Here is a 56,336-nt window from a genome sequence, read left to right as displayed (position 1 = left end):
GCGAAAGCGTAGAGCATGTGCTCTGCAACGAATGCCCGACCTGCCACGGCCGCGGCACGGTAAAGACGGTCGAAACGGTCTGTTATGAAATTATGCGTGAAATCGTGCGCGTGCATCATGCTTACGATTCCGACCGTTTCCTGGTCTATGCTTCTCCTGCGGTAGGTGAAGCGTTGAAAAGCGAAGAGTCTCACGCGCTGGCTGAAGTAGAAATCTTTGTAGGTAAACAGGTTAAAGTCCAGATTGAGCCGCTCTACAATCAGGAGCAGTTCGACGTCGTTATGATGTAAATGTGCGGATGCGCATTTTGCCCGTAAGGCTGACAAGGAGAGAAAGGTGAGGCGACTGCCCGGCATTCTGCTGCTCACAGGCGTAACGCTGGTTGTTATCGTCGCGCTGCTGGTGAGTGGCCTGCGGCTCGTTTTGCCGCATCTGGATGCCTGGCGGCCTGCGCTGTTGGATAAGATTGAAGCCGCTACCGGCGTGCCGGTTGAAGTCAGTAATTTAAAGGCTAGCTGGGAGAACTTCGGCCCTACGCTTGACGTGCGCGATGTTAACGCCGGACTCAAAGACGGCGGCACGTTGAGCATTAAACGCGTCACGCTGGCGCTGGATGTCTGGCAAAGCCTGCTTCACGTGCGCTGGCAGTTTCGCGACCTGACCTTTTACCAGCTGCAGATGCGCACCAATACGCCACTCAGCCAGAACGGCGGTGATAGTACGCTCGAAGCGGATAAAATCAGCGATCTCTTCCTGCGCCAGTTCGATCACTTCGATCTCCGCGACAGCTCTCTTAGCTTTCTTACTCTCTCCGGCCAGCGCGCCGAACTTTCGATTCCTCAGCTAACCTGGCTTAATGGTAAAAATCGCCATCGCGCGGAAGGTCAGGTGAGCTTATCCAGCTTCAACGGCCAGCACGGCGTGGCCAACGTTCGCATGGACCTGCGGGATGAAAACGGCATTCTGAATAACGGCAAGGTCTGGCTGCAGGCTGACGATGTGGACGTGAAGCCCTGGCTGGGCCGTTGGATGGAAGACAATGTTGACCTGAAAAGCGCCCGTTTTAGCCTTGAAGCCTGGATGGACGTGAAAGAGGGCGATATCAGCGGCGGCAGCGTCTGGCTGAAAAAAGGCGGGGCGAGCTGGCCGGGAACCGACAGCGCTACGCATACGCTTTCGGTCGATAATCTTACCGCACAGGTTAGCCGTGGGAAGTCCAGCTGGCAGCTTTCTATCCCTTCCACCAATATTACTCTTGATGACCAGACCTGGCCAAAAGGCTCGCTCTCCATCGCCTGGGTAGCGCCGCAGGACGTTGGCGGAAAACAGAGCCAACGCAGCGATGAACTTCGCGTACGTGCCAGCAATATGGAACTGGCTCGCTTTAACGGCCTGTTGCCGATCGCCGCCAAAATCTCGCCTCAGTTTGGCGATATCTGGACGTCGCTTCAACCTCAGGGCCACATCGACGTGCTGGCGCTGGATATTCCGCTGCAGCAAACAGAGCTGACCCGCATGCAGGCGCGCTGGGATAACGTCAGCTGGAAGCAGTGGAAGCTGCTGCCTGGCGCAGAGCACTTCTCAGGCTCGGTGACCGGCAGCGTCTCAAACGGGCAACTTAACGCCGTAATGACCGACGCCAAAATGCCGTACGAAACCGTCTTCCGCGCGCCGCTTGAGATTGAGAAAGGCGCTGCAACGCTTGCCTGGCAGAAAAACGCCGAGGGCTTTCAGTTAGACGGCAAGAACATTGACGTAAAGGCCCGCTCCGTTTGGGCGCGCGGTGATTTTCGCTACTTCCAGCCAGCCAGCGGAGATCCGTGGCTGGGCATACTGGCGGGTATCAGCACCGACAACGGTGCCGATGCCTGGCGCTACTTCCCGGAAAACCTGATGGGCAAAGCGCTGACGGATTATCTGAGTTCGGCCATTCAGGGCGGCCAGGCCGACAACGCTACGCTGGTGTATGGCGGTAACCCGCATCTGTTCCCCTACGAGCATAACGAAGGCCAGTTTGAGGTTTATGTTCCACTGCGGAACGCCAAATTCGCCTTCCAGCCAGACTGGCCCGCGCTGGAAAACCTCGATATTACGCTCGATTTCATCAATAACGGGCTGTGGATGAACAGCAGCGCGGTCAAGCTGGGTGGGGTAACGGCCACTCACCTGACGGCCAACATTCCTGATTATGCCAAAGAAAAGCTGTTGATTGATGCCGATATTAACGGACCTGGCAGCGCGGTAGGCCCTTATTTCAAAGAGACTCCGCTGGAGGATTCACTTGCCGCCGCGCTGGATGAACTCCAGATTGGCGGTGATGTGAATGCTCGCTTACATCTCGACATCCCGTTGACGGGCGAAATGACGACGGCCAAAGGGGATGTTCGGCTGAACAACAACACGCTGCTTATCAAACCGCTGGACAGTACGCTGCATAACCTGAGCGGTAAATTCAGCTTTACCAATGGCGATCTGCAAAGTGAGGCGCTAAGCGCCAGATGGTTTAACCAGCCCGTGAACCTGAACTTCAATACGAAAACCGGTGACAAAGACTACCAGATTGGCGTTAACCTGAGCGGCGACTGGCAGCCCAATAAAACCGGCGTTCTGCCGAAGCCGGTCAACGAAGCGGTCAGCGGTAATGTAACGTGGAAAGGCGATGTCGGTATCACGCTGCCTTATCACGGCAGCGCCAGCTACAAAGTTAATCTGGCGGGTGACCTGAAGAATGTGAGCAGTCACTTACCTGCTCCTGTCGATAAAAAAGCCGGGACAGCTCTGCCGCTGAATATTGCCGTTAAGGGTGACCTGAAGAGCTTTAATCTCACCGGTAATGCGGGCGCGGTAAACCATTTTTCCAGCCGCTGGCTGCTGAATAAAAAGCTGACCCTCGACCGTGCGATTTGGGCGACCGACAGTAAAACCGTGCCTCCGCTTCCGGAGCAGCCTGGCGTTGAGCTGGATCTGCCCGCGATGGACGGCGCCCAGTGGCTGGCGCTCTTCAGCGAAGGGGCTGCAGACAGCGTAGGCGGTTCGGCGTCGTTCCCGTCGGCGGTTACTCTGCGCACGCCAGCATTAACCCTCGGTGGCCAGCAGTGGCATAACCTGAGCCTGGTTTCTCGCCCGGCGATCAACGGTACTCAGGTTGAGGCTCAGGGGCGTGAAATTAATGCGTCACTGAGCATGAAAAATAATGCACCGTGGCTGGCTACCATCAAATATCTCTACTTCAATCCGAACTGGAGCGTCGTTCCCGGTGTTGCGAAAGATACCGCCAGGCTTGAGGTACCGGAAAGCAGCGAGCCTATTAACTTCCGCAGCTGGCCAAACGTGCAGCTGCGCTGTGCGGAGTGCTGGCTGTGGGGACAGAAATATGGCCGTATTGACGGTGATGTGACGATTAATGGCGATACGCTGCAATTGGCTAACGGGCTGGTGGATACCGGCTTTGCCCGACTCACCGCAGACGGTGAGTGGGTGAACAAGCCGGGCACCGAGCGCACCTCGCTTAAGGGCAAGCTGAAGGGTGACAAGCTGGACGCTGCAGCCAACTTCTTTGGCGTGAAAACCCCACTGCAGGGCTCTTCTTTCGACGTTGATTACGACCTGCACTGGCGAGCGGAGCCGTGGAAGCCTGATGAGGCTTCACTAAACGGTATCCTGCACACCAAATTCGGCAAAGGGCAGATTACCGACGTTAGCACCGGTCATGCGGGGCAACTCCTGCGGCTGGTGAGTTTTGACGCCCTACTGCGTAAGCTGCGTTTCGATTTTAGCGACACCTTCGGCAGCGGCTTCTATTACGACTCGATTCGCAGTACCGCGTGGATAAAAGACGGTGTGTTGCATACCGACGACACGCTGGTCGATGGGCTGGAGGCGGATATTGCGATGAAAGGTTCGGTGGACTTAGTCCGCCGTGAGCTGAACATGGAAGCAGTGGTTGCGCCTGAAATCTCCGCCACCGTCGGGGTTGCCGCCGCCTTTGCCGTTAACCCTATAGTCGGTGCCGCCGTGTTTGCGGCCAGTAAAGTGCTTGGCCCGCTGTGGAGTAAAATTTCCGTCCTGCGCTACAGCATCACCGGCCCGGTCGACAAACCGCAAATTAATGAAGTGCTGCGCCAGCCACGTACCAGTGAAGCTCACTGATTTGACGTTAGCGGTGAATTGCCGCAAGCTCCATTAATAAACCATTCCTCGCCCAATGGGCGATAAGCAATAAGAGTAGCGAAACGATGAGTCTGAACCTGGTAAGTGAGCAGTTGCTGTCTGCGAATGGCTTAACCCATCAAGATCTGTTTTCCATCCTCGGCCAGCTGTCCGAGCGCCGCCTCGACTACGGCGATCTCTATTTCCAGTCCAGCTATCATGAATCCTGGGTGATGGAAGACCGCATCATTAAAGACGGTTCATGGAATATCGATCAGGGCGTTGGCGTTCGTGCGGTGAGCGGTGAGAAAACCGGGTTTGCCTATGCGGATCAAATTACCTTGCTGGCGCTGGAGCAAAGCGCTCATGCCGCTCGCAGTATTGTACGTGAACAGGGCGATGGGCGTGCCCGCACGCTGGGCAACGTTCCGCACAGCACGCTTTATACCAGCGCCGATCCGCTGCTCAGCATGACGCGTGAAGAGAAGCTCGACATCCTGAGACGCGTGGACAGCGTCGCGCGCGCAGCGGATGCTCGCGTTCAGGAAGTGAGCGCCAGCCTGACGGGCGTTTACGAGCTGATTCTGGTGGCGGCTACGGACGGAACGCTGGCGGCGGATGTTCGCCCTCTGGTTCGCCTGTCTGTTAGCGTTCAGGTTGAAGAAGACGGCAAGCGCGAGCGCGGCGCCAGCGGAGGCGGCGGTCGTTTTGGCTATGAGTATTTCCTGGAAAGCGTGAACGGTGAAGTTCGCGCTGATGCCTGGGCGAAAGAAGCTGTGCGTATGGCAATGGTTAACCTGTCGGCCGTTGCGGCTCCTGCCGGCATGCTGCCGGTGGTGCTGGGCGCAGGCTGGCCTGGCGTCCTGCTGCACGAAGCGGTCGGTCACGGCCTGGAAGGCGACTTTAACCGCCGTGGCACTTCGGTCTTTAGCGGCCAGATGGGCCAACTGGTGGCTTCAGAACTGTGTACCGTGGTGGATGACGGCACGATGCCTAATCGCCGTGGTTCCGTTTCCATTGATGACGAAGGCGTGCCGGGGCAGTACAACGTGCTGATCGAAAACGGTATCCTTAAAGGCTACATGCAGGACAAGCTGAACGCGCGTCTGATGGGCGTTGCGCCGACCGGTAACGGTCGCCGTGAATCCTACGCGCACCTGCCGATGCCGCGCATGACCAACACCTACATGCTGGCGGGCAAATCCACGCCGCAGGAGATTATCGAGTCTGTGGACTACGGTATCTTCGCACCAAACTTCGGCGGCGGCCAGGTCGATATCACCTCCGGCAAGTTTGTGTTCTCCACTTCGGAAGCTTACCTGATTGAAAAAGGGAAGGTCACGAAGGCGGTGAAAGGGGCGACGCTGATTGGTTCCGGTATTGAAACCATGCAGCAGATCTCCATGGTTGGTAACGACCTGGCGCTGGATAACGGCGTTGGCGTCTGCGGTAAAGAAGGGCAGAGCCTGCCGGTTGGCGTCGGCCAGCCAACCCTGAAGGTCGATAACCTGACCGTGGGCGGTACCGCTTAAGTTCATCTGGTAGCCGGGCTCTAACCCCGGCTGTTTTCATTTCTCGCCCGCACGCCCTGAAAAAGCTGCGTCACCCGCACGAAATAATCCGTCAGATAGTTAATGCACACCTCCACCTTCAGCGGCAGTTTGTCTTTCTCGGTATACAGTGCGTAAACCGGGCGTGGGTCGGACTGATAGCGAGGGAACAGGATCTCCAGCTCCCCGCTGTTGATCTCGTCGATCACCCACATCAGCGGCGCAAACCCTACTCCGGCACCGGCCTTAAGCCAGCGGCTTAACGTCATCGGATCGTTGGTGACAAAGCGACCATGCGGGATCACCTTGGTCGAAATCCCTTCCGGTGCGATGAGCTCAAACTCATTGTGCGGGCGTACGCTGTATTCAAGCCAGGAATGGTTAGCCAGATCGGCAGGTTTCTCCGGCGTACCGTGAATCTGAAGATAGTTTTTCGCGGCGCAGACCACCATCGGCATCGAGCCCAGCTTGCGTGAAAACAGGCTGGAATCCTGCAGAGCACCTACGCGAATCACCAGGTCCAGGCCGTCGGCAATCAGGTCGGGAAAGGGAATACCGGTAACCAGATTTACGGTCAGGCCCGGGTACTCTTTCAGCATCTCGGTCGTCATATCGGCGAGGACATTCTGTGCCATAGTTGAAGAGCTACCGATGCGCAGCGTCCCTATCGGCGTGTTGTTAAAGGCATAGAGCTGCTCGTGGACTTCCTGCGCTTCGTGAAGCATTTTGCGGCAGCCCTGATAATAAATTTTGCCCGCTTCGGTTAGCCCGATGCTGCGGGTGCTGCGGTTCAGCAGTTTTACCTGGAGCTCATCTTCCAGCTTCGACACGATCTGGCTGATGGAAGAGACGCTCATTTGTAGCTGCCTTGCGGCGGCGGTGTAGGAGCCCAGTTCGACCACTTTGGCAAACACCGACATACGTTTAAGTCGTTCCATTGTTCACTCTGAGTGAAAAGTGATTTAGATCACATATTATAGATAACAGGGTAACAGTTACGTTAATATATTATTATTAACATAATTCATACCGCACGCTCGCCCGCCTTTTCTGGCCTCTCCGTCGCGGTTTGTCGTCGAGTTATGTATCGCCTGCATTATCTTATCAAGGTTAAAATGAGTCTATTTCCGGTAATCGTGATATTCGGTCTTTCCTTTCCGCCGATATTCTTCGAGTTAATTCTGTCGCTCGCTGCGTTCTGGCTGGCGCGTCGGCTGCTGACCCCAACCGGCATCTATGATTTTGTCTGGCACCCTGCATTATTCAATACAGCGCTCTATTGCTGCCTTTTTTATCTGATTTCGCGTTTGTTCGTTTGAGGTTGATGTGAAAATACTAACAAGAAACATTACCCGTACCGCTATCACGCTTTTGCTGGTGCTACTGGCCTTCATCGCTATCTTCCGTGCATGGGTGTTTTATACGGAATCTCCGTGGACGCGTGACGCGCGTTTTACCGCTGACGTCGTGGCGATAGCCCCGGATGTTTCCGGGCTTATCACCACCGTTGACGTTCATGACAACCAGCTGGTGAAAAAAGACCAGGTGCTATTTACCATCGACCAGCCGCGCTACCAAAAAGCGCTCGAACAGGCCGAAGCCGATGTGGCCTATTATCAGGCGCTGGCATCAGAGAAACGCCGTGAAGCCGGCAGGCGTAATACGCTTGGTATTCAGGCGATGTCGCGCGAAGAGATTGACCAGTCGAACAACCTGCTGCAAACCGTGTTGCACCAGCTGGATAAAGCGCAGGCGACGCGTGACCTGGCCAAACTCGATCTGCAGCGCACGGTTATTCGTGCCCCGGCTGACGGCTGGGTGACTAACCTTAACGTGCATATCGGCGAGTTTATTAATCGTGGCGCGACGTCCGTGGCGCTGGTGAAACAGAATTCATTCTACATCCTTGCCTACATGGAAGAGACCAAGCTTGAGGGGATTCGCCCGGGCTATCGCGTGCAGATTACTCCGCTTGGCAGCAACCGCGTGCTGCGCGGCAGCGTTGACAGCATTTCTGCCGGGGTGACTAACGCCAGCAGTACCAGCGATGCAAAAGGCATGGCGACGGTTGATTCTAACCTCGAGTGGGTTCGTCTTGCTCAGCGCGTGCCGGTTAGAATTCGCCTCGATGAACAGATGGGGAATTTGTATCCTGCCGGGACTACCGCGACCGTTGTAGTCACCGGTGAAAAAGACCGTAAAGCGGAAAATGACTCGGCGTTTATCAAGCTGATGCATCGCCTGCGCGAGTTCGGTTGAGCGGGCCGCTATGTATAACATCTCCAGGCTACACGTTCGTTTTGCGATAAAGCTTGCCTTCGCCATTGTGCTGGCGGTTTTTGTCGGTTTTCACTTCGAGCTGGAAACGCCGCGCTGGGCGGTACTCACTGCCGCCATTGTTGCCGCCGGGCCCGCTTTTGCCGCCGGTGGTGAGCCTTATTCCGGCGCGATTCGCTACCGCGGAATGCTGCGTATTATCGGCACTTTTATCGGCTGTGCTGCCGCACTGGTTATCATCATTACCCTGATTCGAGCGCCGATGGTCATGCTGCTGGTATGCTGTATCTGGGCCGGATTCTGTACCTGGATCTCTTCCCTTGTTCGCGTTGAAAACTCTTACGCCTGGGGGCTCGCTGGCTACACCGCGCTGATTATCGTGGTCACTATCCAGGTGGCTCCGCTGACCACGCCACAGTTTGCCGTTGAGCGCTGCAGCGAAATCGTCATCGGTATTGTCTGTGCCATCGTCGCTGACCTGCTGTTTTCGCCTCGCTCCATCAAGCAAGAGATAGATCGGGAGCTGGATAACCTGCTGGTGGATCAGTACCGCCTGATGCAGCTTTGCATCGCCCACGGTGACAAAGAAGAGGTGGATAAGGCCTGGAGCGGGCTGGTGCGTAAAGTGACCGCGCTCAACGGCATGCGCGCTAACTTGAATATGGAATCTGCCCGCTGGTCGAAGGCCAACCGCCGCCTGAAGGCGATTAACACACTTTCGCTGACGCTGATCACTCAGGCCTGTGAAACCTTCCTCATTCAGAACACCCGGCCGGAATACGTCACCCCTGAATTTCGTCAGCTATTTGCAATCGAAGTGCAAACCGCGGACGACGTATATAAGCGTATGAAGGTGCTGCGTCGGGCGATTTCCGTGATGGGGGAGAAGGCGACGCCGATTACCATTGGCTCCTGGGTTTCTGCCTCAACCCGCTATCTGCTGTTGAAACGCGGATTTATCTGTAACAGTCGCGTTAGCGCCGTCGAGGAAGAGGTGTTGAATGGCGAAGCGGTGGTTAAGGTGGAGTCCGCCGAAGGCCACCACGCGATGATTAACTTCTGGCGTACCACGATTTCCTGCGTGCTGGGCAGTCTGTTTTGGTTATGGACAGGCTGGACGTCCGGGAGCGGCGCCATGGTGATGATTGCAGTGGTCACCGCGCTGGCGATGCGTCTGCCTAACCCACGCATGGTTTCACTCGACTTCCTTTATGGCATGCTGGTAGCGCTGCCGCTGGGGGCGTTTTACTTTCTCGTTATTCTACCGTCGACCCAGCAAAGTATGTTGCTGCTGTGCGTAAGCCTTGCCCTGCTGGGCTTCTTTATGGGTATCGAGGTGCAAAAGCGGCGGCTGGGTTCCATGGGGGCGCTGGCCGGGACCATTAACATTATTGTGCTGGACAACCCGATGACCTTCCATTTCAGCAGCTTCCTGGACAGCGCGCTGGGGCAGATAGTCGGCTGCTTCCTGGCAATGATGGTTATCCTGCTGATCCGCGATAACTCCAAAGAGCGGACCGGCCGTACGCTGCTGAATCAGTTTGTGTCTGCTGCTGTTTCTGCGTTGACCACCAATAACGCTCGCCGCAAAGAGAACCACCTGCCGGCGCTCTATCAACAGCTCTTCTTACTGCTGAATATGTTCCCCGGCGACATCGATCGTTACCGTCTTGCCCTGACGCTAATTATCGCTCACCAGCGTCTGCGGGATGCGCCGATACCGGTCAATGACGATCTCTCAGCCTTCCACAGGCAGCTGCGTAAAACGGCAGATAAAGTGATCTCAGCGAACAGCGATGATACCCGTGAACGCTATTACCAGAGGCTTTTAGGCGAGCTGGAGATCTATCAGGAGAAACTCCGTTTGTGGGAAGCGCCGCTGCAGGTGACGGAGCCGGTGAAACGCCTCGCGGATATTTTGCACCGCTACCGGCACACGCTAATTAACGCCTGAGCCCAACCCTTGCACTGAGAGCCGACGCCTGCGTCGGCTTGAGACAGCTGACAAAGTTCATTGACCTTAAAAGACCTAAACTTCGGTCTAATAAAAACAAAGAATTATGTTCTCTGGTTTGCTCCAAACACCCGAAAACCACGTTTTTCGGGTGTTTGTCATCAATTTAGAGCCGACGCCTGCGTCGGCTTTTTTCTATCTATACTTAACAGCGGTCAATGGGATGAACACTTATGAACAGGAGAAATTATGACGAATCAGATCCTCCCGCAAAGTGAACTCTTCAAAACCGGTTGCCTGATCGGTGGTAAGTGGCACACGCTTGATGAAACCTTTGATGTGCTGAATCCTGCCACGGGAGAAGGGGTGGCTAAAGTCGCAAAGGCGGGTAAGAAAGAAACCGAGGCCGCGATTGATGCCGCGAGCAAAGCCTTTCCCGGCTGGCGTGCAACGACCGCGAAACAGCGCTCTGAAATCCTCTACCGTTGGTTTGAGCTGATACTGGCCAACAAAAGCTGGCTCGCCCGGCTGATGACCCTTGAGCAGGGGAAACCGCTCAAAGAGGCCGAAGGTGAAGTGGATTATGCCGCGAGCTTCATTCAGTGGTTTGCCGAGCAGGCAAAACGCGCGAACGGGGAGATCATTCCTCCGGCCAAGCCCGGCTCTCGCATTTTGGCCACGCGTGAACCGATTGGCGTCGTCGCCGCGATCACGCCGTGGAATTTCCCGATGGCCATGCTGACCCGCAAGCTGGGACCGGCTTTGGCCGCTGGGTGTACCGGAGTGATAAAACCCGCGAATAATACGCCGCTTTCTGCATTTGCGCTGCTGGAGCTGGCAAAGCAGGCCGGTGTGCCGGACGGCGTACTTAACGCCGTGGCCGGTAACACGCAGGAAATCAGCGATGCCATTATGGCAAGCCAGCAGGTCCGTAAGATCTCCTTCACTGGTTCGACCGCAGTAGGGAAGACGCTGATGCGTAACGCCGCGGAAACAATGAAGAAGGTGTCGATGGAGCTGGGCGGAAATGCGCCTTATATCGTGTTTGATGATGCCGATATCGATGCTGCGGTGAAAGGGGCAATTGCTAACAAGTTCCGCAATGCGGGCCAGGTGTGCGTTAGCGTTAACCGCTTCTTTATTCAACAGGGTGTATACGACAGCTTCGTGAATAAACTTGCCGAAGAGGTTAAGAAACTGAAGGTCGGAAACGGCCTTGAGGAAGGCGTTGTCGTCGGCCCTCTGATTGAAAAATCGGCCGTTGATAAGGTGCGTGAACATGTGGATGATGCGCTGGCAAAAGGCGGTAAAGCGCTGGTTGGCGGCAAGCCTCATCAGCTTGGCGGCAACTTTTGGCAGCCTACGGTTATCATTGATGCTAACGACGATATGAAGCTTGCGAAGGAAGAGACGTTTGGCCCGCTTGCTGCCTGCTTTAGCTTTAAAACTGAGGAGGAGGTTATCGAGCGTGCGAACAATACGCCATTCGGGCTCGCGGCCTATTTCTATACCCAGAATCTACAGAGAGTTTTCCGGGTCTCACAGGCCCTGGAAAGCGGCATGGTTGGGATCAATGAATGTGCTGTCTCAACGGAGCTGGGGCCGTTTGGTGGTGTAAAAGAATCGGGGTTAGGGCGTGAAGGTTCCGTATTGGGGCTGGAAGAATTCCTGGAAGTCAAAACGTTACATATCGGCGGGCTTTAGCGCTTCTGTTTGCTTCAAAGGGTAGGACGGCAGCGATGAAAAAATTTACTTTCGATTTTAGCCACATCGACGACAACCCTGCTTTTTATCGCCAGTTTGCGGAACAGTTCTCTTTGCGTAAAGAGCAGGTGCACGACCTGGATAGCCTGTGGGAAGTGGTCACGGCGTCGATGCTGCCGTTGCCCGTGGAGATCGCGTTCACGCACCTGCCCGATAGCAAACGGCGCAGATTTGGGGCACTCATCCTGCTGTTCGACGAGGCCGAAGAGGAGCTGGAAGGTCAGCTTCGATTTAACATTCACGGCTAGCGGCATAAAAAAGCCCCCGGCGAGCGGGGGCAAAGTCGTAGGACAAGTACGACGAGGGTTTATTTGTACAGCTCTGCAGTTGCGTGCCAGCTATCACCTGAACGCGCTTCCGTAATACGGTATGCAGAGGCACCTTGTTCAGTGGCTTTCTGAGCTAATTCTTGACGCATATCCATTGGCGCGCTGCCAACCTGGCTCACTGAAATGGAGCCCATGGATTGCAGACCCTGAGCTTGTTCGCTGTTGATCTGGTGAGCGGCGGCGTTAGCACCTAAAGAGATAACGGACAGCAGGCTCAGTGCGGCGATAGTTAATTTGGTTTTCATAGTCTTTACTCCTGAAGGTTTAACGTAGCGGCCGGAAGGGCTTAAAAGCGATTTTTCTACTTAGGGCCGCCGAAGGTTTAACGTTTCTGATGGTATCTATTCAACTGGCTTATGGCTAAAGGCTGTTATTTGTACAGCTCAGCCGTTGCGTGCCAGTGTCCACCGGTACGGGCTTCGATAACGCGGTAAGCAGAAGCGCCGTTTTGTTCAGCTTTCTGGTTCAGCATTTCGTGCATATCCATTGGAGAACTGCCGATGTCATCGACCGAAACGGTCCCCAGTGACTGGCGGTCTTGCGCCTGCTGAGCGTTGATAGAGTCAGCGGCGAAAACGCCGAATGACAGAGCGGAGAGCAGGCTTGCGGTAACTAAAGTTGCTTTCATGTTCATGATTTCTTTCCTCGTCGTATTCTTTTGTTTGGGTCATCGTTCTGTGACCCTCATCACGAAATTAAGTATACACTAGTTACTAGGAAAATTAATGCCCTGCTAATTGTTGCCTATGCAACTTTAAGTTAACGAAATGATTTTTTATTACCATGGGTTATAAAAAAGACGTTTTTATCACGGCGTTTTTGTTAAATATAAGTAAAATCATATATATGGGTGGATTTGACTATTTGTGCGGTAGTACGCAGAACAATGCCCTGAAGAAGGGTATTGAAGCAATTCCATACGCTGGATTGAGGTTTTTTGACGGAAGATTACCGAATCGGGGAGAGATCACCCGCCATAAAGCATGGCGGGTAGGGGGCTAACGCATTACAACTCTTGTTCGAACAGGACCAAAATAGCTTCGTACAGCTGTTTAACGGTAAAGTCATTCGCCGGGGTCGTGAAGATGGTGTCATCCCCGGCAATGGTGCCAAGAATACCTTCCGCTTTACCCAGGGAGTCCAGCAGACGAGCAATTAGCTGAGCTGCACCGGGACTTGTATGGATGACCACGACGGCATCATTGTAATCGATATCCAGGACCAGGTTTTTGAGCGGGCTGGAGGTGGTTGGCACACCCAGCTCGGCCGGAAGACAGTAGACCATTTCCATTTTGGCATTGCGGGTTCTCACTGCGCCAAACTTGGTCAGCATGCGGGAAACCTTGGACTGGTTAATGTTTTCGAAGCCGTCGTTTTGTAACGCCTGGACTATCTCGCCCTGCGAGCTGAATTTCTCTTCTTTAAGTAATGCTTTGAAAGCCTTTACTAATTCTTCTTGTTTCGAGGAGTTACGCATAAATAACCTATCCTGGGTAAAAGAGATAACATTATTATGCATTTAAATGAATTTTTATGCAAATTGTTCATCTTCCTTCAGGCGCGCGAATTTACGGCGGCCTGAACGCGGTGGGACAATAATCCGGCAGAAAACAGCCTGAAATAATGTTATGAAAGCGGGCGATTTTATCAAATTTCGTTATCGGCGAACATGCCTGTGTCACGACTCGCAAATAAGCTTCAAAGTAAATTAAATGTTATCAAAATGATGTTGTTTTGGTGTGCGCAGAGGGGTAATGTAACCGCCGTTGATGTAACCACATCAGGTCGTGACCGGGCGCTATGGCGTCGTTCCTCCCGGCGAGTAAATGCAGCAGCAACGCGGTCGATGATTGTTGTATATCGCAATCCGGCGGCGGGAAGATTGTAATTATCTCTTCTCTGGATTATGGTCGCCACCGCATGGAGTTACGGCACGATTTTGCTAACCATAATAAGGAGTTTAGGATGAAAGTTGCAGTCCTCGGCGCAGCCGGCGGTATTGGCCAGGCGCTTGCCCTTCTACTTAAGACCCAACTGCCTTCAGGCTCAGAACTCTCTCTGTATGACATTGCACCGGTAACCCCAGGGGTTGCGGTGGATCTGAGTCATATCCCGACCGACGTGAAAATTAAAGGTTTCTCCGGCGAAGATGCAACCCCGGCGCTGGTTGGCGCAGATGTGGTGCTGATCTCTGCGGGCGTGGCGCGTAAACCCGGTATGGATCGCTCCGACCTGTTCAACGTGAACGCGGGCATCGTGAAGAATCTGATTGAGCAGGTTGCGAAAACCGCACCTAAAGCCTGCATCGGGATTATCACTAACCCGGTTAACACCACCGTTGCCATCGCGGCGGAAGTGCTGAAAAAAGCCGGTGTTTACGATAAGAACAAACTGTTTGGCGTAACGACGCTGGACATTATCCGCTCCAACACCTTTGTTGCCGAGCTGAAAGGCAAACACCCTGGCGATATCGACGTTCCGGTAATCGGTGGCCACTCTGGCGTGACTATTCTGCCGCTGCTGTCCCAGATCCCGGGCGTGAGCTTTACCGAGCAGGAAGTGGCTGACCTGACCAAACGTATCCAGAATGCGGGTACCGAAGTGGTTGAAGCGAAAGCCGGTGGCGGGTCTGCAACCCTGTCTATGGGCCAGGCTGCCGCGCGTTTTGGCCTCTCTCTGGTTCGCGCGCTTAAGGGCGAAAGCAACGTTGTTGAATGCGCCTATGTTGAAGGCGATGGCGAACATGCTCGCTTCTTCTCTCAGCCGCTACTGCTGGGTAAAAACGGTATTGTTGAGCGTAAAGCTATCGGCACCCTTAGCGCGTTTGAGAAACACGCGATGGAAGGCATGCTGGATACGCTGAAGAAAGATATCCAGCTGGGCGAAGAATTCGTTAAGTAATCGGCGCGATATAAAAAAAACCGGAACACAGGTTCCGGTTTTTTTATGCCTGCCGTTTAGCTACCGGCAGGATATTCCTGAATGGTGACCTGCAGCGTGAGTTTTTTATCTTCACGCATGACCTCTACCGGAATCACGGAGCCCGGGCGAATTTCCGCCACCTGGTCCATCGTTTCCAGCGCGGAGACGGCAGGTTTGTGGTTTACCGAAATAATGACGTCATTCACCTGAATGCCTGCCTGCGCGGCGGGGCCGTCCGGTGAGACTTCATTAACGATAATCCCTTGTAGCTGATCGATACCGGTCGAAGGGCCATGCAGCGGCGTTATCTCTCTGCCGCCAATGCCGATATAGCCGCGGATAACCCGGCCGTCACGGATCAGTTTATCCATTATCTTCGTCGCCAGCTGGGTCGGTATGGCAAAGCCAATCCCCTCAGGCGTTTCGCCGTCGTTACTCTTGTCAAACGACAGCGTATTAATGCCCATCAGTTCACCCAGAGAGTTCACCAGCGCACCGCCGGAGTTGCCACGGTTAATCGAGGCATCGGTCTGTAAGAACGATTGACGGCCTGAAGGGCTCAGGCCGATGCGGCCGGTGGCACTGATAATCCCCTGAGTCACCGTTTGCCCCAGGTTGTACGGGTTACCAATGGCCATCACGACATCGCCGATATGCGGCTGGCGCTTGCCGTTAATAGGAATAATCGGCAGGTTGGTGGCGTTAATCTTCAGCACTGCGAGGTCGGTCAGGCTATCGGAACCAATGAGCAAGGCTTCAAACACTCGGCCATCCTGAAGCGCGACGATGATCTGTTCTGCATCGTTAATAACGTGCTTATTGGTAATAATGTAGCCACGCCCGTCCATGATCACGCCGGAACCGAGGGTTTTAATTTGCAGCTGATTCTGACCGTTATTGCCCACGCTGCGGTTGTAAACATTTACTACCGCGGGTGCAGCGCGGCGCACCGCCGGATTAAAGCTCATCGGCGTTTCGTCGGCGCTGTCATATTGTGTTGGCGCAAGCGGGCCGACGGCTTTGCGTAATGACGGCATCGCGAGCAGTATCAGCCCCGCGACAATCAGCCCAATCACCACCGAACGTAAGATCTTTAGAAACATGAGTTTGAGTTAATTAGTGAGAGATCGAACGCAGAATAGCATGAGTTGAACGGACATCGTACAGACGATGTCCGTTTCTCTGCCACCGTTAACGCAACAGCAGATAGATACTGTCTTCCCCGCGAACAACATGAAGTGCGATGACCGCAGGCTTGGTTTCGAGAACCTTACGCATTTCGGCAATAGTCCGTACTCGGTCGCGGTTAATGCCGATAATCACATCGTCTTTATGCAGGCCAACCTGAGCGGCAGGCGTACCTTTATCAACGTTATCCAGGCGAATACCTTTGCCGCCGTCTTTCAGTTGCCCATCGCTTAATGCTGCTCCCTGAAGCGCAGGCAGGATCATTTCAGCGCTGGCAGAGGAGGCGGTACTCTTGTCCAGCGTAACGCTAACCTCAAGCGGTTTTCCATCGCGCAGCAAGCCGAGTTTTACTACGGTACCGGGCTCGGTGGTGGCGATTTTTGCTCTCAGTTCGGCAAAGCTGTTCAGTGGATTACCGTTCAGACTGGTGATGACATCTCCGGCTTTGATTCCGGCCTTAGCCGAGCCTGACTGCGGGAGCACTTCACTGACAAACGCGCCGCGCTGGGTTGAAAGGTTAAAGGCTTTGGCGATGTCAGAGTTCATCTCCATGCCTTTAATACCCAGCAGGCCACGTTTGATTTCACCAAACTCCATCAGCTGTTTGGCGAGTGTTTGCGCCATATTGCTGGGGATGGCGAAACCAATCCCTACGCTGCCGCCGCTTGGGGCAAGAATAGCGGTGTTAATGCCAATCAGTTCACCGTTCAGGTTCAGCAGCGCGCCACCGGAGTTCCCGCGGTTGATTGAGGCATCGGTCTGAATAAAGTTTTCCAGGCCTTCGAGGTTAAGCCCGCTGCGGCCCAGCGCGGAAACAATACCTGAGGTAGCTGTTTGCCCCAGACCAAAGGGGTTTCCTACCGCAACGGCAAAGTCACCGACCTTGAGCTTGTCAGAGTCGGCAACTTTGATTTCGGTCAGCCCTGAAGCATTCTGCAGCTGAATCAGCGCAATGTCGCTCTGATCGTCGCCGCCGATAAGCCTGGCATCAAACTCACGCCCGTCGTTCAGCTGAACGCTGATTTTTTGGGCCTGGTTGATCACGTGGTTGTTGGTCAGGACATAGCCTTTAGCGGCATTAATGATGACCCCGGAACCTAAGCCTTCAAACTGCTGTGGCGTGTCGGAGGGCGCATCATCCCCGTAGAATTTCTTGAACTCTTCCGGCACCTTCTGGCCCGAGGCCGAAGCGGTACCTTCCACCCTTACGCTAACAACCGCCGGCAGCACTTTTTCCAGCATTGGAGCAAGGCTTGGCAAAGCCGGCTGGCCTGGAACCTGGGAAGGCAGTGACGCGCTCGCCAGAGGGGATACGCCGAGCGTCAGGCCGACGCTTAACGCTAATGCACTCAACAGCCGTGTTTGTTTCTTCATTGGATGCTGGCTCTCGTCACCTGGAAAAAGGAATACCCACTAACTCAATTGATGTTATTGAAATATCAATCGACTCACAATGGCGTAATAAGAAAGCAAAAGACAATTAAATGATAGCTGGGTCAGGAAAGGATGGGGCACATGAACTGTGCCCCGGAAAAAACTGAAACTGGGATTAATCGCGTTTTGCACCGGTGCGTAGCAGGCCAGAAGCGCCGTCTGAATAGTCACGCGGCATCTGAACCGGGGCCTGATCGTTACCGGCTTCCGACTCAGCAAGACGATTGCGGAACGGATTGGCCTCAGCCGTCATTTCCGGCAGTAGGCTGCTGGAGCTTTTTGCCATGTGCTGGTAGAGCTGACGATAATCGTGCGCCATATTATCCAGCAGCTCTGCGCTACGGGCAAAATGGCTGACTAACTCTTCGCGATACTCTTCGAGCTCCGCTTTGTTTTTTTCCAGCTCGTACTGCAGAGCTTGTTGTTGGCGCAGCTTACGGTTGCCAAAACGCATGGCTACGGCACCGATAATAAGGCCGACGACTAACCCAATAAGCGCATATTCCCAAGTCATGAACTTCTCCCGTTATCTTGTGATTCCGTAGGGTAATGTAGCCACTATAACCGCTAACCGAAGAGAAGTGGAATCCTGACGCAGCATCGCTTAGGGTAGAACGGCCTTTTTTTCGACAACCGGCTCGAAAATGGCAGTGAACGGCTATCCGATTATAAAGGGAACATAATAATACCATGCAAAATCTCTCTCCTGCATCGCGCTACCAGCAGGCTCTGGCAGAAGGCAGTTTTCAACCTGATGAAGTTCAGCGCGAAGCGATTATGCGCCTGGACGCTATCTGGCAGACATTGTCCGCTGCGCCAACGGCCGTGTCTTCCGGCGGTTTTTTGACTAAATTTGGCAAGCTGTTTGGTAAAAAAGAGGCTCAGGCAGAGCCGGAGCCCGCACGTGGCCTGTATATGTGGGGAGGCGTGGGGCGCGGTAAAACCTGGCTGATGGATATGTTTTTTCAGAGTTTGCCGGGAGAACGCAAGCTTAGGCTACACTTCCACCGCTTTATGCTTCGGGTTCATGAGGAGCTGGCGCAGCAGCAAGGGAACACCGATCCGCTGGAAATCATTGCTGATGGTTTTAAAGCTGAGACCGACGTGCTGTGCTTTGATGAGTTTTTTGTCTCCGACATCACCGATGCAATGCTGCTTGGAACGCTGATGAAAGCGCTTTTTGCGCGCGGCATTACGCTTGTTGCCACGTCAAATATTCCGCCAGATGACTTGTATCGCAATGGGCTCCAGCGCGCGCGATTCTTACCGGCCATCGAGGCAATTAAACGCTATTGCGACGTGATGAACGTCGATGCCGGGATTGATTATCGCCTGAGGACATTGACCCAGGCGCATCTCTGGCTTTCGCCGCTTAACGATGAGTCTGCTCAGCAGATGGAGAAGCTTTATACGGCGCTTGCGGGCGCTAAACGTGAAGGGGGACCCGTACTGGAGATTAATCACCGTCCTCTGGCGACGCTCGGTACGGCGAATCAAACGTTGGCGGTTGCTTTTACTACGCTGTGCGTGGATGCCCGCAGCCAGCATGATTACATCGCGCTTTCTCGTCAGTTTCATACCGTCATGCTATTCAATGTGCCGGTGATGACCCCGCTGATGGAAAGCGAGGCACGCCGCTTTATCGCTCTGGTGGACGAATTCTACGAGCGTCACGTGAAGCTGGTTGTGTCCGCAGAGGCTGAGTTATTCGATATTTATCAAGGTGAAAGGCTTAAGTTTGAATTCCAGCGCTGCCTTTCCAGGCTGCAGGAAATGCAAAGTGAAGAGTATTTGCGCCGCGCTCATCTGCCCTGACGATGAATATGTGATATCAACGACAAATTGTGGTCGATCTTTGAGGTCGACTTCTCTATAATCTTGCGACCCCACGTTACAACCAAAGTTTTTTTCCCAAAACTTTTGTCGTGCCGGCATAGGCTATTCGAAGGGGTAGGTTTGCTGGACAATGTCGCGTGAACCTCAACTGATTTTAAACGTTTGGGTGTTCACCAACGTGTAACTATATATTGGGTAAGCTTTTAATGAAAACTTTTACAGCTAAACCAGAAACTGTACAGCGCGACTGGTATGTTGTTGATGCTGAAGGTAAGACCTTAGGTCGTCTGGCTACTGAACTGGCTCGCCGTCTGCGCGGTAAGCACAAAGCGGAATACACTCCGCACGTTGATACTGGTGATTACATCATCGTTCTGAACGCTGACAAAGTTGCTGTAACCGGCAACAAGCGTACTGACAAAGTGTACTACCATCACACCGGCCACATCGGTGGTATCAAACAAGCGACCTTTGAAGAGATGATTGCCCGCCGTCCTGAGCGTGTGATTGAAATCGCGGTTAAAGGCATGCTGCCAAAGGGCCCGCTGGGTCGTGCAATGTTCCGTAAACTGAAAGTTTACGCGGGCACCGAGCACAACCACGCGGCACAGCAACCGCAAGTTCTGGACATTTAATCGGGATTATAGGCAATGGCTGAAAATCAATACTACGGCACTGGTCGCCGCAAAAGTTCCGCAGCTCGCGTGTTTATCAAACCGGGCAACGGCAAAATCGTTATCAACCAACGTTCTCTGGAACAGTACTTCGGTCGTGAAACTGCCCGCATGGTAGTTCGTCAGCCGCTGGAACTGGTCGACATGGTTGAGAAACTGGATCTGTACATCACCGTTAAAGGTGGTGGTATCTCTGGTCAGGCTGGTGCGATCCGTCACGGTATCACCCGCGCTCTGATGGAGTACGATGAGTCCCTGCGTTCCGAGCTGCGTAAAGCTGGCTTCGTTACCCGTGATGCTCGTCAGGTTGAACGTAAGAAAGTCGGTCTGCGTAAAGCACGTCGTCGTCCTCAGTTCTCCAAACGTTAATTGTTCTCTGCTCACGCAGAAAGGCAATTGGCAAAAAACCCGGTCTTGTGCCGGGTTTTTTTATGCCTGTAATTTATATTATTGACTATAACATTTTGAAATTATTTGTCTTTTTGGCAAATTCAATATGCGGTCACCACAAAACCGGTAAAATCTGGTAAACTATCATCCAATTTTCTGCCCAAATGTCGCATCAGGTTGTTTTCGCCTCGTTTTAAGGCGTTAGCGGTGTTCCGGCGAAGCGTTGGGTAATAAACGGTCAGGTTAGTCGCCGCTTGCGGCTATTAGCAGTAATTTTCTGGATAAACTTGGAGGTTTTCATGGCTGTCGCTGCCAACAAACGTTCGGTGATGACGCTGTTTTCCGGTCCTACTGACATCTACAGCCACCAGGTGCGTATCGTGCTGGCTGAGAAAGGTGTTAGCGTTGAAATTGAGCATGTGGAAACGGATAACCTGCCTCAGGATCTGATTGACCTCAACCCAAATCACAGCGTGCCGACCCTGGTTGACCGCGAGCTGACGCTGTGGGAATCCCGCATCATCATGGAATACCTTGATGAGCGTTTCCCACACCCACCGTTGATGCCGGTTTATCCGGTTGCACGTGGTGAAAGCCGTCTGTACATGCATCGCATTGAGAAAGACTGGTACACCCTGATGAATGTGGTGATGAATGGCTCCGCGCAGGAAGCGGACGCAGCGCGTAAGCAGCTGCGTGAAGAGCTGTTGAGCATTGCACCGGTGTTTACGCAGAAGCCTTTCTTCCTGAGCGACGAGTTCAGCCTGGTGGACTGCTATCTGGCTCCGCTGCTGTGGCGTCTGCCGCAGATGGGTATTGAGCTGACGGGGGCTGGTTCTAAAGAGATGAAAGGGTATATGACCCGCGTCTTTGAGCGTGATTCTTTCCTGGCCTCTTTGACCGAACCTGAGCGCGAAATGCGTCTGCAGACTCGAGGCTAATTGATGGATATGTCGCAGCTGTCGCCGCGCCGTCCTTACCTGTTGCGGGCCTTCTATGAGTGGCTGCTGGATAACCAGCTCACTCCACACCTGGTGGTGGATATTACGCTACCGGATGTGCAGGTGCCGATGGAGTATGCGCGAGACGGACAAATTGTGCTGAATATCGCACCGCGCGCCGTGGGCAACCTGGAATTGGCCAATGACGAAGTGCGCTTTAACGCGCGTTTCGGTGGAGTGCCGCGCCAGGTGAACGTCCCAATGGCCGCCGTTCTGGCTATCTATGCACGTGAGAACGGTGCAGGAACGATGTTTGAGCCGGAAGCGGGCTATGACGAAGACGCTGAAAGCCATAATGATGACCAGCCTGCTGCAGGCGAGTCTGAAACGGTAATGCAGGTTATTGATGGCGATCGTCCGGATCACGGCGATGATGACAATAACCCTGATGACGATCCGCCGCCGCCGCGCGGTGGCCGTCCCGCACTGCGTGTGGTGAAATAATAAAAAGCCAGTCGGAAGACTGGCTTTTTTTATGGTGCGAGGGTGGCTAAATCTGGCGACCGAAGCCGCCAGTTTTTAACGCTTACACTTCAAGGAAGTTGAGTATCCCGTCAGCCGCTTTACGGCCTTCGGCAATCGCTGTCACCACCAGATCGGAACCGCGAACGGCGTCGCCACCGGCGAAGATTTTCGGGTTGCTGGTCTGGAAGGCGTTTTCGCTTCCTTCAGGAGCAATAATACGGCCCTGGCTATCCAGCTCAACGCTGTGCTGCTCCAGCCACGTCATGCTGTGAGGACGGAAGCCAAACGCCATAACGACCGCATCGGCGGCCAGCACGTGTTCAGAACCGGCTACGATTTCCGGACGACGACGGCCGTTAGCATCCGGCGCACTCAGTTCGGTACGCGCAACCTTCACGCCGCACACGCGGCCGTTAGCGTTAATTTCAACGCCCAGCGGCTGCAGGTTGAATTGGAACTCCACGCCTTCTTCACGCGCGTTTTTCACTTCACGTTTTGAGCCCGGCATGTTCTCTTCGTCACGGCGGTAGGCACAAATTACGTGGCTTGCGCCCTGGCGGATGGAGGTGCGCACACAGTCCATTGCGGTATCACCGCCGCCCAGCACAACGACACGTTTGCCTTCCATGCTGATGTAGGGCTCTTCAGCCGTTTCAGCAAAGCCCATAATTTGCTTAGTGTTAGCGATGAGGAACGGCAGGGCGTCATAAACGCCAGGCGCATCTTCATTCTCTAAACCACCACGCATTGACTGATAGGTGCCGACGCCAAGGAACACGGAATCGTATTCGCTAAGCAGCTCGTCCATCTGTACGTCACGGCCGACTTCGGTATTGAGTTTGAATTCAATACCCATACCGCTGAAGATTTCGCGGCGCTTAGTCATCACCTCTTTTTCCAGCTTGAACGCCGGAATACCGAAGGTCAGCAGGCCGCCGATTTCTGGATGCCTGTCGTAAACCACCGCCTTTACGCCGTTACGCGCCAGAACGTCCGCACAGGCAAGCCCCGCAGGGCCTGCACCGATGATAGCCACACGCTTACCGGTTTGCTTCACGCCGGTCAGGTCCGGTTTCCAGCCCATCTCAATCGCTTTATCGTTGATATAGCGCTCAATGTTACCGATAGTCACCGCACCAAACTCGTCGTTCAGCGTACAGGAACCTTCGCAAAGACGATCCTGCGGGCAGACGCGGCCGCAGACTTCCGGCAGGCTGTTGGTCTGGTGAGACAGCTCGGCTGCCTCAATGATGCGGCCCTCATTGGCCAGTTTCAGCCAGTTTGGAATGTAGTTGTGAACCGGGCACTTCCACTCGCAGTACGGGTTGCCGCAGGAGAGGCAGCGGTCGGCCTGCGCCTTCGCCTGCCCCTCAGAGAACGGCTCGTAAATTTCCACAAATTCAATTTTGCGGATCTTCAGCGGTTTCTTCGGCGGATCAACGCGCTGCAAGTCGATAAATTGATATACGTTTTGACTCATCGTGACCTCTTACGTCAGTCTCATCTGGCTATTTCTCTTGCTATCCTGAACCTGGTCTATGCTCAGACTCCTCACGTACTTTTGTACGCTGCGGGTTCTGCGCGTAGTCCGTGTCCAGGCTAGCTACGACAATGACGCCAGATGAATCTGCCTTTACTGTGCCTGCACCCGCAGCTCGGCTGCGGAACGACTGCGGTGACCCAACAATGCTTTGACATCACTGGACTTCGGTTTAACCAGGGTGAATTTGGAGGCGAACGCCGGCCAGTTAGCCAGAATCTCTTCGCCGCGCTGGGAGCCGGTCAGCTGAACGTGTTCGGTTATCATGCCGCGCAGATGCTCTTCATGAATCGCCAGCTCTTCCACATCCAGTAATTCAACCAGTTCCGGGTTCACGCGTTTACGGAACTCACCGTCTTCATCCAGCACATAGGCGAAGCCGCCCGTCATGCCGGCGCCGAAGTTAACCCCGGTTTTGCCAAGAATACAGACGATACCGCCGGTCATGTATTCGCAGCCGTTATCGCCAATGCCTTCAACCACGGTGATAGCACCGGAGTTACGCACGGCGAAACGTTCACCTGCGCGGCCTGCAGCGTACAGCTTGCCGCCGGTTGCGCCATACAGACAGGTGTTGCCGATAATCGTGGCTTCATGGCTACGGAAGGCTGAACCTACCGGAGGGCGTAGAGAAATCAGGCCACCCGCCATGCCTTTGCCCACATAGTCGTTAGCATCGCCGGTCAGATGCAGCTCTACGCCGCCTGCGTTCCAGACGCCGAAGCTCTGGCCCGCGGTGCCGCTAAAGTGCGCCTTGATTGGGTCAGACGCCAGCCCCTGATCGCCATGCTGCTGGGCGATGTAGCCGGAGAGCGAAGCCCCAACGGAACGATCGGTATTGCGGATATCAAACCAGAAGGTTTTGCTCTGTTTGTCATCCACATACGCCTGCGCCTGGTTCAGCAGCTGTGCGTTAAGGTCACCCTTATCGAACGGCGGGTTATGCTCGGTGCAGTACACCGCTTTGCCCGGCATCGGTTCAGCCGTTTTCAGCAGGGCAGACAGATCAAGCTTCTGCTGCTTGGCGGTAAACCCGTCCAGCTCTTTCAGCAGGTCGGTACGGCCAATCAAATCAACCAGACGTTTCACGCCCAGTAGCGCCATCAGTTCGCGAGTTTCGCGAGCGATGAACTCAAAGTAGTTGGTCACTTTGAACGGCAGGCCGTGGTAATGGTTCTTACGCAGTTTGTCATCCTGAGTTGCCACGCCGGTTGCGCAGTTGTTCAGGTGGCAAATTCGCAGGTATTTACAACCCAGGGCAACCATTGGCCCGGTACCGAAGCCGAAGCTTTCCGCGCCAAGGATTGCGGCTTTAATGATGTCGAGCCCGGTTTTCAGGCCGCCATCCACCTGCAGGCGAATTTTATGGCGCAGGCCGTTAGCCACCAGAGCCTGCTGGGTTTCCACCAGGCCAAGCTCCCACGGGCAGCCCGCGTATTTCACGGACGACAGCGGGCTTGCACCGGTGCCGCCGTCGTAGCCGGCAATGGTAATCAGGTCGGCATAGGCTTTGGCTACGCCCGTCGCGATGGTACCCACGCCCGGTTCGGAAACCAGCTTCACGGAGATCATCGCCTTCGGGTTAACCTGTTTCAGGTCGAAAATCAGCTGCGCCAGATCCTCGATAGAGTAGATATCGTGGTGAGGCGGAGGTGAAATCAGCGTCACGCCCGGTACGGAGTAGCGCAGCTTGGCGATGTAAGGCGTGACCTTATCACCCGGCAGCTGGCCGCCCTCGCCCGGTTTCGCGCCCTGCGCGACTTTGATCTGGATTACGTCGGCGTTGACCAGATAGGCAGGGGTGACGCCGAAGCGGCCTGAAGCGACCTGCTTGATACGGGACACTTTATTGGTGCCGTAGCGCGCCGGATCTTCGCCGCCTTCGCCGGAGTTAGAGTTACCGCCGATGCTGTTCATCGCTTCGGCCAGGGATTCATGCGCTTCCGGACTCAGGGCACCGATGGACATTGCCGCGGTATCGAAGCGTTTGAACAGCTCGGTTGCTGGCTCAACGTCTTCAATTTTGACGGACTCGTCCTGCGGGTTTAGCGCAAGCATATCGCGCAGCGTGGCGACCGGGCGTTCATTAACCAGCTTCGCATACTGCTGATAGTCGCTGTATTCGCCGCTCTGCACCGCTTTTTGCAGCGTCTGCACCACGTCCGGGTTGTAGGCGTGGTATTCCCCACCGTGAACGAACTTCAGCTGGCCGCCCTGATCCAGCGGTTTACGCACCAGCCAGGCGCGTTTGGACAGATTCAGCAGGTCCTGCTGGAAGTCGCCAAAGCCTGCGCCGCCGATGCGGCTGACCGCACCCTGGAAGCAAAGCTCGGAAACTTCTTTGTGCAGACCGACGGCCTCGAACAGCTTGGAGCAACGGTAAGAGGCGATAGTCGAGATGCCCATTTTGGACATGATCTTGTACAGCCCTTTGTTGATGCCGTTGCGGTAGTTCTGCATCACGATACGGTAGTTTTTGTCGATTGCGCCGTTGTCGACCAGCTTCGCCAGCGTTTCATAGGCTAGGTACGGATAGATAGCGGTCGCGCCGAAGCCCAGCAGCACGGCAAAGTGGTGCGGGTCGCGGGCGCTGGCGGTTTCAACGATGATGTTGGCGTCACAGCGCAGGCTCTTCTCAACAAGGCGAGTCTGGATGGCGCCCACGGCCATCGGAGCAGGCACCGGCAGGCGGTTTTTCGCAATGTTACGGTCGGACAGCACCAGCAATACGGTGCCGTTGCGTACCATGCGTTCAGCTTCGTCGCAGAGCGCCATCACCGTTTCGTGCAGCGATTTCTCGGTCACGTCATAAGTGATGTCGAGCGTATCGGCACGATAATGTTCTTCTTCAAGCGTGGTGAGCTGCTGGAAATCAGACCACAGCAGAATCGGCGATTTGAAGCTCAGGCGATGCGCCTGGCCTTCTGCTTCACAGAAGACGTTCATCTCGCGGCCAATGCTGGTGGCCAGCGACATGACGTGCGCTTCACGCAGCGGATCGATCGGCGGGTTGGTGACCTGCGCGAACTGCTGGCGGAAGTAATCGTAAATAATGCGCGGTTGGCTTGAAAGTACGGCAAATGGGGTGTCATCGCCCATTGAACCGACGGCTTCCTGGCCGTTTTCGCCCAGCACGCGGATCACCGAATCCAGCTCTTCGCTGCTGTAGTTAAACTGCTTCTGGTAGCTGGCAAGCGTATCGTCGTCCAGCTCTCTTGCGCCCACTTTTTCGTCCGGCAGATCTTCAAACGGCACCAGACGGCGAACGTTGTTTTCCATCCATTCTTTATACGGATGGCGGCTTTTCAGCTCTTCATCGGTTTCTGCGGAGTGGAGAATACGGCCAACACGGGTGTCGATAACCATCAGCTCGCCCGGGCCAACGCGGCCTTTCTCAACCACTTCATCCGGCTGGTAGTCCCAGATCCCGACTTCAGAGGCGCAGGTGATGAGCTTGTCTTTGGTGATCACGTAGCGCGCCGGACGCAGGCCGTTACGGTCCAGGTTACAGGCAGCGAAGCGGCCGTCGGACATGACGATTCCCGCCGGGCCGTCCCACGGCTCCATGTGCATGGAGTTAAAGTCGAAGAAGGCGCGCAGCTCCGGATCCATGTTCGGGTTGTTCTGCCAGGCCGGTGGAACCAGCAGACGCATGGCGCGCACGATATCCATCCCGCCCGCCAGCAGCAGCTCAAGCATGTTATCCATGGAACTGGAGTCGGAGCCGGTTTCGTTAACGAACGGCGCGGCGTCGTGCAGATCGGGGATCAGCGGCGTCTGGAATTTATAAGTACGTGCGCGAGCCCACTGGCGGTTACCGGTAATGGTATTGATCTCACCGTTGTGCGCCAGGTAGCGGAACGGCTGAGCCAGCGGCCAGCGCGGTACGGTATTGGTGGAGAAGCGCTGGTGGAACAGGCAAATGGCTGATTCCAGGCGCAGATCCGCCAGGTCCAGGTAGAAGCGCGGCAGGTCAGCCGGCATACACAGACCTTTATAAATATTCACCAGATTAGAAAGACTACAGATATAGAAGTCTTTGTCTTCCTGGATACGTTTTTCGATACGGCGACGGGCGATAAATAGGCGGCGTTCCATATCACGAGGACGCCAGCCCGCCGGGGCGTTAACGAAAATTTGTTCAATACGTGGCAGAGAGGAGAGGGCGATTTCACCGAGCACGTCTTTGTTCAGCGGCACTTCACGCCAGCCAACAATAGACAGCGTTTCGTTTTGCAACTCTTCTTCAACAATGCGGCGGCTGGCGCGAGCAAGCGCGTCATCCTGGCTTAAGAAAATCATGCCAACGGCATAGTTCTTGGCCAAACGCCAATTGCGTTCTTCTGCAACAATGCGGAAGAAACGATCTGGCTTTTGCAGCAGCAAGCCACAGCCGTCGCCGGTTTTACCGTCGGCCAGGATGGCACCGCGGTGCTGCATACGGGCTAGCGCGTGAATAGCGGTACGCACTACCTTGTGGCTAGGTTCGCCTTCTATGTGGGCGATCAGGCCGAAACCACAGTTATCCTTCTCAAGGGATTTATCGTACAACATATCAGTGAACCTCCCCAGGCTCTACGTTACTCCCAACCGTTTGCGCGTGGACGCAGCAAGGGCATGGCGACGGGGTTTGCGCATCATACGCTTGCCTCGCGTGTCGCCCTCTTAATGTCCAACGCATCCGGTGTCACAAGTGTTGAGGACTTGCTTTAGAGGGAATCTCAATTACTGCATAAATATGATGGGCACAGAACCCATCCAGAAAGCTTCCAGCGGATTTCCAAGTTATCGGGAAAGAGCACACAGGTCAAATGGCATTCTTATTTATACATAATTGTACTAAGAGTGGCTTAACGATATGAATAAAATAAGATTTTATGCTTTTTTCCCTGCGGCGGCAGCACGGCTAACGTCGAGCGTTATGTGATCGTCCTCACTGTCCGAAAGCCTCTGAAACTCCAGACCATGCTGGCATGAGTGGTATTGCCAGCACGATATGCTGATTAACCCCCGTGGAGTGCAGCATGACACTGTTTTTCACCGCTCGTCATATTCTTTAAATAAAGGGCAGCATCATAAGGAAAAGTAATCAAGCTTGATGTGAATAGAGTTGCACTTATTTTGAGTTTATATGCAATAGATAAAGCTGCGCCGAAGCGATTGATCCAGGTCATCGCCGGTGCGAGAAGAAAATGGCAGGCTAGGCCCCTTTTTCGGGACGGCCCATCAGATTATGCAGTTACAGAAATTAGTCAATATGTTTGGCGGCGATCTCTCTCGTCGCTATGGGCAAAAGGTCCATAAACTTACGCTGCACGGTGGATTCAGTTGCCCAAATCGCGACGGCACTATCGGGCGGGGCGGCTGCACTTTTTGCAACGTGGCCTCTTTTGCGGACGAAGCCCAGCAGCACAGCTCCATTGCAGAGCAGCTCGCACACCAGGCCAGCCGGGTGAATCGCGCTCAGCGCTATCTTGCCTATTTCCAGGCCTATACCAGCACCTGGGCTGAGGTGCAGGTTTTGCGCTCTATGTACCAGCAGGCGGTCAGCCAGACCAGCATTGTGGGGCTTTGCGTGGGCACCCGGCCTGACTGCGTGCCCGACAGCGTGCTTGACTTGCTGAGCGACTACCACGAGCAGGGCTATGAAGTTTGGCTGGAGCTGGGCTTGCAGACGGCAAATGACAAAACGTTGCATCGAATTAACCGCGGTCATGATTTTGCCTGCTACCAGGAGACAACCCGGCGGGCTCGGGCGCGTGGTTTGAAGGTTTGCAGCCACCTTATCGTCGGCTTGCCTGGCGAAGGCCAGCAGCAATGCATGGACACGCTGGAAAAAGTGGTTGAAACCGGTGTGGATGGCCTGAAGCTGCACCCTCTGCATATTGTTGAAGGCAGTATTATGGCCAAAAGCTGGCGCGCAGGCCGTCTTGAAGAGATTGCGCTGGATGAGTATGTGGCTACGGCCGGAGAAATGATTCGCCATACGCCGCTTGATGTCGTGTTCCATCGTATTTCGGCTAACGCCAGACGGCCTACGCTGCTGGCCCCTTTGTGGTGTGAAAATCGCTGGGCCGCGATGGTGGATATAGACAAGTATTTGCTGGCGCACGGGACGCAGGGTTCCGCGCTGGGAACGCCGTGGGATCTCTCAGTTCTTTCGTAAATCCTGAGTACGAGTCCTTTTTGCGGTATATTTAGCGCATCCACGGCGAAGGAATCGTTCCATGAAGCAAATCCGGTTATTGGCGCAGTATTACGTTGATCTTATGGTGAAGCTGGGGTTAGTCCGCTTCTCCCTGCTGCTGGCCTCCGCGCTGGTCGTGCTGGCTATGGTGGTGCAAATGGCCGTCACCATGCTGCTGCGCGGCCAGGTCGAAAGTATCGACGTTGTCCGTTCTATCTTCTTTGGCTTGTTGATAACGCCGTGGGCGGTTTACTTCCTGTCGGTCGTTGTCGAACAACTTGAAGAGTCCAGGCAGCGGCTGTCGAAGCTGGTGGAGAAACTGGAGGAGATGCGCGAGCGCGATCTTATCCTTAACGTACAGTTGAAGGACAATATTGCCCAGTTAAACCAGGAAATAGCCGACCGTGTAAAAGCGGAAGCTGAACGTCAGACCATGCTTGAGCAGCTCAAAGTTGAGATGCAGGAGCGCGAAGAGACGCAGATCCGGCTTGAGCAACAATCCTCTTTCCTGCGCTCCTTCCTTGATGCTTCCCCCGATCTGGTCTTCTATCGTAATGAAGATAAGGAGTTCTCCGGCTGTAACCGGGCGATGGAACTGCTGACCGGCAAGAGTGAAAAACAGCTGATTCACCTTAAGCCGCAGGACGTTTACTCCGCTGAAGCCGCAGAGAAAGTACTGGAAACGGACGAAAAAGTGTTCCGCCATAATGTTTCTCTGACCTACGAGCAATGGCTGGACTATCCCGACGGGCGCAAGGCCTGCTTCGAAATCCGAAAAGTGCCTTATTACGACCGCGTCGGGAAACGCCACGGGTTGATGGGGTTTGGCCGCGATATTACCGAGCGTAAACGTTATCAGGACGCGCTTGAGCGTGCTAGCCGGGATAAGACGACATTTATCTCAACTATCAGCCATGAGCTGCGTACGCCGCTTAACGGCATTGTCGGGCTCAGCCGGATACTGCTCGATACCGATTTAACCGCCGAGCAAACCAATTATTTGAAAACTATCCATGTTTCCGCCATTACACTCGGCAATATCTTCAACGATATTATTGATATGGATAAGCTTGAGCGTCGCAAGGTACAGCTCGACAACCAGCCGGTAGATTTCACCAGCTTCCTTGCCGACCTTGAGAATCTCTCCGGCCTTCAGGCTCAACAAAAAGGGCTGTCGTTCCTGATGGAGCCGACCCTGCCATTGCCGCACAAAGTCGTGACGGACGGTACGCGCTTGCGCCAGATCTTATGGAATTTGATCAGCAACGCCGTGAAATTTACGCCGAAAGGTGGGTTGGTTACGGTGCGTGTTCGCTATGAGGATGAGAACCGTCTGCGCTTTGAGGTTCAGGATTCCGGAATCGGTATTCCGCTGGATGAGCAGGACAAAATCTTTGCCATGTACTATCAGGTAAAAGACAGCCACGGCGGCAAGCCTGCAACCGGTACCGGCATCGGGCTTGCGGTATCGCGCCGTCTCGCGAAGAGTATGGGTGGAGACATTACCGTGACCAGTAAACCGGGGGAAGGGGCGCTGTTTACCTTAACCGTTTTGGCCCCGAGCGTAGCGGAGGAGGTTGAAGACACCCTGGAAGATGACGATATGCCGCTGCCAGCCCTGCACGTTCTGCTGGTGGAGGATATCGAGCTTAACGTCATTGTGGCACGTTCGGTTCTGGAAAAACTTGGCAACAGCGTAGATGTGGCAATGACCGGGAAAGACGCGCTGGAGATGTTTATTCCGGGCGAATATGACCTTGTGCTGCTTGATATACAACTGCCGGATATGACCGGGCTGGATATCTCTCGCGAACTGAATAAGCGTTTTAGCAAAGATGAGCTGCCGCCGCTGGTGGCGCTGACCGCCAACGTGCTGAAAAACAAGAAAGAGTATCTTGAGGCCGGGATGGACGACGTGCTAAGCAAGCCGCTCGCCGTGCCGGCCTTGATGTCGATGATCCAAAAATTCTGGGATAACCAGATAACGGACAAGGAGCCTGTGGTGACAAAAGTCGATAGTGAAAAGCAGCAAGCGCTGCTCGATATTCCGATGCTTGAACAATATATCGAGCTGGTGGGGCCAAAACTAATTACTGACGGCCTGGCGATGTTTGAAAAAATGATGCCGGGTTATTTAGACGTGCTCGATTCCAATATGACCGCGCGGGATAACAAAGGCGTGGTGGAAGAAGGCCATAAAATTAAAGGCGCGGCCGGTTCAGTTGGTTTACGTCATTTGCAGCAGGTCGCTCAGCAAATTCAGTCTCCGGATTTACCCGCCTGGTCAGATAATGTAGGTGAATGGATCGAGGAGCTGAAACAAGAGTGGCAACATGATGTTAGCGTGTTGAGAGCGTGGGTTGCGGACGCTGGAAAAAAATGACCCCGGCCAGGCCGGGGTGCGCGAATACTGCGCCAACACCAGGGAAAACAGGGTTGCGCCTTTTTTAGCGTTGCGTTATCGAACGGCACAACCAGCAATTCGCAGGCTGTCAGCCATATAAGATAGCAAACCTTAAAATATTTGTTACGTGAATCAGTAAAATGTGTGAAGCATGGCTATCTAATTACCGTAGCTGATACGGATTCAGATCTGACGAAAAGGAGCAATGCAGAATGAAAAGAATAGGCGTAGTACTTAGCGGTTGCGGGGTTTATGACGGCAGCGAGATCCATGAAGCGGTATTAACGCTGCTGGCTCTCTCCCGCGCTGGAGCTGAAGCCGTCTGCTTTGCACCCGATAAATCGCAGTCTGACGTTATCGATCATTTAACCGGCGAGCCGGCTGCGGGGTCTCGCAATGTGCTGCAGGAAGCGGCGCGTATTACCCGCGGCAATATTCAACCTTTGCGCGAGGCCCGTTCCGAAGCGTTGGACGCATTGATTGTGCCGGGTGGTTTTGGCGCGGCTAAAAACCTGAGCACTTTTGCTGCGCAGGGTGCTGAATGCGAGGTCGATACTGATTTACGTCGTCTGGCGCGGGAATGCCACGAACAGGGCAAGCCGCTCGGCTTTATGTGCATAGCTCCGGCGATGCTGCCGAAGATTCTGGATATGCCCCTGCGCCTGACTATCGGCACGGATATCGATACCGCCGAGCTGCTGGAGGCTATGGGGGCAGAACATGTGCCCTGTCCGGTGGATGATATTGTCGTCGATGAAGAACGCAAAGTGGTGACGACGCCTGCCTATATGCTGGCGAATAACATCGCTGAGGCTGCCGCCGGTATCGACAAGCTGGTTGCCCGCGTGATGGAACTTAGCGCATGAGAAAAGGGCGTTTTGCGCCATGGCAGTGGATTAAGCGCTGGTTTCTGAGACTTCTTCTGGTCGTCGTTGGCGTCTGGTTCGTGGGCATTCTGGCCTTCCGTTTTATCCCTGTCCCGTTTTCCGCAGTGATGGTTGAGCGGCAGCTCAGCGCATGGTTTAGCGGCGATTTTGGCTATGTTGCTCATTCTGACTGGGTTTCAATGGATGATATTTCGCCGTGGATGGGGCTTGCTGTGATTGCCTCCGAGGATCAAAAATTTCCTGAACATTGGGGTTTTGATACCGATGCCATAGAGAAAGCGCTCGCGCATAACGAACGCAATGAGAAAAGGGTCCGTGGTGCGTCAACGCTTTCCCAGCAAACCGCGAAGAACCTGTTCTTATGGGATGGGCGAAGCTGGCTGCGTAAAGGTCTGGAAGCTGGCCTGACGGTGGGTATTGAGACGGCCTGGAGCAAGCGGCGTATTCTGAGCGTGTACCTCAACATTGCCGAATTTGGCGAAGGCGTGTTTGGCGTTGAAGAAGCCTCGCGGCGCTATTTCAACAAACCCGCAAGCCGCCTGACGCCAGCCGAAGCTGCACTGCTGGCGGCCGTACTGCCTAACCCGATTCGTTTTAAAGCCAGTGCGCCTTCAGGGTATATACGCCAGCGTCAGCAGTGGATTTTGCGGCAGATGCGCCAGCTGGGCGGGGAATCTTTCCTCGAGCAGCACAATTTAAATTAGGCTACCGTTGACTCGTCGCGGTAGCTCCCGGCGCACCCTCTGTGCCGCCTGTCCGGCAAGGTAAAATGCAATGATGATGACCTCCTGCCTTAGAGAAGATACCGCCCGTCAAATTGTCCAGCGCACGATGAACATCATCGACCATTCGGTGAATGTGATGAGCGAGCAGGGCGTAATTATTGCCTCCGGCGATCCTCTTCGTCTGCACCAGCGCCACGAAGGTGCGATTCTGGCGCTCACGGAAAACCGGACAGTAATCATCGATGAAGCCTCCGCGCGCCACCTTAAAGGGGTAAAGCCCGGAATTAATCTGCCCATAGTTTTTCGTCAGCAGATTGTGGGCGTGGTCGGTATTTCCGGTGAGCCGGAGAAAGTACAGGCTTACGCTGAGCTGGTAAAAATGGCTGCCGAGTTGATTCTGGAGCAGGCGGAAATGCTCGAGCAAAATCAGTGGGAAAAGCGTTACCGGGAGCAGTTGGCCGCACAGATTATTTCCGGGCAGCAAAGTCTGGCCGATCTGCGTCCGATGGCAAGCGGCCTTGGAGTGGATCTTGAGCTGCCGCGCGTTGCGTTGATGATCAACTTTTCATCTCAGCAAGCCCTGCGCCAGCGTGAGCTGCTGGAACGCCTTAGTAACCACGACAGCCAGGCGCTGGTCACGCCATTCGGTTTTGAACAAATAGCGATGCTGTTGCCGCTGGGTGGCGGGCGAAGCGAGGAACGCCAGGCATTGCTGAAAAAAATGCTGCGTAAGCTTCATTCACAGCTGCTGGCGCATTTTGACGTCACCCTTTCAGTCGGCGGTTTGTTCGACGGTAACGATGCGTTACGGCGCTCCTGGCTTAGCGCCGTGGCGCTGCACGAGATGGCTTCACGCCAAAAAATAGGGCAGTCGACGCTGTATTATCAGGAGCTTTTATTGCCTGTACTGCTAAATGGGCTTTCCGGAAGCTGGCAGGCGGACGAGATGGGGCGGGCGTGGCAGACGCTTTGCGCGGCGGACACTAAAGGCGTTCTGCGCCGCACGCTACGCTGCTATTTTGAACAGAATTGTGATCTGTCTCAAACGACGAAATTACTGCATATCCACGTGAATACCTTGCGCTATCGTCTTAGCAAAATAGAGTCGATAACAGCATTAAATATTAATAAGTTAGACTCAATTCTTCAGCTGTTTATCGGCATGCAGCTCAGTGATTGATTTGTAGCAATCTACAAAAAAGAGCTTCTTTCAACGCTCGCCTTCTGGCGTTTCGTCTCAAGCTATTCACCGCCCGCCCAAGGTAATGTCCCGTCCGTACCCATTCGATCTCCCTAAAAAAATCAAAACAGGAGTGATATATGACCACGGTTTCGGCTCTGGGCGCCCTGGTGGCGCTGGTTGTCTCTATTGTGCTTATTTTACGCAAGGTTCCACCTGCCTACGGCATGATTGCTGGCGCGCTGGCGGGCGGTTTGGTAGGCGGGGCGGACTTAGTCCAGACAATTTCATTGATGATTACCGGGGCGCAGGGCATTACCAACGCGGTGCTGCGCATTCTTGGGGCGGGCATACTGGCTGGCGTACTGATTGAGTCCGGTGCCGCCAACACGATTGCCGAAACTATCGTACGCAGGGTTGGAGAGAAACGTGCTCTGTTCGCTCTGGCGGTGGCCACGATGCTACTGACCGCCGTCGGCGTGTTTATCGATGTGGCGGTAATAACCGTTTCACCTATTGCGCTTGCAATAGCCCATCGGGCGGATATTTCGAAAATGGCTATTCTGCTGGCGATGATCGGCGGCGGAAAGGCCGGTAACGTCATGTCACCTAACCCCAATACAATCGCGGCGGCTGACGCTTTCCATGTGCCTCTTACCGATTTGATGCTGGCTGGCGTAGTGCCGGGGTTATTTGGTCTGGTGCTGGCCTATTTTCTGGCAAAACGGCTGAAGCATCGTGGCTCCAAAGTGGACATCAATGAGCTGGTTGCGGTGAAAACAGATAAAGCTTTACCGGCCTTCGGGGCGGCAATAGCGGCACCGCTGGTGGCTATTTTTCTACTGGCGCTGCGCCCGGTCGCTGGCATCGCCATTGACCCGTTGGTCGCGCTGCCGATAGGCGGTCTGTTTGGGTCTATAGTGATGGGGCAATGGCGGCAGACAAACCATTATATGGTGTCTGGGCTGGCTCGTATGTCTCCGGTGGCGATTATGCTGCTGGGAACCGGGACGCTGGCCGGGATTATCGCCAACTCCGGGCTGAAGGATGTTTTGATTAGCGGCTTAACGGCTTCGGGAATGCCATCTTATCTGCTGGCTCCTTTCTCCGGCGCGCTGATGTCGATGGCTACCGCATCAACGACTGCCGGGACCGCGGTAGCTTCAGCAGTGTTTAGCTCAACGCTTGTCGATATGGGGATTTCCGCGCTGGCCGGTGCAGCAATGATTCATGCCGGGGCGACGGTGCTGGACCACATGCCTCACGGCAGTTTTTTCCACGCCACCGGTGGCAGCGTCAATATGCAGGTTCACGAACGCTTAAAGCTGCTTCCCTATGAAACGGCCGTTGGCCTGGCGATCGCTTTTGTGTCGACCCTGATGTTTGGCGTATTTAATTTAGCGGGTTAATGAGGTAGTCATGAAAATTGTTATTGCCCCCGATTCTTTTAAAGAAAGCCTGACCGCGATGCAGGTCGCCGAGGCTATTGAACAAGGTTTTCGCGAAATTTATCCGCATGCTGACTATATCAAGCTGCCGATGGCCGACGGCGGCGAAGGCACCGTGGAGTCGATGGTGGCGGCCACAGGGGGGAAAATCATCCCGGTAACGGTCACCGGCCCTCTTGGGCTGCCCGTTGATGCTTTCTTCGGGCTGTCGGGAGACGGTGATACGGCCATTATCGAGATGGCGGCGGCCTCAGGGCTTCATCTGGTGCCGTCAGAAAAACGTAATCCGTTGCTGACCGGGACCTTTGGCACCGGGGAACTCATTCTTGCCGCGCTCGACCACGGGGCGCGTAAAATCATTATTGGCATCGGCGGCAGCGCGACAAACGACGGCGGGGCGGGAATGATGCAGGCGCTGGGGGCCGAATTACGTGACGAGGAGGGTAATGACATTGGCACTGGCGGTGCGGCGCTGGCTGAGCTGTCAGAACTTGATCTCAGTCTGCTAGATGCTCGCCTTGCTGAGTGCGATATTCTGGTTGCCTGCGATGTGGATAACCCACTTTGCGGTGAGGATGGTGCATCAGCGGTCTTTGGCCCGCAGAAAGGGGCCACACCTCAGCAGGTAACGCTGCTTGATGCCGCGCTGAGGCATTACGGCGAGCAGATCGAGCAAGCAAGCGGTAGCGCTGTCATTAACGTTGCAGGAGCAGGTGCAGCAGGCGGAATGGGGGCATCGTTGTTCGGCTTGCTCAATGCCCGGCTGCGGCCCGGCGTGGAGATCGTCACCGAAGCCCTGCATCTTGATGAGGCCGTCCGGGATGCTGACCTTGTTATCACGGGGGAAGGCCGCATCGATAGCCAGACGATCCACGGGAAAACGCCCATAGGTGTTGCGAGAGTGGCTAAGCGTTTTAATGTACCGGTGATTGCGCTGGCGGGGGGGATGACGACTGATTACGGTGTGGTACATCAGCACGGCCTGGATGCGGTATTCTCGGTACTGAACCGGGTTCAGACGCTGCCCGAGGCGCTGGAGTATGCCAGGGAAAATCTTTGCGTGACGGCGCGTAACGTTGCCACGGTATGGAAAATAGGGCGCGGTTAATACCGCGCGTGCAACGTATTTAGTCTTCGTCAAACCCGGCGTTGAACAGAGCAATCACGGCCGCAAGTGCCTGCTCTTCTTCCGGGCCTGTTACTTCAATCTCAATATGGCCGCCCTTGGCGGAGTCCAGCATCAGTAGCGCGATTACGCTGCTGGCTTCTGCCTCGGTGCCTGCTTCGTTTCGCAGCATCACTTCTGCATCAAAACTCTGTACCAGCTCAAACAGTTTCATGGCCGGACGAGCGTGCATGCCCAGTTTGTTGGTTATCTCAACGGTCTGCTTTACGGTCATGTTTTACGTTTTTCCAGCGTGCGGTGACGGGACTGGACGTTCTTGCCGCGTGAACGGAAGTAGTCGGCCAGTTGCTCAGCAATATAAACCGAACGGTGCTTACCCCCGGTACAGCCAATCGCCACGGTCAGGTAGCTACGGTTGTTGGTTTCCAGCATGGGTAACCATAACTCAAGATAGCTGCGAGTCTGGTAGATAAAATTGTGTACTTCTGTGTGCCGGTCGAGGAAGGCGGCAACCGGGCGATCCAGACCTGTCATTGGGCGCAATTTGGGATCCCAGTGCGGGTTTGGCAGAAAGCGTACATCGAAGACGTAATCGGCATCGATAGGAATACCGTGTTTGAACCCGAAGGATTCGAACACCATCGTCAATTCACGCTCGCGTTTGCCCAGCAGACGAGTACGCAGCATTTCAGCCAGCTCATGTACCGACATTTCTGAGGTATCTATGATCAAGTCCGCGCGGGACTTCAGCGGCTCGAGCAGATCGCTTTCTTCGTCAATCGCGCTTTCCAGCGAAAGATTTTTGCTGGAGAGCGGGTGAAGGCGTCGTGTATCGCTATAGCGACGAATTAACGTGTTACGATCGGCATCGAGGAACAATAATTGCGGCGAGAAAGCATCCGGCAGATTGTCCATCGCCTGCTCGAAGATTTCCGGTGACTCCGGCATATTGCGCACGTCAATGCTAACCGCTGCGGAAATCTGTCGATCGGCAAGCGTTTTCGCCAGCTCAGGTAACAGAACCACCGGCAGATTATCTACGCAGTAGAATCCCATATCTTCCAGTGCGCGCAAGGCTACAGACTTCCCTGAACCTGAGCGGCCGCTGACAATCATCAGCACCATATAATCATTCCCCCGATTTATCTGTCTGCGACATCAAACGCGACGATTATTCGTTTTCGCTGCTGTTATCGACTTCTGTTTCAGTAATTATCTGGTAGAGCTCTTCGTCGCTGTTGGCAGCGCGCAGGCGACGGCAAATGGTTTTATCCGCCAGACGTTTCGCCACCAGGGACAGCGTGTGGAGGTGGGTCTTTGTCTGGTCAGCGGGCACCAGTAACGCAAATAACAAATCGACGGGCTGATTGTCGATGGCGTCAAAAGCGATGGGCGTTTCCAGTTGGATAAAGACGCCAACGGCGCGCAGCGTATCTTCCTCAAGCTTACCGTGGGGAATGGCGATGCCGTTACCAATACCGGTACTGCCCATGCGTTCGCGGGTGAGTACGGCTTCGAAAACGACCTGTGGCGGCAGGCCAAGCTGTTTGGCTGCCAGTTCGCTGATAATTTCCAGCGCACGTTTTTTACTCTGGCAGTGGACGCCACTGCGAGTACATTCCTGGTTAAGGACATTGCTCAGTTGTAGAGCGGAATCGTTGTTCATCATAAGTTCACCTAAGCACTTTTTGTGCAAACGGCCCGCTACTTAAGCAGCGGGCCGGCCATATGCACATCGGATGCCCGGATTATCAGTGTTGTTTTAGTTTATCTTTGTGTTTCGTTAACTGTCGGGCCAGTTTATCAATCAGACCGTCAATCGCGGCATACATGTCCTGGCCTTCGGCGCTGGCATGCAGTTCTCCACCGTTCACATGCAGCGTAGCATCCGCTGTATGGGTAACTTTTTCCACCTTTAATACAATATAGACCTGGTTGATTCTTTCGAAGTACTGCTCCAGTTTGGCAAATTTCGAGTTTAAAAATTCACGTAGTGCATCCGTGATCTCGACGTTTTGTCCTGTAATGTTGAGCTGCATAGTGTCTTCCTTATCGGTGAAGTCACACCAGCTGCTTGCGCTGGTTTGACGGTGGAATGGATAAAGACTCTCGGTACTTCGCAACTGTGCGGCGTGCCACCATAATACCTTGATCCGACAGCATTGAGGTTAACTTACTGTCGCTCAGCGGTTTGGCTGGGTTTTCCGCAGCAATTAACTTCTTCACCAGGGCCCGAATTGCCGTGGAGGAGGCTTCGCCGCCGCCCTCGGTATTGACGTGACTGGAGAAGAAATACTTCAATTCAAAAATGCCGCGCGGGCTATGCAAATATTTTTGAGTGGTCACCCTTGAGATGGTCGACTCATGCATATCCACCGCCTGAGCAATATCTGCCAGCACCATCGGCTTCATATGCTCTTCACCGTGCTCGAAGAAAGCCTGCTGCTGTTCGACGATGCACCGGCTAACGCGCAATAACGTATCATTGCGGCTTTCCAGACTTTTAATCAACCATTTCGCTTCCTGCAGGTTACTGCGAATAAACTGCGAGTCGCTGTCATTGCGCGTATTGCCACTCATTGCCGCGTATTGTTGGTTGATTTTGAGGCGAGGAATGCTGTCAGCGTTAAGCTCTACGGTCCAGCGTGCCAGGTGTTTGCGAACCAGTACATCAGGGATGACATATTCAGGCTCGCCGGTTTGAATCGACTGGCCGGGGCGTGGGTCGAGGGACTGAATCAGGCACATGGCCTCTTTCAGGGCGTCCTCTTTGATGCGCGTGACCCGCATTAGCGAACGGAAATCATGATTCGCCAGCAGATCTAAGTGATCGCTAACGATAAGCCTGGCCTCCGCCAGCCAGGGCGTTTCTTTGGCGTATTGAGAAAGCTGGATGAGCAGGCAGTCACGTAAATCTCTTGCTGCGACCCCGACAGGATCGAAGCGTTGAATACGTTTAAGCACGGCTTCGACTTCATCAAGACTGACATCGTCGTGGCCAAGGCTCTCCAGTATATCTTCCAGCGGGACGGTGAGGTACCCGGTTTCATCAACCGCATCGACTATTGAGGTCGCAATAGCGGCATCCGTGTCGGAAAACGGCGTGAGCTCAACCTGCCACATCAGATAGTCCTGAAGAGACTGGGTTGTTTCACCCTGGTAGATAGGAAGTTCGTCGTCGAGGTAGTCGGTACCTGTTCCGGAAGGTGTTCCGGCGGTGTAGATTTCATCCCAGCTGGCATCGAGCGGCAGCTCATCGGGCATCTCTTTCTGCTCGAGGGCTTCACGGGTATCCATGGCTTCGCTCTCAGGCATTTCCTGAGTGTCAATCTCATCATGCAGGTCGGTTTGCTCAAGCAATGGATTGCTGTCCAGTGCCTGCTGGAGTTCTTGCTGAAGCTCTAACGTCGAGAGCTGCAACAGGCGGATAGCCTGCTGTAGCTGGGGCGTCATAGCAAGTTGTTGGCTAAGCCGTAATTGCAAACCTTGCTTCATGTTCAGAGCAAACTTCCTCAAATAAGTCGTGTAAGACTTCCCACCCTATCAGAGTCTGAACTCTTCGCCCAGATAGACTCGCTTAACTTGCTCGTCTTCAAGGATTTCTTCCGGCGTACCGTGGGCAATCAGATGCCCCTGGCTAACGATATAGGCGCGTTCACAGACGGCCAGCGTTTCGCGGACGTTATGGTCGGTAATCAACACGCCGAGGCCGCTGTCGCGCAGGTGCTCAATGATGCGTTTGATATCAATAACAGAAATCGGATCAACCCCGGCAAAGGGTTCATCCAGCAAAATGAATTTTGGGTTAGCTGCCAGCGCACGTGCGATTTCAACACGGCGGCGCTCCCCGCCGGACAGAGACTGCCCGAGGTTATTGCGCAAGTGCGAGATATGAAATTCTTCCATCAGCTCGTTAGCGCGGTCTTCTCGCTGCTCCGAGGTCAGATCATCGCGGATCTGCAACACCGCCATGAGGTTATCAAACACGCTCAGGCGCCGGAAAATTGATGCCTCTTGCGGCAGGTAGCCTATGCCGCGGCGGGCACGAGCATGCAGAGGAAGCAGACTGATGTCTTCTTCATCAATGATGATATTCCCCGCATCACGAGGCACGATGCCAACCACCATGTAAAAGGTGGTGGTTTTACCGGCACCGTTCGGCCCAAGTAGCCCAACGATTTCACCTGACTTAACGGTCAGGCTGACGTCTTCGACTACGCGGCGGCCTTTGTATGCCTTGGCCAGGTTTTTCGCAATTAAAGTTGCCATAACGAATTAGTTACTCTTTTTCTGTGCCGGTTGCTGGCCGTTTTTGTTCTGCAACTGAGACGGCACCAGTATGGTGGTGACGCGTTTGCCTTTCTCACTAAACGCCTGCATTTTTTGCTCTTTCACCAGGTACGTAATTTTGTCGCCGGTGATGTTGCTGTCTAACTGCTCAAGATAAGCGTTACCGGTCAGCACCACGAAGTCATTGGCCAATTCATAATGCATGGTTGAGGCGTGGCCTTTTACCGGTTTACCGCTGTCCTGCATTTGGTAGAAGGTAGCAGGATTACCATAGCCATCGATCACCTCTTTGCCCTGCTCACCGCCGGGACGGGTGACGACAACTTTATCGGCGTTGATTTTGATACTGCCCTGCGTCACAACGACGTTACCGGTGAAGGTGACAACGTTACCTTGCATATCAAGGGATTGCTGGTCAGATTCGATATGGATCGGTTGATCGGTGTCACCGGTCAGTGCCCAGGCAGACCAGGGGGCGGCAAAAAGCGTACCAAGCAGAACAAGTTTAAGGCTGAGTTTGTTTATTCTGGATTTCATAAGAGGTTTTAACCTTTTCAATCAGCTGTGCAGTTTGGCTGCGTAAGTTGCCACGCATTTTCAGGCCACTGGAGTTAAATGTAGTGCCGTAAAGGGTGACCAGATCGTCAGAAGCAACATCCTGAGTGATCAAATTCACCTGAGCATTGTCCGTCGTAATTTTGCGTAACTGCGAATCAGGTGTTAGGGCGGTTACCACGACGTTACCGTATAAATAGAGCATTCTGTCATTGGTCAGTTTGGCGCGATCTGCGTGAATTTCCCAGGTAGCGACTTTATTTTCATCGTACTGGGTCATCACGGGCTTGGTGAACCAGGAAATAGCCGTTTCCGAGAAGTATTCAACGTGCTGGGCGATCAGTTTATAGTTCAGCGCGCCCTCTGGGTTGTACACGACCGTTGTGGAAAACTCACTTTGATAAGTCGGAGTATCGCTGTTGACGGTGACTTTGGGCTCATCTTTATCCGTCAGATTCAGACCGATCAACACTAATGCTGCTATGGCGAGCAGGAAAATAATCCAACGTCTGGTCTTACTCATATGGATTGTCCTTTGGCCTCGTCGAGCTTGCCTTGTGCCATCAATAACAGATCGCAGATTTCCCGCACCGCGCCCCGGCCACCGCTGATTCGGGTCACGTAGTCCGCTTTTGGCGTCAGTAACGGATGCGCGTCGGCAACGGCAACACTTAAGCCTACCTGTTCCATCACCGGCCAGTCGATCAGGTCATCGCCGATATAGGCTACCTGGGCCGGAGAAAGCCCGACCTTTGACAGCAGATCGTGAAACGCGATCTGTTTATCGGACTGCCCCTGATAGAGGTGCGTTATGCCCAACGTTTCGCAGCGATCTTCCAGTAATTTTGCTTTCCTTCCAGTAATAATAGCGACTTCAATTCCGGAGGTCAGGGCGCAGCGAATCCCATAGCCATCTCGCACGCTGAAGGCTTTTAGCTCTTCGCCGCTGTTGCCCATGTAAATCAGGCCGTCAGACATTACGCCATCGACGTCCAGAATGAGCAGGCGAATCTCTTTCGCCTGCTCTATGACCTGCGCGCTTACCGGTCCATAGCAGGTATTCAGCAACGCATCACTGTTACTCATTAAGGCTAATCCTTTGTTAAACTACGCCTGCGCGCAGCATGTCATGCATATGTACCACACCCAGCAGTTGGTCGCCATCTGCGACCAGGACCGAGGTGATATGGCGCGATTGCATCAGATTCAATGCATCCACCGCCAGGGTTCCAGGACGTACGCGAATGCCGCCAGCGGTCATTACATCGGCAATCCGTAGCGTATTTAAATCGGCACCCATATCGAACACGCGACGTAGGTCGCCGTCAGTAAAGATGCCTTCAATTTTCATCAGGTCGTTACAAATGACCGTCATCCCCATATTCTTGCGGGTAATTTCCAGCAGCGCATCGCGCAGAGAAGCCTCTTTGCTCACGTGTGGAATGTCGTCGCCAGCGTGCATAATATCGTTTACACGCAGCAGTAGCTTACGACCCAGTGCGCCGCCTGGATGAGACAGTGCAAAGTCTTCTGCTGTAAATCCGCGGGCTTTCAGTAACGCAACGGCCAGCGCGTCTCCCATCACCAACGTTGCCGTGGTGCTGGTAGTGGGGGCCAGGCCTAACGGGCAAGCCTCCTGTGGCACTTTTATACACAGGTGGATGTCCGCTGCACGGCCCATTGAGCTTTCCGGACGGGCCGTCATGCAGATCAACGGTACCTGTAGACGTTTTAAGACCGGGATGAGCGCCAGAATTTCATTCGACTCACCGGAATTAGAGATTGCAATCACGATATCCTGAGCCGTAACCATGCCAAGATCGCCGTGACTGGCCTCTCCTGGGTGGACAAAGAACGCCGGCGTACCGGTACTGGCAAACGTTGCCGCCATTTTCTTACCGATATGGCCCGATTTTCCCATACCCATCACGACAACTTTGCCCGGGCAGTAGAATATCCTCTCGCAGGCTTGTGAAAAATCGTCGTTGATGTACTGGTCGAGCTGAGCCAGGCCTTCACGTTCAATATTGAGCACGTCTTTGCCCGCTTGTTGAAAGTCAAAACCCGGCGCGAAATCTATATGAGACATAATTCCCGTTTCCATTTTATCCGACGACAGGTGGTGCAACGAACCACAGCACCACGATCCATACGATAAATCCACATGTTAACAGAGCGCCCGCGAGCTTGCCGATTTGGCGTGGTTTGCGCCAGCAGAGCACGGCAAAAACAGCACTTACCGCTAACATCAGCCAATAATCCCGGGCAAAAGCCAGTGTGTCCAGGCTACCGGGCGCCGCCAGTGCAGGGATCCCGAGCACAAACACAATGTTAAAAATATTCGAACCGATGATATTGCCAATTGCGATGTCATCTTCGCCTTTACGCGCCCCGGCAATGGCCGTCGCCAACTCCGGCAGGCTGGTCCCTACGGCGATAATCGTTAACCCGATCACCAGCTCACTTACGCCGAAATAGTGGGCGAGAACCGATGCGTTATCGATGACCATCCGCGTCGCCATTGGCATAATAACCAGCGCAACGCCAAGCCATAAAAACGCGACGGACAGGTTGCCTTCCTGAGGCAGTTCAGCCAGTTGCTCCCGCGTAAGGCTATCAACACCCTGGCGCTCGGCGAGGCGGCCTATTCTAATGATAAACAGTAGATATAACACCGCCATTGTTAGCAGTACGATGCCCTCTGTTTGTGTCAGTTCACCGTCATATAAAAACAGGCCAGCGGCGGCACTTACTGCCAACATTAGAGGTAATTCGCGGCGCAGAATATCGGAATTGACGGTAAATGGGTGCAGCAGTGCGGCGAGCCCAAGGATCAGCATAATATTAGTAATATTAGAGCCAATGGCGGTGCCGACGGCTAAATCCATCTGGCCATTCAGTGCTGAAGCGCTGGCGATGATGATTTCAGGAAGCGAGGTGCCGATACTGACTACCGTCATGCCTATAATTAGCGGCGGGATGCCGATGCTACGGCACAGGATCGCCGCAGCGAAAACTAAACGGTCGGCGCCATAGACCACCAGAAGCAAACCAATAATTAATAGCGCCGTAGCTAACAGCATGAAAAATCCTTTCTTAGGGTATAATCGCCGATCCTGGGGGCCTGAAGGTTCCTGCAAAGCGAAGCGCTGCCTGAACCTGGCGATAAGTCTTAATTCTGACTTTATGCGGCGGAAAAGTAAAACAAATGCCAGCTTTCGCTAACCCGGACAGGTAATATTCTGTAAAAATGTTGGGTTTTAGCATCCGTTTAAGGCCATGCTTGCCGACAAACCTTAAAAAGGAAGGGCGATGAGTCAGACTGAAGCGAACCTGGTGGAGATCCGCGGGATGAGTTTTTCCCGAGGTGAACGCCAGATCTTCGAGAATATTTCCCTGACCGTACCACGTGGCAAAATAACGGCGATCATGGGGCCATCGGGAATCGGTAAGACTACGCTGCTAAAGCTTATTGGTGGGCAGATCCAGCCGGATTGTGGTGAAATCCTGTTTGACGGTGAGAATGTGCCAACCATGTCACGCTCACGGCTTTTTACCGTTCGTAAGCGTATGAGCATGCTGTTCCAGTCAGGTGCCCTGTTCACCGATCTCAATGTGTTCGAAAACGTGGCTTATCCGCTACGCGAGCATCGGCAGCTACCGGAGCCTTTGTTACACAGCACGGTAATGATGAAGCTGGAAGCCGTTGGGCTTCGCGGTGCCGCTAAACTGATGCCTTCTGAACTGTCCGGAGGGATGGCTCGGCGCGCTGCTCTGGCTCGTGCCATTGCGCTTGAGCCAGACCTCATTATGTTTGATGAACCTTTTGTTGGTCAGGATCCCATCACCATGGGTGTGCTGGTTAAGCTCATTTCTGAGTTAAACAGCTCGCTTGGCGTAACCTGCATTGTGGTATCACATGACGTTCCTGAAGTGTTAAGCATCGCGGATTACGCTTATATTGCTGCCGATCAACACATTGTTGCACACGGTAGCCCGGCGGAGCTGAGAGAAAATCACGACCCACGCGTTCGACAATTCCTGGACGGGATTGCTGACGGCCCGGTGCCGTTCCGCTATCCAGCCGGCGATTATCAACAAGATTTGTTATCTGGAACGAGGAGCTAAACTGCTCATGCTGCTAAATGCACTGGCCTCTTTCGGGCGACGTGGGATAAAAACCTGCGCTTCGTTTGGACGGGCCGGATTGATGTTATTCAACGCGCTGGTAGGGAAACCGGAGTTTCGCAAGCATGCGCCGTTGCTGGTGCGTCAGCTTTATAACGTCGGCGTATTGTCGATGCTGATCATCATGGTTTCGGGTCTGTTCATTGGTATGGTGCTTGGCCTGCAGGGTTATCTGGTTCTGACGACCTATAGTGCTGAGTCGAGTCTCGGTATGCTGGTAGCGCTCTCCCTGCTACGTGAACTTGGCCCAGTGGTTGCCGCGCTGCTTTTTGCCGGACGTGCCGGTTCTGCATTAACCGCTGAAATTGGCCTGATGCGAGCTACCGAGCAGCTTTCCAGCATGGAAATGATGGCCGTTGACCCGCTGCGTCGTGTTGTGTCGCCACGTTTTTGGGCCGGTGTGATTTCTTTGCCGTTACTCACGCTTATTTTCGTTGCCGTGGGGGTTTGGGGCGGCGCGCTGGTTGGCGTTAACTGGAAAGGCATCGATGCCGGTTTCTTCTGGTCAGCGATGCAAAATGCTGTTTCCTGGCGCCTTGATTTAGTTAATTGCGTCATTAAAAGCGTAGTTTTCGCCATTACCGTAACGTGGATTGCGTTATTCAACGGGTACGACGCGATTCCGACGTCCGCAGGGATTAGCCGGGCAACCACACGCACCGTTGTGCACGCTTCTCTGGCCGTTCTCGGCCTCGATTTTGTGCTGACAGCACTGATGTTTGGGAATTGAGTTCATGCAAACAAAGAAATTTGAAGTCTGGGTTGGTGCTTTTCTGCTGGTAGCGCTGGTCGCCATTATCTTCCTCTGCCTGAAAGTGGCTAACGTCACTTCCCTGCGCAGCGAGCCGACCTATCGGGTATACGCAGTATTCGACAATATCGGTGGCCTTAAAGTCAGTTCACCGGTTCGCCTCGGTGGCGTAGTGATTGGCCGTGTTGATGACATCGCCCTGGATCCAAAAACTTATCTGCCGCGCGTGACGCTGGACATTGAGCAGCGTTACAACCAGATCCCGGATACCAGTTCCCTGGCGATTCGTACCTCTGGTCTGCTGGGCGAGCAGTATATCGCCTTGAATCTGGGCTTTGACGATCCGGAACTGGGGTCATCTATGCTTAAAGAGGGCAGTACGATCCAGGATACGAAATCTGCTCTGGTACTTGAGGATCTGATTGGTCAGTTCCTGTATAAGAGCGGCAACGGTGACAATAAGAATTCAGGCGATGCCGATGCACATCCAGCGGGTCATACTGATGCCGCGCCGCAGTCGGGCACCACGAATTAATTTAAGAGGAACGAGTAATGTTTAAGCGTCTTATGATGGTTGCCATGCTGGTGATTGCTCCCTTTGCTATGGCGGCAGATCAAACCAATCCTTACAAATTGATGAATGAGGCGGCACAGAAAACCTTTGACCGCCTGAAGAATGAGCAGCCCAAAATTCGGCAGAACCCAAATTACCTGCGCGATATCGTAGGGCAGGAGCTGCTGCCTTACGTTCAGGTGAAGTATGCCGGTGCCCTTGTACTGGGTCGTTACTACAAAGACGCGACACCTGCACAGCGTGATGCTTATTTCAAAGCTTTCGAAGAGTATCTGAAGCAGGCATATGGGCAGGCGCTGGCGATGTATCACGGTCAGACTTATCAAATTGCGCCCGAGCAGCCGCTGGGCAGCGCTGACATTGTTGCGATCCGCGTGACCATCATCGATCCGAACGGTCGCCCACCGGTTCGTCTTGATTTCCAGTGGCGTAAAAACAGCCAGACCGGTAACTGGCAGGCTTACGATATGATCGCGGAAGGGATCAGTATGATCACCACGAAACAGAATGAGTGGAGTGACCTGCTGCGTACCAAAGGGATTGATGGCCTGACCGCACAGCTGCAGTCGATTTCGAAGCAGCCGATTACCCTGGACAGTAAAAAGTAATGGCGGAAGAACTGAGCTGGAAGCAGGAAGGCGCTATCTTGCATCTTTTCGGGGAGCTTGACGGCGAAACCGTTCAACTGCTCTGGCAGCAGCGCGAGAAAATAGTCGCCGGCATCACAACTTTTGAGCTCAGTGGCTTAACACGCGTTGATACCGCCGGGCTGGCCTTGCTGATCCACCTGATTGCTATCGCCAGTCGTAAGGGGAGTGAGGTTAGCCTGCTGGGCGCAAGTGAGAATTTACGCACGCTTGCCCAACTCTACAATCTGCCAGAGACGCTGTTGCCACATTTGGCAGGCTAATGTTTTCAGCACGTTACTTTCATAGCCCTCGAACGGTTAAGTTCCGGGGCTTTTTGCTTATTTAAGCGGGCGCCACTTTCCTCTAAGATGTGTGGCTTATTGACTCATTCATTAATCGACGAATAGATACCCATGGAAAATCATGAAATTCAGACAGTGCTGATGAACGCGCTGCCCCTCCAGGAAGTCCACGTCTCGGGCGATGGCAGCCACTTTCAGGTGATAGCGGTGGGTGAGTTATTCGCCGAGTTAAGTCGCGTTAAGAAACAGCAAACGGTTTATGCACCGCTGATGGAGTTCATCGCCGACAACCGCATGCACGCTGTCTCTATTAAGACCTATACCCCGGACGAGTGGGCGCGCGACCGCAAACTAAATGGTTTTTGAATCATCGGCTCTGGCTGGTGAGAACAATTTGAATTTAAAAGAGAGCAGTTTCAATGGATAAATTTCGTGTGCAGGGGCCCACTCGCCTGAGTGGTGAAGTGACAATTTCAGGGGCTAAAAACGCCGCGCTGCCGATCCTCTTTGCTGCCCTTCTGGCGGAAGAGCCTGTAGAGATTCAGAACGTTCCAAAGCTGAAAGACATTGATACCACTATGAAGCTGTTGAGCCAGCTGGGTACCAAAGTTGAACGTAATGGTTCCGTCTATATTGACGCCAGCGGCGTGAATATCTTCTGTGCGCCGTACGATCTGGTAAAAACCATGCGTGCCTCCATCTGGGCGCTGGGGCCGCTGGTTGCGCGCTTCGGACAAGGGCAGGTTTCTTTGCCAGGCGGTTGTGCTATCGGCGCACGCCCTGTTGACCTGCATATCACCGGCCTTGAACAGCTGGGCGCGGAAATTAAGCTGGAAGAAGGTTACGTTAAAGCTTCAGTAAACGGCCGCCTAAAAGGGGCTCATATTGTGATGGATAAGGTAAGCGTAGGCGCGACCGTTACCATCATGAGCGCTGCAACGCTGGCTGAAGGCACAACCATTATTGAGAACGCGGCCCGCGAGCCAGAAATTGTTGATACGGCTAACTTCCTCAACACGCTGGGTGCGAAAATCAGCGGCGCAGGTTCCGATCGTATTACCATCGAAGGCGTTTCTCGCCTGGGCGGCGGCGTGTACCGCGTTCTGCCTGACCGTATTGAAACCGGGACCTTCCTGGTGGCAGCGGCTATCTCCGGTGGAAAAATTCTCTGCCGAAATGCACAGCCGGACACATTAGATGCGGTGCTGGCAAAACTGCGTGAAGCCGGGGCTGATGTTGAAACCGGTGAAGACTGGATAAGCCTGGATATGCACGGCAAGCGGCCGAAAGGTGTAACGGTGCGTACTGCTCCACACCCGGGCTTCCCAACCGATATGCAGGCACAATTCACCCTGCTGAACCTGGTGGCTGAAGGGACGGGCGTGATCACCGAAACTATCTTCGAAAACCGCTTTATGCATGTGCCTGAGTTAATTCGTATGGGCGCGCACGCGGAAATCGAAAGCAACACCGTTATCTGTCACGGCGTTGAAAAGCTCTCCGGGGCGCAGGTTATGGCTACCGATTTACGCGCTTCCGCAAGCCTGGTGCTTGCTGGCTGTATTGCCGAAGGAACCACGCTGGTTGATCGTATTTACCATATCGATCGGGGCTACGAGCGCATTGAAGATAAGCTTCAGGCGCTGGGCGCCAAAATTGAGCGCGTGAAGGGCAGCGAGTAATTCGTTTCGCCAGAAGCGTAAAAACCGGGGCAAGCCCCGGTTTTTTTATACCTGTCGAATCTTGCTGGCTCTGTCGATAAACTCATGGGTTACCGGGTCGTGATAGCGTGAAGGCCAAATAGCCTGAGGTTCTACCCCCAAAGCCTGAGCGATAATGAGCTCTCCTTTAGGCCAGGGCCGGGATAACGCATTGGCGAGCGTTGATGAGCTTAAACCTGACTGACGCGACAAGGCCGCAAGCGAGGTTCTCTTTTTTCGCAGGCCGGCAATGATGTCTGCCGGATGCCAGTCCACATACTTATTTTCCATAATCTCTCCCTGTAAGCTTGCGAGTCCAGCCCTGAACTGAGCGTTGGTACAGGAAGGTTATAGCATAAAAACTTCCAAATGATTCCTGTAACCGTAAGGAATAACCCATTCTGTGTTTTCTCACACAAATACGATGAAAAACAATGAAAGCGGAGGAGAGGGGAACGGTGGCGTAAGGGGAGGGGGACAATTTATTGGAAACTTTAGCGCGCCGTTAAGCGCGCTAAAACGCGATCTAGCGATCGCGTTGTACTGACATATGAGCTAAAGAAATCAGCGCCTCGCGGTACGGGCTATCCGGCAGGACAGAAAGCGCGTCGATCGCTTTATCCGCCTCTTCCTCCGCACGCTGACGAGTCCATTCCAAAGAGCCGCAATCTGCCATGGCTTTCAGTACCGGATCCAGCAAGTGACGGCCATTACCCTGCTCAATCGCTTCACGAATCATTTGCGCCTGCTCTGGCGAACCGTTACGCATGGCGTGAAGCAGCGGGAGCGTTGGCTTACCTTCGTTCAGGTCGTCACCAACGTTCTTTCCAAGAGTCTGCCCGTCCGCGCTGTAATCCAGCAGGTCGTCAATCAACTGGAAAGCGGTGCCCAGGTAGCGCCCGTAATCCTGCAGCGCTTTTTCCTGGACTGCCGTTGCGTCAGCCAGGATTCCGGAGCATTGCGCGGCGGCTTCAAACAGGCGAGCCGTTTTGCTGTAAATCACCCGCATATAGCTTTCTTCAGTGATATCGGGGTCGTTGCAGTTCATCAACTGCAGTACTTCACCTTCAGCAATGACGTTGACCGCCTCAGACATCACTTCCAGCACCTTCAGTGAGCCCAGGCTTGTCATCATCTGAAATGCCCGCGTATAGATAAAGTCACCAACCAGAACGCTGGCAGCGTTGCCAAAGGCCGCGTTCGCTGTGGCTTTACCGCGGCGCATATCTGATTCGTCCACGACGTCATCGTGAAGTAGGGTGGCGGTATGTATGAATTCGATAAGCGCCGCTATTCTGACATGCGCCTGTCCTTCATAGGCAAGCGCCCGTGCGGCAAGCACGGCAATCATTGGACGAATACGTTTACCGCCGCCGCTGACGATGTAGTAGCCCAGCTGATTGATCAGTTGGACATCTGAATTCAGTTGCTCAAGGATTGTCGCATTGACACCCGCCATATCTTGCGCGGTTAACTCATTAATTTTTTCTAAATTCATCGCAAAAGTCTGGCTTTCGTCCTGTTTATTCCATATCCATATGGCATAACGAGAGGGTTGAGGTTCGATACTGTAGTACAGATTGTACTGAAAAAACGAGGCAGATAAACGATGTGTGTGCTGTTGCGTTTTTTTTCTACGGTAAATGACGATCGGGCTTGTCAAAGCCTCACGATTTGCGTAATATTCGCGCCCTATTGTGAATATTTATAGCGCTACCTGAATCCAATGAAAGGCAAGCGCGGAAAGCGGAGTTTTATATGTACGCGGTTTTCCAAAGTGGTGGTAAACAACACCGAGTAAGCGAAGGTCAGACCGTTCGCCTGGAAAAGCTGGACATCGCAACTGGCGAAACTGTTGAGTTCGCTGAAGTTCTGATGATCGCAAACGGTGAAGAAGTCAAAATCGGCGTTCCTTTCGTTGATGGTGGCGTTATCAAGGCTGAAGTTGTTGCTCACGGTCGTGGCGAGAAAGTTAAAATCGTTAAGTTCCGTCGCCGTAAACACTATCGTAAGCAAGCGGGCCACCGTCAGTGGTTCACCGATGTGAAAATTACTGGCATCAGCGCCTAAGACCTGAGGAGTAGATTTAAATGGCACATAAAAAGGCTGGCGGCTCAACTCGTAACGGTCGCGATTCTGAAGCAAAACGCCTGGGTGTAAAACGCTTTGGTGGTGAAACTGTACTGGCTGGTAGCATCATCGTTCGTCAACGTGGTACTAAATTCCACGCTGGCAACAATGTAGGTTGTGGTCGTGACCACACCCTGTTTGCTAAAGCAGACGGTAAAGTAAAATTCGAAGTTAAAGGCCCGAACAATCGTAAATACATCAGCATCGTTGCTGAGTAAGTTTTTCGGTCCGGTAACGGATGAAAGCCCCGCAACGTGTTGCGGGGCTTTTTACATTGTACGCCTGGTAAATTAATACAGGGAATGGGGATGGGGCAGCAGGCGGGAATCGGCATTCTTTTAGCGCTTACTACGGCAATGTGCTGGGGAGCGTTACCGATCGCGATGAAGCAGGTGCTTCCGGTGATGGCGCCGCCGACGGTGGTCTTTTATCGGTTCCTGATGGCCAGTATTGGCCTCGGCATTATTCTCGCTATTCAGGGTAAACTTCCGCCGCTCACCCTGTTCCGTAAGCCTCGATGGCTGGGGCTGTTAGCGATTGCCACCGGTGGGTTATTTGGCAACTTTCTGCTCTTTAGCTCCTCCCTGCAGTATTTAAGTCCTACCGCGTCTCAGGTCATTGGCCAGCTCTCCCCCGTGGGAATGATGGTGGCGAGCGTGGTGGTGCTGAAAGAGAAGATGCGTGGCACACAGATTATCGGTGCCATTATGCTCTTATGCGGGCTGGTGATGTTCTTCAACACCAGCCTCATAGAAATTTTTACCCGCCTGACGGATTACACTCTTGGCGTAATCTTTGGCGTGCTGGCGGCAACGGTTTGGGTCAGTTATGGTGTGGCGCAGAAGGTGTTATTACGTCGGCTGGCTTCACAACAGATCCTTTTTTTGCTGTACACTTTATGTACTGTTGCGCTTTTGCCGCTGGCAAAGCCGGGCGTTATTTTCCAGCTCAGTAGCTGGCAACTGACGTGTCTGGTGTTTTGCGGTCTGAATACGCTGGTAGGATACGGCGCGCTTGCTGAGGCGATGGCGCGCTGGCAGGCCTCCCAGGTTAGCGCCCTTATTACGCTAACCCCGCTGTTTACGCTGCTGTTCTCAGACCTGCTGTCTCAGGCCTGGCCCGAGTATTTCGCCATACCGATGCTTAACCTTGTGGGTTACATCGGTGCACTGGTGGTTGTGGCTGGTGCTATGTATTCTGCGATTGGCCACCGCCTTTGGGGGCGCTGGCATAAAACCGAAACGGCCACACCGGTGCAACGTTCGGGCGAATGATTTACGGAGAAGTAAGATGAAGTTTGTTGATGAAGCAACGATCCTGGTCGTAGCAGGGGATGGCGGTAACGGCTGCGTTAGCTTCCGCCGTGAAAAATATATCCCGAGAGGCGGCCCGGACGGCGGTGACGGCGGTGACGGCGGCGACGTATGGCTTGAAGCCGACGAGAACCTGAATACGCTCATCGATTATCGTTTTGAAAAGGCTTTCCGCGCTGAACGCGGTCAGAATGGTCAAAGTCGTGACTGTACCGGTAAACGCGGCCACGACGTGACCGTGAAGGTACCCGTCGGTACTCGTGTTATCGATCAGGGCACCGGCGAAACCATGGGCGATATGACGCAGCACGGTCAGAAGCTGATGGTGGCGAAGGGCGGCTGGCATGGTCTGGGTAATACTCGCTTTAAATCCTCGGTGAACCGTACTCCACGTCAGAAAACGATGGGGACACCGGGGGAGAAACGCGATCTGCAGCTGGAGCTGATGTTGCTTGCCGATGTCGGTATGCTGGGTATGCCGAATGCCGGTAAATCGACCTTTATCCGTGCGGTATCCGCGGCGAAGCCAAAAGTCGCCGACTATCCGTTTACCACCCTGGTCCCAAGCCTGGGCGTTGTTCGTATGGATAACGAAAAGAGCTTTGTCGTTGCCGATATCCCCGGGCTGATCGAGGGTGCTGCCGACGGTGCGGGCCTTGGTATCCGCTTCCTGAAGCACCTTGAGCGCTGCCGTGTACTGCTGCATCTCATTGATATCGAGCCTATCGATGGTTCCGATCCGGTTGAAAACGCCCGAATTATTGTTGGCGAACTAGAAAAATACAGTGAAAGCCTGGCGTCTAAACCTCGCTGGCTTGTATTTAACAAAATTGACCTGATGGACAAAGCACAGGCCGAAGAGAAGGCGAAGGCGATTGCCGAAGCGCTCGGCTGGGAAGATAAATACTATCTGATCTCTGCCGCGAGCCAGATGGGCGTGAAAGACCTGTGTTGGGACGTGATGACCTTTATCATCGAGAACCCGATCGCCGCCGCCGATGTAGCTAAGCAGCCGGAAAAAGTTGAGTTTATGTGGGACGACTACCATCGTCAGCAGCTCGATGAAATGGAAGCTGAAGCGGAAGAAGACTGGGATGACGACTGGGACGATGAAGACGACGAAGGCGTTGAAATTATCTACCAGAAGTAATTCTCGACAGAAAAGGCCGGATACTCCGGCCTTTTTTATTGAATGCTATTTGGTAGCCAGCAGCCAGCCAACAGGCCACCTTCAGCGCGATTATCCAGATCAAGGCGGCCATGGTGTAACTGAACAATGCGCAGCACAATGTTAAGGCCCAGCCCGCTTCCACCGTAGCGCTGATCCATACGTCTGAAAGGTTCGGTCATCTGCTGGAGATACTCCGCCTTGATGCCGGGGCCACTATCAGCAACGGTCAGCAGGGTTCCCCCCTCCTTTTCCTTCAATGCTACGTGAATAGTGCCCTTTTCCGGACTATAGCGAGAGGCATTTTCCAGCAGGTTACGCAGCATCAAGCGCAGCAGAACGGCATCACCTTGTACCGTCAGGGATGACTCTGCGGGCCAGAAAAGCGTTTGCCCGCGCGGTAGGACAAGCTCTTCCATTTCCATCTTCAGTGGCGCAATGATATCGCGGCTCCAGGTCAGCGTATTGTAGTGCCCGCTTGCCAACGCCTGCCCTGCCCGGGAGAGCATCAATAGCTGTTCAATGGTGTGCATCAGCAGATCGATTCTGCTCAGCAACATGGGAGCCTGTTCTATCCCATTATTTGCCATTAATTCGAGATGTAATCTGAGGCCCGCAAGCGGTGTTCTCAATTCGTGTGCTGCGTCTGCAGTGAACAGTCGCTCCTGCTGGATGGTGTGATCGAGACGCCCGAGTAGCTGATTAAGTGAGTTTGTCACGGCCACCATTTCATCCATGTCGGAAAACATGGGCAGAGGCGTGAGGTTATCGGCAGAACGATTTGCAAGGCTCGAGCGCAGCTGGTTCAGTGGGCGAGTGATCCAGGTGATTGCCCAGAAGGAGAAAAATAGCGTAAAGGCAACCATCACCAGAGAAGGAACGAGCAAAGAGGCAATGGCTTCGCGGATCTCTTTTTCTACCTGCTGGTTCCTGGCTTTAGCGGAGAGCGTTTCGCTCACCAGAAACCCGATTTGCTCACGGCTTTCATGCCAGAGCCAGACGACGCTAATCAGCTGGAAAAAAAGGAGGATAAGCGCCAGCAGGATCATCAGGCGCCGGCGCATACTGTTCATGAACGATTTTCCAGGCGATAGCCGACGCCGCGCACGGTTTTGATTCTGTCTTTCCCTAATTTGCGACGAAGGTTATGAATATGTACTTCAAGGGTATTGGAGCCTGGGTCATCCTGCCAGCTGTAAATATCCTGCTGCAGCGTTTCGCGATGAACGGTCTGGCCAATACGCATCATTAATCGGGTGAGCAAGGCAAATTCTTTGGGCGTAATTTCTACGGCCTGGTTTGCAAG

At 53.9% G+C, this 56,336-nt stretch carries 56 protein-coding genes (2 of these 56 cut by a window edge); 32 read left to right on the top strand and 24 right to left on the bottom strand.

Features of this window, described 5'->3' with window-relative positions; genetic code table 11:
• The 3 genes from rng to tldD all read left to right on the top strand — a co-directional run.
• On the top strand, window positions 1-290 hold the end of the coding sequence (gene rng, locus VGM55_RS03485; RefSeq protein ID WP_154188350.1) for a ribonuclease G. 1,180 nt of this gene lie to the left of the window's left edge; only the last 290 of its 1,470 coding nucleotides appear in the window; its start codon lies beyond the left edge, outside the window; the stop codon is at window positions 288-290.
• 46 nt (window positions 291-336) lie between these two features.
• A complete protein-coding gene (gene yhdP, locus VGM55_RS03480) occupies window positions 337-4,149 on the top strand; it encodes an AsmA2 domain-containing protein YhdP (RefSeq protein WP_331634588.1) in 3,813 nt (1,270 codons plus the stop codon).
• 86 nt (window positions 4,150-4,235) lie between these two features.
• The gene (gene tldD, locus VGM55_RS03475; protein WP_331634587.1) at window positions 4,236-5,681 is read left to right on the top strand and encodes a metalloprotease TldD; all 1,446 of its coding nucleotides are present in this window, start codon (window positions 4,236-4,238) and stop codon (window positions 5,679-5,681) included.
• Between the two features lie 20 nt (window positions 5,682-5,701).
• Here the strand turns inward: tldD and aaeR are convergent, their stop codons facing one another.
• Window positions 5,702-6,637, bottom strand: coding sequence for an HTH-type transcriptional activator AaeR (gene aaeR, locus VGM55_RS03470; RefSeq protein ID WP_154188352.1), 936 nt, complete (start codon window positions 6,635-6,637; stop codon window positions 5,702-5,704).
• A gap of 177 nt (window positions 6,638-6,814) precedes the next feature.
• Here aaeR and aaeX point away from each other — a divergent pair, with 177 nt between their 5' ends.
• The 5 genes from aaeX (at window position 6,815) to VGM55_RS03445 (ending at window position 11,942) form a co-directional block, all read left to right on the top strand.
• Entirely contained in the window at window positions 6,815-7,018 is a 204-nt protein-coding gene (gene aaeX / locus VGM55_RS03465) for a p-hydroxybenzoic acid efflux pump operon protein AaeX (RefSeq protein ID WP_008454892.1), read from the top strand.
• Between the two features lie 7 nt (window positions 7,019-7,025).
• Window positions 7,026-7,958 carry a p-hydroxybenzoic acid efflux pump subunit AaeA gene (aaeA, locus tag VGM55_RS03460; protein ID WP_331634586.1) on the top strand — a complete coding sequence of 311 codons (933 nt, stop codon included), beginning with the start codon at window positions 7,026-7,028 and terminating at the stop codon, window positions 7,956-7,958.
• Between the two features lie 10 nt (window positions 7,959-7,968).
• Window positions 7,969-9,930 carry a p-hydroxybenzoic acid efflux pump subunit AaeB gene (gene aaeB / locus VGM55_RS03455; protein WP_331634585.1) on the top strand — a complete coding sequence of 654 codons (1,962 nt, stop codon included), beginning with the start codon at window positions 7,969-7,971 and terminating at the stop codon, window positions 9,928-9,930.
• Between the two features lie 249 nt (window positions 9,931-10,179).
• On the top strand, window positions 10,180-11,634 hold the full coding sequence (locus VGM55_RS03450) for an NAD-dependent succinate-semialdehyde dehydrogenase (RefSeq protein ID WP_154188354.1): 1,455 nt from the start codon (window positions 10,180-10,182) through the stop codon (window positions 11,632-11,634).
• A gap of 35 nt (window positions 11,635-11,669) precedes the next feature.
• On the top strand, window positions 11,670-11,942 hold the full coding sequence (locus VGM55_RS03445; RefSeq protein WP_331634584.1) for a barstar family protein: 273 nt from the start codon (window positions 11,670-11,672) through the stop codon (window positions 11,940-11,942).
• A gap of 59 nt (window positions 11,943-12,001) precedes the next feature.
• Here VGM55_RS03445 and yhcN (VGM55_RS03440) read toward each other — a convergent pair whose 3' ends face one another.
• The 3 genes from yhcN (VGM55_RS03440) to argR all read right to left on the bottom strand — a co-directional run bounded on the left by yhcN (VGM55_RS03440) (window position 12,002) and on the right by argR (window position 13,500).
• A complete protein-coding gene (gene yhcN, locus VGM55_RS03440) occupies window positions 12,002-12,268 on the bottom strand; it encodes a peroxide/acid stress response protein YhcN (RefSeq protein WP_154188355.1) in 267 nt (88 codons plus the stop codon).
• 125 nt (window positions 12,269-12,393) lie between these two features.
• Window positions 12,394-12,657, bottom strand: a complete 264-nt coding sequence (yhcN, locus tag VGM55_RS03435) for a peroxide/acid stress response protein YhcN (RefSeq protein ID WP_038478367.1) — start codon at window positions 12,655-12,657, stop codon at window positions 12,394-12,396.
• Between the two features lie 372 nt (window positions 12,658-13,029).
• On the bottom strand, window positions 13,030-13,500 hold the full coding sequence (argR, locus tag VGM55_RS03430) for a transcriptional regulator ArgR (RefSeq protein WP_154188356.1): 471 nt from the start codon (window positions 13,498-13,500) through the stop codon (window positions 13,030-13,032).
• 488 nt (window positions 13,501-13,988) lie between these two features.
• On the opposite strand from argR, the gene mdh reads away from it, so the two are divergent.
• Window positions 13,989-14,924: a malate dehydrogenase gene (gene mdh / locus VGM55_RS03425; RefSeq protein ID WP_154188357.1), complete on the top strand. Its 936-nt coding sequence runs from the start codon at window positions 13,989-13,991 to the stop codon at window positions 14,922-14,924.
• A gap of 56 nt (window positions 14,925-14,980) precedes the next feature.
• Here the strand turns inward: mdh and degS are convergent, their stop codons facing one another.
• The 3 genes from degS to zapG all read right to left on the bottom strand — a co-directional run bounded on the left by degS (window position 14,981) and on the right by zapG (window position 18,081).
• Entirely contained in the window at window positions 14,981-16,048 is a 1,068-nt protein-coding gene (degS, locus tag VGM55_RS03420) for an outer membrane-stress sensor serine endopeptidase DegS (protein ID WP_154188358.1), read from the bottom strand.
• Between the two features lie 88 nt (window positions 16,049-16,136).
• The gene (gene degQ / locus VGM55_RS03415) at window positions 16,137-17,507 is read right to left on the bottom strand and encodes a serine endoprotease DegQ (protein ID WP_331634583.1); all 1,371 of its coding nucleotides are present in this window, start codon (window positions 17,505-17,507) and stop codon (window positions 16,137-16,139) included.
• A gap of 175 nt (window positions 17,508-17,682) precedes the next feature.
• On the bottom strand, window positions 17,683-18,081 hold the full coding sequence (gene zapG, locus VGM55_RS03410; protein ID WP_154188360.1) for a Z-ring associated protein ZapG: 399 nt from the start codon (window positions 18,079-18,081) through the stop codon (window positions 17,683-17,685).
• 176 nt (window positions 18,082-18,257) lie between these two features.
• Here zapG and zapE point away from each other — a divergent pair, with 176 nt between their 5' ends.
• The 5 genes from zapE (at window position 18,258) to sspB (ending at window position 21,912) form a co-directional block, all read left to right on the top strand.
• The gene (gene zapE / locus VGM55_RS03405; protein ID WP_154188361.1) at window positions 18,258-19,382 is read left to right on the top strand and encodes a cell division protein ZapE; all 1,125 of its coding nucleotides are present in this window, start codon (window positions 18,258-18,260) and stop codon (window positions 19,380-19,382) included.
• A 227-nt stretch (window positions 19,383-19,609) separates the two neighbouring features.
• The gene (gene rplM / locus VGM55_RS03400) at window positions 19,610-20,038 is read left to right on the top strand and encodes a 50S ribosomal protein L13 (protein WP_008454874.1); all 429 of its coding nucleotides are present in this window, start codon (window positions 19,610-19,612) and stop codon (window positions 20,036-20,038) included.
• Window positions 20,039-20,053: 15 nt separating this feature from the next.
• Window positions 20,054-20,446, top strand: a complete 393-nt coding sequence (gene rpsI, locus VGM55_RS03395) for a 30S ribosomal protein S9 (RefSeq protein WP_000829818.1) — start codon at window positions 20,054-20,056, stop codon at window positions 20,444-20,446.
• A gap of 320 nt (window positions 20,447-20,766) precedes the next feature.
• On the top strand, window positions 20,767-21,408 hold the full coding sequence (sspA, locus tag VGM55_RS03390; RefSeq protein WP_016538405.1) for a stringent starvation protein SspA: 642 nt from the start codon (window positions 20,767-20,769) through the stop codon (window positions 21,406-21,408).
• Between the two features lie 3 nt (window positions 21,409-21,411).
• Window positions 21,412-21,912, top strand: a complete 501-nt coding sequence (sspB, locus tag VGM55_RS03385; protein WP_154188362.1) for a ClpXP protease specificity-enhancing factor — start codon at window positions 21,412-21,414, stop codon at window positions 21,910-21,912.
• Between the two features lie 82 nt (window positions 21,913-21,994).
• Here the strand turns inward: sspB and VGM55_RS03380 are convergent, their stop codons facing one another.
• Together VGM55_RS03380 and gltB are read right to left on the bottom strand one after the other, a co-directional pair.
• Window positions 21,995-23,413, bottom strand: a complete 1,419-nt coding sequence (locus tag VGM55_RS03380) for a glutamate synthase small subunit (protein ID WP_154188363.1) — start codon at window positions 23,411-23,413, stop codon at window positions 21,995-21,997.
• Window positions 23,414-23,566: 153 nt separating this feature from the next.
• The gene (gene gltB, locus VGM55_RS03375) at window positions 23,567-28,027 is read right to left on the bottom strand and encodes a glutamate synthase large subunit (RefSeq protein ID WP_154188364.1); all 4,461 of its coding nucleotides are present in this window, start codon (window positions 28,025-28,027) and stop codon (window positions 23,567-23,569) included.
• Between the two features lie 679 nt (window positions 28,028-28,706).
• On the opposite strand from gltB, the gene VGM55_RS03370 reads away from it, so the two are divergent.
• From VGM55_RS03370 to VGM55_RS03340, 7 genes are all read left to right on the top strand, one after another.
• On the top strand, window positions 28,707-29,639 hold the full coding sequence (locus tag VGM55_RS03370) for a TIGR01212 family radical SAM protein (RefSeq protein ID WP_331634576.1): 933 nt from the start codon (window positions 28,707-28,709) through the stop codon (window positions 29,637-29,639).
• 61 nt (window positions 29,640-29,700) lie between these two features.
• Entirely contained in the window at window positions 29,701-32,043 is a 2,343-nt protein-coding gene (arcB, locus tag VGM55_RS03365) for an aerobic respiration two-component sensor histidine kinase ArcB (RefSeq protein ID WP_154188366.1), read from the top strand.
• A gap of 233 nt (window positions 32,044-32,276) precedes the next feature.
• Window positions 32,277-32,930 (top strand): isoprenoid biosynthesis glyoxalase ElbB, encoded by a 654-nt coding sequence (gene elbB / locus VGM55_RS03360; protein WP_331634574.1) that lies wholly within the window; start codon window positions 32,277-32,279, stop codon window positions 32,928-32,930.
• A complete protein-coding gene (gene mtgA, locus VGM55_RS03355; protein WP_331634573.1) occupies window positions 32,927-33,655 on the top strand; it encodes a monofunctional biosynthetic peptidoglycan transglycosylase in 729 nt (242 codons plus the stop codon). The genes elbB and mtgA overlap by 4 nt, the downstream gene beginning before the upstream one ends.
• A 73-nt stretch (window positions 33,656-33,728) precedes the next feature.
• The gene (locus tag VGM55_RS03350; protein WP_331634597.1) at window positions 33,729-34,856 is read left to right on the top strand and encodes a sugar diacid recognition domain-containing protein; all 1,128 of its coding nucleotides are present in this window, start codon (window positions 33,729-33,731) and stop codon (window positions 34,854-34,856) included.
• Between the two features lie 140 nt (window positions 34,857-34,996).
• On the top strand, window positions 34,997-36,265 hold the full coding sequence (locus VGM55_RS03345; RefSeq protein ID WP_154188369.1) for a GntP family permease: 1,269 nt from the start codon (window positions 34,997-34,999) through the stop codon (window positions 36,263-36,265).
• Window positions 36,266-36,275: 10 nt separating this feature from the next.
• Entirely contained in the window at window positions 36,276-37,412 is a 1,137-nt protein-coding gene (locus VGM55_RS03340; protein ID WP_154188370.1) for a glycerate kinase, read from the top strand.
• A 19-nt stretch (window positions 37,413-37,431) separates the two neighbouring features.
• On the opposite strand, the gene npr is transcribed toward VGM55_RS03340, so the two are convergent.
• From npr to VGM55_RS03285, 11 genes are all read right to left on the bottom strand, one after another.
• Entirely contained in the window at window positions 37,432-37,704 is a 273-nt protein-coding gene (npr, locus tag VGM55_RS03335; RefSeq protein ID WP_038478422.1) for a PTS phosphocarrier protein NPr, read from the bottom strand.
• On the bottom strand, window positions 37,701-38,555 hold the full coding sequence (rapZ, locus tag VGM55_RS03330) for an RNase adapter RapZ (RefSeq protein WP_016538395.1): 855 nt from the start codon (window positions 38,553-38,555) through the stop codon (window positions 37,701-37,703). Before rapZ ends, npr begins: the two co-directional genes overlap by 4 nt.
• Window positions 38,556-38,601: 46 nt before the next feature.
• Complete coding sequence (gene ptsN / locus VGM55_RS03325; RefSeq protein ID WP_154188371.1) at window positions 38,602-39,099, bottom strand: PTS IIA-like nitrogen regulatory protein PtsN; 498 nt, start codon at window positions 39,097-39,099, stop codon at window positions 38,602-38,604.
• A gap of 82 nt (window positions 39,100-39,181) precedes the next feature.
• On the bottom strand, window positions 39,182-39,469 hold the full coding sequence (hpf, locus tag VGM55_RS03320; RefSeq protein WP_154188372.1) for a ribosome hibernation promoting factor: 288 nt from the start codon (window positions 39,467-39,469) through the stop codon (window positions 39,182-39,184).
• Between the two features lie 22 nt (window positions 39,470-39,491).
• The gene (gene rpoN / locus VGM55_RS03315) at window positions 39,492-40,925 is read right to left on the bottom strand and encodes an RNA polymerase factor sigma-54 (RefSeq protein WP_154188373.1); all 1,434 of its coding nucleotides are present in this window, start codon (window positions 40,923-40,925) and stop codon (window positions 39,492-39,494) included.
• Window positions 40,926-40,973: 48 nt separating this feature from the next.
• Complete coding sequence (gene lptB, locus VGM55_RS03310) at window positions 40,974-41,699, bottom strand: LPS export ABC transporter ATP-binding protein (RefSeq protein ID WP_045784120.1); 726 nt, start codon at window positions 41,697-41,699, stop codon at window positions 40,974-40,976.
• Between the two features lie 6 nt (window positions 41,700-41,705).
• Entirely contained in the window at window positions 41,706-42,257 is a 552-nt protein-coding gene (gene lptA / locus VGM55_RS03305) for a lipopolysaccharide ABC transporter substrate-binding protein LptA (RefSeq protein WP_154188374.1), read from the bottom strand.
• Entirely contained in the window at window positions 42,226-42,798 is a 573-nt protein-coding gene (gene lptC, locus VGM55_RS03300) for an LPS export ABC transporter periplasmic protein LptC (RefSeq protein WP_154188375.1), read from the bottom strand. The genes lptA and lptC overlap by 32 nt, the downstream gene beginning before the upstream one ends.
• The gene (gene kdsC, locus VGM55_RS03295; RefSeq protein ID WP_154188376.1) at window positions 42,795-43,361 is read right to left on the bottom strand and encodes a 3-deoxy-manno-octulosonate-8-phosphatase KdsC; all 567 of its coding nucleotides are present in this window, start codon (window positions 43,359-43,361) and stop codon (window positions 42,795-42,797) included. Before kdsC ends, lptC begins: the two co-directional genes overlap by 4 nt.
• A 16-nt stretch (window positions 43,362-43,377) precedes the next feature.
• On the bottom strand, window positions 43,378-44,364 hold the full coding sequence (kdsD, locus tag VGM55_RS03290; RefSeq protein ID WP_154188377.1) for an arabinose-5-phosphate isomerase KdsD: 987 nt from the start codon (window positions 44,362-44,364) through the stop codon (window positions 43,378-43,380).
• A 16-nt stretch (window positions 44,365-44,380) separates the two neighbouring features.
• Complete coding sequence (locus VGM55_RS03285; protein ID WP_154188378.1) at window positions 44,381-45,358, bottom strand: calcium/sodium antiporter; 978 nt, start codon at window positions 45,356-45,358, stop codon at window positions 44,381-44,383.
• Window positions 45,359-45,587: 229 nt separating this feature from the next.
• On the opposite strand from VGM55_RS03285, the gene mlaF reads away from it, so the two are divergent.
• The 7 genes from mlaF to murA all read left to right on the top strand — a co-directional run bounded on the left by mlaF (window position 45,588) and on the right by murA (window position 50,401).
• Window positions 45,588-46,403: a phospholipid ABC transporter ATP-binding protein MlaF gene (mlaF, locus tag VGM55_RS03280; RefSeq protein WP_154188379.1), complete on the top strand. Its 816-nt coding sequence runs from the start codon at window positions 45,588-45,590 to the stop codon at window positions 46,401-46,403.
• Window positions 46,404-46,410: 7 nt separating this feature from the next.
• Window positions 46,411-47,193: a lipid asymmetry maintenance ABC transporter permease subunit MlaE gene (gene mlaE / locus VGM55_RS03275; RefSeq protein ID WP_038478453.1), complete on the top strand. Its 783-nt coding sequence runs from the start codon at window positions 46,411-46,413 to the stop codon at window positions 47,191-47,193.
• 4 nt (window positions 47,194-47,197) lie between these two features.
• Window positions 47,198-47,749 carry an outer membrane lipid asymmetry maintenance protein MlaD gene (gene mlaD, locus VGM55_RS03270; protein ID WP_154188380.1) on the top strand — a complete coding sequence of 184 codons (552 nt, stop codon included), beginning with the start codon at window positions 47,198-47,200 and terminating at the stop codon, window positions 47,747-47,749.
• A gap of 17 nt (window positions 47,750-47,766) precedes the next feature.
• Window positions 47,767-48,396 (top strand): phospholipid-binding protein MlaC, encoded by a 630-nt coding sequence (gene mlaC / locus VGM55_RS03265; RefSeq protein WP_154188381.1) that lies wholly within the window; start codon window positions 47,767-47,769, stop codon window positions 48,394-48,396.
• Window positions 48,396-48,698, top strand: coding sequence for a lipid asymmetry maintenance protein MlaB (gene mlaB, locus VGM55_RS03260; protein ID WP_154188382.1), 303 nt, complete (start codon window positions 48,396-48,398; stop codon window positions 48,696-48,698). The genes mlaC and mlaB overlap by 1 nt, the downstream gene beginning before the upstream one ends.
• A 132-nt stretch (window positions 48,699-48,830) precedes the next feature.
• On the top strand, window positions 48,831-49,085 hold the full coding sequence (ibaG, locus tag VGM55_RS03255) for a BolA family iron metabolism protein IbaG (RefSeq protein ID WP_154188383.1): 255 nt from the start codon (window positions 48,831-48,833) through the stop codon (window positions 49,083-49,085).
• A 53-nt stretch (window positions 49,086-49,138) separates the two neighbouring features.
• Window positions 49,139-50,401, top strand: a complete 1,263-nt coding sequence (gene murA / locus VGM55_RS03250) for a UDP-N-acetylglucosamine 1-carboxyvinyltransferase (RefSeq protein ID WP_154188384.1) — start codon at window positions 49,139-49,141, stop codon at window positions 50,399-50,401.
• A gap of 45 nt (window positions 50,402-50,446) precedes the next feature.
• Here murA and sfsB read toward each other — a convergent pair whose 3' ends face one another.
• A complete protein-coding gene (gene sfsB, locus VGM55_RS03245; RefSeq protein ID WP_154188385.1) occupies window positions 50,447-50,710 on the bottom strand; it encodes a DNA-binding transcriptional regulator SfsB in 264 nt (87 codons plus the stop codon).
• 235 nt (window positions 50,711-50,945) lie between these two features.
• Entirely contained in the window at window positions 50,946-51,917 is a 972-nt protein-coding gene (ispB, locus tag VGM55_RS03240; protein WP_154188386.1) for an octaprenyl diphosphate synthase, read from the bottom strand.
• 260 nt (window positions 51,918-52,177) lie between these two features.
• Here ispB and rplU point away from each other — a divergent pair, with 260 nt between their 5' ends.
• The 4 genes from rplU (at window position 52,178) to cgtA (ending at window position 55,012) form a co-directional block, all read left to right on the top strand.
• Complete coding sequence (rplU, locus tag VGM55_RS03235; RefSeq protein WP_008454812.1) at window positions 52,178-52,489, top strand: 50S ribosomal protein L21; 312 nt, start codon at window positions 52,178-52,180, stop codon at window positions 52,487-52,489.
• Window positions 52,490-52,509: 20 nt separating this feature from the next.
• Window positions 52,510-52,767 (top strand): 50S ribosomal protein L27, encoded by a 258-nt coding sequence (gene rpmA, locus VGM55_RS03230; protein ID WP_007673187.1) that lies wholly within the window; start codon window positions 52,510-52,512, stop codon window positions 52,765-52,767.
• Between the two features lie 90 nt (window positions 52,768-52,857).
• Window positions 52,858-53,823 (top strand): DMT family transporter, encoded by a 966-nt coding sequence (locus VGM55_RS03225; protein ID WP_154188387.1) that lies wholly within the window; start codon window positions 52,858-52,860, stop codon window positions 53,821-53,823.
• Window positions 53,824-53,839: 16 nt separating this feature from the next.
• Window positions 53,840-55,012, top strand: coding sequence for an Obg family GTPase CgtA (gene cgtA / locus VGM55_RS03220; RefSeq protein ID WP_154188388.1), 1,173 nt, complete (start codon window positions 53,840-53,842; stop codon window positions 55,010-55,012).
• Between the two features lie 35 nt (window positions 55,013-55,047).
• On the opposite strand, the gene pmrB is transcribed toward cgtA, so the two are convergent.
• Window positions 55,048-56,103: a two-component system sensor histidine kinase PmrB gene (gene pmrB / locus VGM55_RS03215; protein WP_154188389.1), complete on the bottom strand. Its 1,056-nt coding sequence runs from the start codon at window positions 56,101-56,103 to the stop codon at window positions 55,048-55,050.
• On the bottom strand, window positions 56,100-56,336 hold the final stretch of the coding sequence (pmrA, locus tag VGM55_RS03210) for a two-component system response regulator PmrA (RefSeq protein ID WP_154188390.1). Its footprint extends 426 nt past the window's final position; the window shows 237 of its 663 coding nt (coding positions 427-663); its start codon lies beyond the right edge, outside the window — the gene reads right to left on this strand; it ends in the stop codon at window positions 56,100-56,102. The genes pmrB and pmrA overlap by 4 nt, the downstream gene beginning before the upstream one ends.

Origin of the sequence: Cedecea sp., assembly GCF_036500665.1 — a bacterium.
GTDB lineage: Bacteria > Pseudomonadota > Gammaproteobacteria > Enterobacterales > Enterobacteriaceae > Cedecea.
Note: the sequence above shows the minus strand (reverse complement) of the source record. Positions and strands in the feature narration are given on the sequence as shown.

What these genes read in the sequence shown, in the direction of transcription:
- mtgA (WP_331634573.1), top strand. Translation starts at nt 32,927, where the DNA reads ATGAGAAAAGGGCGTTTTGCGCCATGGCAGTGGATTAAGCGCTGGTTT.
- rplM (WP_008454874.1), top strand. Translation starts at nt 19,610, where the DNA reads ATGAAAACTTTTACAGCTAAACCAGAAACTGTACAGCGCGACTGGTAT.
- mlaE (WP_038478453.1), top strand. Translation starts at nt 46,411, where the DNA reads ATGCTGCTAAATGCACTGGCCTCTTTCGGGCGACGTGGGATAAAAACC.
- cgtA (WP_154188388.1), top strand. Translation starts at nt 53,840, where the DNA reads ATGAAGTTTGTTGATGAAGCAACGATCCTGGTCGTAGCAGGGGATGGC.
- rplU (WP_008454812.1), top strand. Translation starts at nt 52,178, where the DNA reads ATGTACGCGGTTTTCCAAAGTGGTGGTAAACAACACCGAGTAAGCGAA.
- aaeB (WP_331634585.1), top strand. Translation starts at nt 7,969, where the DNA reads ATGTATAACATCTCCAGGCTACACGTTCGTTTTGCGATAAAGCTTGCC.
- gltB (WP_154188364.1), bottom strand. Translation starts at nt 28,027, where the DNA reads ATGTTGTACGATAAATCCCTTGAGAAGGATAACTGTGGTTTCGGCCTG.
- VGM55_RS03370 (WP_331634576.1), top strand. Translation starts at nt 28,707, where the DNA reads ATGCAGTTACAGAAATTAGTCAATATGTTTGGCGGCGATCTCTCTCGT.
- kdsD (WP_154188377.1), bottom strand. Translation starts at nt 44,364, where the DNA reads ATGTCTCATATAGATTTCGCGCCGGGTTTTGACTTTCAACAAGCGGGC.
- kdsC (WP_154188376.1), bottom strand. Translation starts at nt 43,361, where the DNA reads ATGAGTAACAGTGATGCGTTGCTGAATACCTGCTATGGACCGGTAAGC.
- rpmA (WP_007673187.1), top strand. Translation starts at nt 52,510, where the DNA reads ATGGCACATAAAAAGGCTGGCGGCTCAACTCGTAACGGTCGCGATTCT.
- pmrB (WP_154188389.1), bottom strand. Translation starts at nt 56,103, where the DNA reads ATGAACAGTATGCGCCGGCGCCTGATGATCCTGCTGGCGCTTATCCTC.
- VGM55_RS03445 (WP_331634584.1), top strand. Translation starts at nt 11,670, where the DNA reads ATGAAAAAATTTACTTTCGATTTTAGCCACATCGACGACAACCCTGCT.
- VGM55_RS03340 (WP_154188370.1), top strand. Translation starts at nt 36,276, where the DNA reads ATGAAAATTGTTATTGCCCCCGATTCTTTTAAAGAAAGCCTGACCGCG.
- rpoN (WP_154188373.1), bottom strand. Translation starts at nt 40,925, where the DNA reads ATGAAGCAAGGTTTGCAATTACGGCTTAGCCAACAACTTGCTATGACG.
- hpf (WP_154188372.1), bottom strand. Translation starts at nt 39,469, where the DNA reads ATGCAGCTCAACATTACAGGACAAAACGTCGAGATCACGGATGCACTA.
- aaeR (WP_154188352.1), bottom strand. Translation starts at nt 6,637, where the DNA reads ATGGAACGACTTAAACGTATGTCGGTGTTTGCCAAAGTGGTCGAACTG.
- VGM55_RS03345 (WP_154188369.1), top strand. Translation starts at nt 34,997, where the DNA reads ATGACCACGGTTTCGGCTCTGGGCGCCCTGGTGGCGCTGGTTGTCTCT.
- lptC (WP_154188375.1), bottom strand. Translation starts at nt 42,798, where the DNA reads ATGAGTAAGACCAGACGTTGGATTATTTTCCTGCTCGCCATAGCAGCA.
- yhcN (WP_154188355.1), bottom strand. Translation starts at nt 12,268, where the DNA reads ATGAAAACCAAATTAACTATCGCCGCACTGAGCCTGCTGTCCGTTATC.
- lptA (WP_154188374.1), bottom strand. Translation starts at nt 42,257, where the DNA reads ATGAAATCCAGAATAAACAAACTCAGCCTTAAACTTGTTCTGCTTGGT.
- mdh (WP_154188357.1), top strand. Translation starts at nt 13,989, where the DNA reads ATGAAAGTTGCAGTCCTCGGCGCAGCCGGCGGTATTGGCCAGGCGCTT.
- ptsN (WP_154188371.1), bottom strand. Translation starts at nt 39,099, where the DNA reads ATGATGAACAACGATTCCGCTCTACAACTGAGCAATGTCCTTAACCAG.
- lptB (WP_045784120.1), bottom strand. Translation starts at nt 41,699, where the DNA reads ATGGCAACTTTAATTGCGAAAAACCTGGCCAAGGCATACAAAGGCCGC.
- degS (WP_154188358.1), bottom strand. Translation starts at nt 16,048, where the DNA reads ATGTTTCTAAAGATCTTACGTTCGGTGGTGATTGGGCTGATTGTCGCG.
- VGM55_RS03450 (WP_154188354.1), top strand. Translation starts at nt 10,180, where the DNA reads ATGACGAATCAGATCCTCCCGCAAAGTGAACTCTTCAAAACCGGTTGC.
- rapZ (WP_016538395.1), bottom strand. Translation starts at nt 38,555, where the DNA reads ATGGTGCTGATGATTGTCAGCGGCCGCTCAGGTTCAGGGAAGTCTGTA.
- sspB (WP_154188362.1), top strand. Translation starts at nt 21,412, where the DNA reads ATGGATATGTCGCAGCTGTCGCCGCGCCGTCCTTACCTGTTGCGGGCC.
- mlaF (WP_154188379.1), top strand. Translation starts at nt 45,588, where the DNA reads ATGAGTCAGACTGAAGCGAACCTGGTGGAGATCCGCGGGATGAGTTTT.
- mlaB (WP_154188382.1), top strand. Translation starts at nt 48,396, where the DNA reads ATGGCGGAAGAACTGAGCTGGAAGCAGGAAGGCGCTATCTTGCATCTT.
- elbB (WP_331634574.1), top strand. Translation starts at nt 32,277, where the DNA reads ATGAAAAGAATAGGCGTAGTACTTAGCGGTTGCGGGGTTTATGACGGC.
- tldD (WP_331634587.1), top strand. Translation starts at nt 4,236, where the DNA reads ATGAGTCTGAACCTGGTAAGTGAGCAGTTGCTGTCTGCGAATGGCTTA.
- VGM55_RS03285 (WP_154188378.1), bottom strand. Translation starts at nt 45,358, where the DNA reads ATGCTGTTAGCTACGGCGCTATTAATTATTGGTTTGCTTCTGGTGGTC.
- yhcN (WP_038478367.1), bottom strand. Translation starts at nt 12,657, where the DNA reads ATGAACATGAAAGCAACTTTAGTTACCGCAAGCCTGCTCTCCGCTCTG.
- aaeX (WP_008454892.1), top strand. Translation starts at nt 6,815, where the DNA reads ATGAGTCTATTTCCGGTAATCGTGATATTCGGTCTTTCCTTTCCGCCG.
- murA (WP_154188384.1), top strand. Translation starts at nt 49,139, where the DNA reads ATGGATAAATTTCGTGTGCAGGGGCCCACTCGCCTGAGTGGTGAAGTG.
- VGM55_RS03350 (WP_331634597.1), top strand. Translation starts at nt 33,729, where the DNA reads ATGATGACCTCCTGCCTTAGAGAAGATACCGCCCGTCAAATTGTCCAG.
- zapG (WP_154188360.1), bottom strand. Translation starts at nt 18,081, where the DNA reads ATGACTTGGGAATATGCGCTTATTGGGTTAGTCGTCGGCCTTATTATC.
- VGM55_RS03225 (WP_154188387.1), top strand. Translation starts at nt 52,858, where the DNA reads ATGGGGCAGCAGGCGGGAATCGGCATTCTTTTAGCGCTTACTACGGCA.
- ispB (WP_154188386.1), bottom strand. Translation starts at nt 51,917, where the DNA reads ATGAATTTAGAAAAAATTAATGAGTTAACCGCGCAAGATATGGCGGGT.
- arcB (WP_154188366.1), top strand. Translation starts at nt 29,701, where the DNA reads ATGAAGCAAATCCGGTTATTGGCGCAGTATTACGTTGATCTTATGGTG.
- rpsI (WP_000829818.1), top strand. Translation starts at nt 20,054, where the DNA reads ATGGCTGAAAATCAATACTACGGCACTGGTCGCCGCAAAAGTTCCGCA.
- VGM55_RS03380 (WP_154188363.1), bottom strand. Translation starts at nt 23,413, where the DNA reads ATGAGTCAAAACGTATATCAATTTATCGACTTGCAGCGCGTTGATCCG.
- sfsB (WP_154188385.1), bottom strand. Translation starts at nt 50,710, where the DNA reads ATGGAAAATAAGTATGTGGACTGGCATCCGGCAGACATCATTGCCGGC.
- zapE (WP_154188361.1), top strand. Translation starts at nt 18,258, where the DNA reads ATGCAAAATCTCTCTCCTGCATCGCGCTACCAGCAGGCTCTGGCAGAA.
- sspA (WP_016538405.1), top strand. Translation starts at nt 20,767, where the DNA reads ATGGCTGTCGCTGCCAACAAACGTTCGGTGATGACGCTGTTTTCCGGT.
- degQ (WP_331634583.1), bottom strand. Translation starts at nt 17,507, where the DNA reads ATGAAGAAACAAACACGGCTGTTGAGTGCATTAGCGTTAAGCGTCGGC.
- ibaG (WP_154188383.1), top strand. Translation starts at nt 48,831, where the DNA reads ATGGAAAATCATGAAATTCAGACAGTGCTGATGAACGCGCTGCCCCTC.
- mlaC (WP_154188381.1), top strand. Translation starts at nt 47,767, where the DNA reads ATGTTTAAGCGTCTTATGATGGTTGCCATGCTGGTGATTGCTCCCTTT.
- mlaD (WP_154188380.1), top strand. Translation starts at nt 47,198, where the DNA reads ATGCAAACAAAGAAATTTGAAGTCTGGGTTGGTGCTTTTCTGCTGGTA.
- npr (WP_038478422.1), bottom strand. Translation starts at nt 37,704, where the DNA reads ATGACCGTAAAGCAGACCGTTGAGATAACCAACAAACTGGGCATGCAC.
- argR (WP_154188356.1), bottom strand. Translation starts at nt 13,500, where the DNA reads ATGCGTAACTCCTCGAAACAAGAAGAATTAGTAAAGGCTTTCAAAGCA.